The following is a 53,472-nucleotide window of genomic DNA, read 5'->3' as shown; positions in this document are numbered from 1 at the left end:
TCCAGACGCTGCGGTACTACGAGCGCCGCGGCCTGCTCGCCGAGCCGCGGCGCAGCCCGGGCGGGCACCGGCTGTACCCGCCGGACACGGTGGCGCTGCTCGCCGCGATCAAGGCCGCGCAGCGGCTCGGCTTCACGCTCGACGAGGTCGCGGCCCTGCTGCCGGGGTCCCGGCGGCGCCGCTCGGGCGGGCTGCAGGACCGTGCGGCGGGCAAGCTCGCCGAGATCGACCGCCGCATCGCCGACCTGACCCAGGTGCGCGAGACCCTCGCCCGGGTGATCGCCGCCGAGTGCGACAGCCTGACCGACTGCGCCTGCCCGGACTGCCCGCTCCCGGAATCGGACCTCTTGCGGATATCTCCCGTCGGGCGATAAATCCGATATGTCGCGGAGCCTCGACAACACCACCGTCAGCGTGCGCTACCCGAAGTACGCCGACCCGCTCTAGCCGCGCAGCTCCTGGACGAGGGAGGGTCCGCTCGGCGTCCAGCCCAGGCCCCGCGCCTTCGCGCCCGTCGCCTGCTGGTCGAGCAGCAGCGCGTCGGCGAACCCCGCGCCCAGGCGCGCACGGGTGTCCTCCACGGACTCCGGGGCGACGCCGGCCCCGCCCGCGGCGGCCTCGGCCAGCTCGCGCACGGTCGGGTTCACGCCCGAGGCGACGACCACGCGGCCGAGGCCGGAGCCGTGCTCGAGGACGAGGCGGTACACGACCGCGACGTCGTCCACGTGCACGCTCGTCCAGTGCTGCGAGCCGTCGCCGATGAGCTTGACCCGGCCCTGCTCGTCGCGCGCGGGTGCGAGTACACCCGCCGGGATGCCGCCGCCGTGGCCGTAGACGATGCCGGGCGCCACGATCGTGGCCGCGAGGCCCGAGTCGAGCACCGACTGCTCCACCGGCACGCGCCACGCGGTCAGGGCCGGCGGCGCGAGCGGGGACTCCTCGGTGATGTCCGCGTTGTCGCCCCAGAGCCAGATGCCGCTGGTGTGTACGTACGGCTTCCCGGCCTGCACCGCCGCGGCGACGATCGCCTTGTCGAACTCGACGGTGTCGGGGCCGCCCGTGGCCGCGATGTGCGCGGCTGCGTCGGCCTCGGCGAACCGGGCCGCGGTCCAGCCCGCGTCGAACAGGTCGCCCACCGCCGCCTCGGCCCCGCCCTTGCGAGCCTTCGCGGCCGCCTCGTCGCTGCGCACCAGCGCGGTGACGGCGTGCCCGGCGGCGACGAGCTCCCGCACCACGGCCGACCCGATGTACCCGGTTCCCCCGGTCAACACGATCCTCATGGCCTCACGCTAGAGCGCGGCCGGTCGTCGCGTCGCCGTGTGTAACAACTCGGAATAATGTTCCCGCCACCGGGGTTCAGGCGCGCAGCGCCGCCGTGGCGAACTCGCGCAGGCCCTCGGCGAGCCCGACGCCGGCGCTGAACCCCAGCTCGCGCCGAGCCCGGGCGGGCGAGGCGACGACGTGCCGCACGTCGCCGGCGCGGAAGTCGCCGGTCACGACCGGCGCCGGCCCGTCCATGGCGGTGGCCAGGGCCGCGGCCAGCGCGCCGACCGTCGTGGGCCGCCCCGAGGCGACGTTGTACGCGCGGAAGCCCGCCCGCCCCGTCGCGTCCACAGCCGCGAGGTTCGCCGCGGCGACGTCGGCCACGTGCACGAAGTCGCGGCGCTGCCCGCCGTCCTCGAACACGCGCGGCGCCCGGCCGGCCTCCAGCGCCGAGCGGAAGATCGCCGCCACGCCGCTGTAGGGCGTGTCGCGGGGCATGCCGGGGCCGTAGACGTTGTGGTACCGCAGCGCCACCACGGACCCGCCGGCCGCCGACGCCCACGCCGCGGCGAGGTGCTCCTGGGCCGCCTTCGTCGCCGCGTACACGCTGCGCGGCCGCACCGGCGCGTCCTCGCCGACCTCGCCCGGCTCCAGCTCCGCGCCGCAGTCCGCGCAGCGCGCCTCGAACCGCCCGGCGGCCAGGTCCTCCGCCGTGCGCGCGGCGGGCTCGGCCGGGCCGTGCCGCGGGCAGGCGTACGCGCCCTCGCCGTAGACCACCATCGAGCTCGCCAGCACCAGCCGCCCCACGCCGGCCCGGGCCATGCCGGCCAGCAGCACCGCCGTGCCGAGGTCGTTGCACCCGGCGTACTCCGGCAGGTCCGCCAGGTCCACGCCCATACCCACGATCGCGGCCTGGTGCACCACGACGTCGACGCCGGCCAGCGCGGCGCCGACCGCGGCCGCGTCGCGCACGTCGGCGCGCAGGAACGGGCCGTCGACGACCGGCTCCGTGCGGTGGGCCTTGGGGTGCAGCACGTCCAGCACGGTGACGTCGTGGCCGGCGGTCCGCAGGGCGGCGGCGACGTGGGTGCCGATGAACCCGGCGCCGCCGGTGACGAGGATGCGCATTCCCTGACGCTAGGCGCGGCCGGGCGCCGGGGCGGGCCGCGTTCGTGGTTCGTAATAGTCCGTCCGCGGCTCGTAAGACCTTGTGACGATGATCATCGCTAGCGTCCGAGAAGTGACCGATGTCGTACTGCCCTGTCTCAATGAGGCGGCCGCGCTGCCGTGGGTGCTGTCCCGGCTGCCGGCCGGCTTCCGCGCGATCGTGGCCGACAACGGCTCCACCGACGGCTCGCCGGAGATCGCCGCGGCGCACGGCGCGACGGTGGTGGCCGCCGCCCCGCGCGGCTTCGGCGCCGCCGCCCATGCCGGGCTCTGCGCCGCGACCGCCGACGTGGTGTGCTTCATGGACGCCGACGGCTCCTTCGACCCGCGCCAGCTGCCGCGGGTCGCCGGCCCCGTCGCGGCCGGCGAGCGCGACCTGGTGCTCGGCCGCCGCCGGCCCACCGCCCGCGGGGCCTGGCCGGTGCACGGCCGCGCGGGCAACGCGCTGGTGGCGTGGCGGCTGCGGCGCACCGCCGGCATCCCGGTGCACGACCTCGGCCCGATGCGCGCCGCCCGCCGCGAGGCCCTGCTCGCGCTCGGCCTGACCGACCGCCGCTTCGGCTACCCGCTGGAGATGATGGTGCGGGCCGGGGCCGCGGGCTGGCGGATCGCCGAGGTCGACGTGGACTACGCGCCCCGGGCCGAAGGCGGCCGCTCGAAGGTGACCGGCAGCGTCCGCGGCACCCTGCGCGCGGTCCGCGACATGTCGCGGGTGCTGGCGTCATGAGGGTCCAGGTGCTGCTGCTGGCGAAGACCCCGGTGCCGGGGCGGGTGAAGACGCGGCTCTGTCCACCGTGGACGGCCGAGCAGGCCGCGTCGCTGGCCGCCGCCGCGATCGCCGACACCGCCGACGTGCTCGCGGCGACCCCGGCCGTGGCCCGCACCCTGGTCGTCGACGGGGCCCTGGCCGCGCCGCGCGGGTGGGGCCGGGTACCGCAGCGCGGGGCCGGGCTCGGCGAGCGGCTCGCGGCCGCATACGCCGACACCGCCCGCCCGCGCGTCGCCACCCTCCTCGTCGGCATGGACACGCCCCAGCTGAGCGTCGGGCACCTGGTCGACGCCACCGCGCGGCTGGCGACGGCCGACGCGGTGCTCGGGCCGGCCGAGGACGGCGGCTGGTGGCTGCTGGGCCTGCGCGACCCGGCCGCGGCCGCGGTGCTGGCGGACGTGCCGATGTCCACCGCGGACACCGGCGCGCTCACCCGGGCCGCGCTGCGCGAGCGCGGGCTCGCCGTCTCGACCGCCGCGACCCTGCGCGACGTGGACACCGCGCCCGACGCCCGCGCGGCCGCCGCGGCCGCCCCCGCGACCCGGTTCGCCCGGGTGCTGTCCACCGTGGACGGGCAACGGTGACCGCGCCCGTCGCGGTGTTCGGAGCCGCGCTGCGCCGGGCCGAGCGCGGCGAGCCGGCCGCGCTGCGCCTCGTCGGGCCCGACGGGGCGGCCGTGCGGGCGCTCGACCCGCACGCGTGGCACCGTGGGTCGCGGCCGGGCGACGGCGCAATCCTGGACCGCTGCCCGGACGGGACCGTCGACCTCGGCTGCGGGCCGGGCCGGCTCACCGGCGCCCTCGCGGCGAGCGGCCGGCGGGTGCTGGGCGTGGACGTGAGCCCGCAGGCGGTGCGGTACGCCCGCCGCCACGGCGCCCCAGTGCTGCACCAGGACCTGTTCCACCCGCTGCCGGGCGAGGGCGGCTGGCCCGGCGCCCTGCTCGCCGACGGCAACATCGGCATCGGCGGCGACCCGGCCCGCCTGCTGCGCCGCTGCCGCCGGCTCGTGGCCCCCGGCGGGACGGTGCTCGTGGAGGTCGACCCGCCCGGCGCCGGCAGCTGGAGCGGCCCGGTGGCGCTGGCCGACGAGCATCGCGGCCGCACCAGCGCCCCGTTCGCGTGGGCGTTCGTCGCCGCCGACGACCTCGCCGCCATGGCCGCCGCCGCCGCGCTGCACCACATCGACACCTGGACGGAGGCCGGTCGATGGTTCTCCCAGCTGGGAAAGTGAACGACGCCGGGCCGGTGAGGAGCGTCCGGCTCACCGCGAACCTCGGCCTCTGGCTGGCCGTCGCGTTCACGACGTGCCTCGTCACCGGCGTGCTGAGCCACTACATCCAGCACCCGCCGGGCTGGTTCCACTGGCCATCGCGGCCGGTGCAGCTGTACCGCATCACCCAGGGCCTGCACGTGGCGAGCGGACTGGCCTCGGTGCCCCTGCTGACCGCCAAGATCTGGTCGGTCTTCCCGAAGCTCTTCGCCTGGCCGCCGGTGCGCGGCCTCGGGCACGCCCTCGAGCGCGCGGCGGTCGGCCTCCTGTCGGCCGCGGCCGTCTTCGAGCTCGTGACCGGGGTGCTGAACATTGCGTACTGGTACAGACTGATGCCCTTCGGTTTTATCGGCGCGCACTACTGGACGGCCTGGATCCTCGCCGGGGCCCTGCTGCTGCACCTGGCGGCGAAGCTGCCGCTCATCCGGGGCCTCGCGGCCGAGCCCCGCCCGGCGCCCGGGACCGGGGGCTGGACCCGCCGGGGCGTGCTCGCGCTCACCGGCACCGCGGCCGGGGCCGTCACCCTCGCCACCGCCGGGCAGACCGTGGCCCCGCTACGCCGGGTGTCGCTGCTCGCGCCGCGCCTGCCCGGCGTCGGGCCGCAGGGCGTGCCGGTGAACAAGACCGCCGCCGCGGCCGGGATCGTGCGGGTCGACGAGTCGTACCGCCTGCTCGTCACCGGCCCGGCCGGCCGCCACGCGCTGAGCCTCGCCGACCTGCTCGCCCTGCCGCAGGTCGGGGCCGAGCTGCCGATCGCGTGCGTCGAGGGCTGGAGCGCGGGCGCCGCCTGGTCCGGGGTGCGCGTGGCCGACCTGCTGCGGCTCGTCGGCGCGGCGGAGACGGACCGGCCGGTGACGGTCGAGTCGCTGCAGGCGGACGGGCCGTACCGCGCCTCGGTGCTCGAGCCCGGCCAGGCCCGCGACCCGCTGACCCTGCTCGCCCTGCGCGTCGGCGGGGAGCCGCTGCACCTCGACCACGGGTACCCCTGCCGGCTCATCGCCCCGAACCGGCCCGGCGTGCTGCAGACCAAGTGGGTCGCGAAGGTGACGGCATGAGAGTCCTCCTCGCGCTGGCCGGCCTGGCCCTGCTCGGCTACGGGGTCTACGGCTGGCTCGACGCCCCGGGCCCCGAGCTGCTGGGCCGGCTCGTCTTCGCCGCCGTCGCGCTCGTCGCGCACGACTTCGTGGTGGTACCGCTGGTGGTGCTCGCGGGCGTCCTGACCACGCGGTTCGTGCCCGGGCCGGCGCGGCGCCCGGTCCAGGCCGCGCTCGCGGTCGGGGCGGCCCTGACCGTTGTCGCGCTCCCGTTCGTCATCGGCGCCGGGCGCATCGCCGACAACCCGTCGGCCTTTCCCCAGCAGTACGGCCGCGGCCTGCTGATCCTGCTGGCCGTGACCGCGCTCGTCGCCGCCGGCTGGGCGCTGCGGCGGTCGCGGTGGCGGTGGCGGTGGCGGAAACGATGAGGCGCACCGCCGCCGCCGCGGCCGCGCTGGCGCTGCTGCTCGGCGCGCTGCTGCTGCCGGGGCGCTGGTACCTCCTCGCCTGGCTGCCGTTCGCCGCCGGCGCCTGGCTCGTCGCCCGCACCGGCCGCCGGGCCGCGCTCGTCCTGGTGCTGCTCGGCGGCGTGCTGCTGCCCCTGGCCGCGGCCGCGCACCCGCCGAACAGCAGCGACGACGTGTACCGCTACGTCTGGGACGGCCGCGTCCAGCGCGCGGGCATCGACCCGTACCGGTACCCGCCCGCCGCCCCCGAGCTCCGCCCGTTCCGCGACGACACCCTGTGGCACCCGGGCGCGCCGTGGTGCGTCCCGGACGGCTGCACGCTGATCAACCGCCCCGCCGTCCCGACCATCTACCCGCCGGTGGCGGAGGCGCTCTTCGCCGCGCTCCCGGGCCGGGTCGGCGCCTTCCAGCTGGCGATGGCCGCCTTCGCCGCCGCGACGGGCGCGCTGCTGTGGCTCGCGCTGCGCTCCCTCGGCCGCGACCCGCGCCGCGCGGTGCTGTGGTCCTGGTGCCCGCTCGTGGCCCTGGAGGCCGGGAACAACGCGCACGCCGACGCGGCCGCGGTGTTCCTGGCCGCCCTCGCGCTGCTGCTCGCCGCCCGCGGCCGGGCGGGCCCGGGCGGCGCGGTGCTGGGCCTGGCGATCGCCACCAAGCTCACCCCGGCGCTGCTCGCCCCGGCCCTGCTGCGCCGCCGCCCGGTGGCCGTGCTCGCCGCGGCCGCGGGCGCGGTCGCGGCCGTCTACCTGCCGCACGTGCTCGCGGCCGGCCCGAAGGTGCTGGGCTACCTGCCCGGCTACCTGCACGAGGAGGGCTACGCCGACGGCGCCCGCTTTGCGCTGCTCGGCCTCGTGCTGCCCCGCGCGTTCACGGCCCCGGCGGCGGCCCTGATCCTCGCCACGACCGCGGTGCTGGTGTGGCGCCGCGCCGACCCGGACCGCCCGTGGCGGGCCGCGGCCGCGATGGTCGCGGCGACGCTGCTCGTGGCCGCCCCCGCCTACCCGTGGTACGCGCTGCTGCTCGTGATGCTCGTCGCGTACGGCGCGCCGGCCGAGTGGCTCGCGGTCGCCGCGGCCGCGTACCTGCCCCAGTTCGCGGGCGACCTGGGCCTGGCGACGTCGACCGCGCAGCGCCTCGGCTACGGCGCCGCCCTCGCGTTCGTGCTGGCCGGGCTGGCCCTGCGCACTACGAGGCGTACTTCTGAGACGTCACCGAGGGTGGCACCCTTCATGCTGTAGGGGTGCTGACGCTGCCGGAGCCGTGCCTCGTCGTCCTCGCCGGGCCTGGGGCGGCCGGGAAGTCGACCTGGGCCGCCGCGCACTTCCGCCCGGAGCGCATCGTGTCGTCCGATGCGCTCCGGGCGCTGGCCGGGGCCGGCGAGGACGACCTCGCGGCCAGCGCCGACGCGTTCGAGCTCCTCGAGCTCGTGGTCGAGCGGCGGGTCCGGCGGCGGCTCACCACCGTCGTGGACACCCTCGGGCTCGACGCCGAGCGGCGGCGGCGCTGGATCGCCCTCGCACGCGAGCACGACATGCCCTGCGTCGCGATCGCGTTCGACACGCCGGCGGCCGAGTGCCGGGCGCGCAACCGGGCCCGCACGCACAAGCGCATCCCGGCCGAGGCCCTCACGCGGCAGCTGCGCGACTGGGTCCGGACGCGGGAACTGCTCAAAGACGAAGGCTTTTCGGCGGTACACCTGGAAGCTCCGGCGAGAACCGTGCCGGACGCGTTTCTCGGGGCGGAGCCGGCGGCCCGGCGCCAGGCCGACGAGCCCGCGCGGCTCCGGTTCGGGCTGCACCTCGGCGAGTTCAAGGGCGTCGACGTGCGCGAGACCGCGCGGGCCGCCGAGGCCGCCGGGTTCGACGCGATATACGTCATGGACCACTTCCGCCAGATCCCGCAGATCGGCCGCGCCTGGGACGACTTCCTGGAGAGCTGGACGACGCTGGCGTACCTCGCCGCGTGCACCGAGACCGTCCGGCTCGGCACGCTCGTGAGCGGGGTGACGTACCGCAACGTCGCCCACCTCGGCAAGATCGCCGCCACCCTCGACGTCCTGTCGGGCGGGCGGGCCGTCTGCGGGCTCGGGCTCGCCTGGTTCCAGGAGGAGCACCGTGCGTACGGCTGGGACTTCCCCGACGTGCGCACGCGCTACGCGCTGCTGGAGGACGCGCTGCAGCTCCTGCCGCTGCTGTGGGGCAAGGGCAGCCCGCGCTTCGAGGGCCGGGTCCTCACCGTCCCCGAGGCGATGTGCTACCCGCGGCCGAAGCAGGAACGGATCCCGATCGTCGTCGGCGGCAACGGCGAGCGGCACACGCTGCGGCTCGCCGCGAAGTACGCCGACGCGGCGAACGTCATGGGCGACCTCGCGACCGTGCGGCGCAAGGCGGAGGTGCTGCGCGGGTACAACCCGGAGACCGCGCTCACGCACCTCACCACCGCCCTCGTCGCCGCCGACGACCGTGGCGTCGACGCGCTCGTCGAGGCCGGGCGCGGGCGGCGGCCCCGCGAGGCGTACGCCGCGGCGGTGCACGCGGGCACGGTCGACGACCACATCGGGCGGTTCCGCGAGCTGGCCGAGGCCGGGGTCGGCGAGGTCATGGTGCGGCTCCCGCACCCCGACTGCCTGGAGCCGATGGCGCGCGTCATCGCGGCATACAGAGGGTAGGCTCGCCGGAATGTTCGTCATCACGCTGCGGTACACCGCCGGGCTCGACCAGATCGACGCCGCCCTCCAGGCTCATACGGAGTGGGTCGACGGGCAGTACGACGACGGCGTGTTCGTCGCCTCGGGCGCCATGACGCCCCGGGAGGGCGGCGTGATCCTGGCCGCCGGGCTGGAGCGGCCGGAGCTGGAGGCCCGCCTCGCGCTGGACCCGTTCCGGCAGAAGGGCCTGGCCGAGTACACCGTCGTGGAGTTCACCCCGCGCCGGGTCGTCCCGGGCCTGGAGCGCCTGCAGGGGTGACGACGCCGGAGTACTGGGGTTCCCGGACCGTCCGCGTCGAGGGCGGCATCCGGGCCCGCAGCACGCGCGGCGCCATCGGCGCGAGCTGGTGGTCCAAGCGCTTCCTGGCGGTGCTGGAGTCCTTCGCGCTCGGCACCCGCCTGACCCGGGGCCGTAACTACGCCCGCGCCGGGCAGGTGCTGCGCCTCGACGTGGCGCCCGGCACGGTGACCGCGAGCGTGCAGGGCTCGCGGCCCCGGCCGTACGACGTGAGCATCGGCCTCGCCGCGTTCGGCGACACCGTGTGGGCCGGCGTCGAGCAGGCCCTGGCCGGCGAGGCGCTCGGCGCCGCCAAGCTGCTCGCCGGCGAGCTGCCGCCGCACGTCGAGGACGTGTTCCTGGCCGCGGGCGCGCCGCTGTTCCCGGCCCGCCTGGCCGACCTGACCATGCGCTGCAGCTGCCCCGACAAGGCGGTGCCGTGCAAGCACCTGGCCGCCACCTGCTACCTGCTGGCCGAGCGCTTCGATGCCGACCCGTTCGACATCCTGCTCTGGCGCGGCCGGTCCCGCGACGCCCTCCTGGCCGCGCTGCGCACCCTGCGCGCCGGCGGTCCGGCCGAGCCGGACGACCTCGAACCGGTCGCCGCCGAGCTTCCATCCCCCATCGGTACCGCCGGAGCGCTGGCCGCCCTCGCCGAGCCCGACGTGGAGATCGAGCGGTTCTGGCTGTCCCCGGTCCCGCTGACCGAACCGGCGCCGTCGTTCGTCACCGAGCGGGATCTGCTCCTGCGCCAGCTGCCGCCCCCGCCGCCGGAGCTGGGCGGCGCCGAGACGCTGCGCCGCCTCCGCCGCTGGTACCGCTGAACCGCGCCACCAGCCCCGCCCCGAGCCCGAGCGCCCAGAGGGCCGCGTCGATGACGGTCACCGGGGTGAACCCGTGCTCGTCCGGCAGCGCCGAGGCCCACGTGGCGGCGACGACGGCCAGCCCGCCGGCCGGAACCCACCACGCGCCGCGGGGCACGGCCCGGGCGACGAGGAACGCGAGCGCGAGCGCGGCCGCCGGCCCCGGCTCCTGCGGCTGATCGGCGACGCGGGCGACGACGACGGCGGCCAGCGCGACCGCGATGGACCACGTCGAGCGCAGCACCACGAGCACCACCACGGCGACGCCGGCGAGGGCGTCGAGGAGCCAGGACGTGCCGCCCCAGCTGCCGGCGAGCATGAACGCGGTGACGCCCAGGGCGGCCGCGCAGACCGCGGCGAGGGCAAGGTCGATGAGCTTCATGCCTCAGTTGTAGGAGCGGCGCGGCCCCGGCGAACCGGTCAAAAGTACGGTCGCGCCCCTGCTTCGGCACGATGCCGGTCGCCCGGCCGGTGCCGAGGATTCGACGCATGACGAAATCACATGCGGTGCTGCGGGCGACCGCGCTGACCAAGCGCTACGGGCGCCGGTCCGCGCTGAGCGGCGTCGACCTCGACGTCCCGGCGCGGCGGATCATCGGGCTGGTCGGCCCCAACGGCGCGGGCAAGTCGACCCTGCTGCAGCTGGCGTGCGGGCTCATCGAGCCGGGCGCGGGGACGCTGACGGTGCTCGGCGCCCGCCCCGCGGCCGACGCGGCGCACCTGGCGCGGGTCGGGTTCGTGGCGCAGGACGCCCCGGTGTACGGCGGGCTGACCGTCGCCGACCACCTGCGCATGGGGGCCCGGATGAACCCGCGCTGGGACGACCCCCTGGCGCGCGCCCGGATCGGGCAGACCGGCCTGCCGCTGACCCAGAAGGCGGGCCGGCTCTCGGGCGGCCAGCGGGCCCAGCTGGCCCTGACCCTGGCCGCGGCCAAGCGACCCGAGCTGCTCATCCTCGACGAGCCGGCGGCCGCGCTGGACCCGCTGGCCCGCGACACCTTCCTGCGCAGCCTGCTGGAGTCGGTGGCCGAGCTCGGCGCGAGCGCGATCCTCAGCTCCCACCTGCTGGCCGACGTCGAGCGCGTCTGCGACTACCTGATCGTGCTGGCCGGCGGCCGCGTCCAGCTGGCCGGCGACGTGTCCGAGCTGCGGGCCGCGCACGGCTCGTCGCTGGAGGACCTGGTCCTCACCTCACTGCGGGGAGCGTCGGCATGATCTGGATGAGCTGGCGGCAGTTCCGCCTGCAGGCGCTCGTGGGCGCGCTGGTGCTGGGGGCGCTCGCGGCGTACCTCGTCGTCACCGGCCTCGACATCCGCGACGCCCACGACGGGTACCTGGCGCAGTGCCGGGCCACCGGGGACTGCGCCGCCGCACTGGGCCGCCTGGTCGGCGACCACCGCACCCGGCTGCTCCTGCTGGCCGGCGTGCTCGGCCTGGTCCCGGTGCTGATCGGCATGTTCTGGGGCGCCCCGCTCATCGCCCGCGAGCTGGAGGCGGGCACCCACCGCCTGGCCTGGAACCAGAGCGTCACCCGGCGCCGCTGGCTGGCCGTGCGCCTGGCCACGGTGGTGCTCGCCGCCATGCTCGTCGCGGCCGTCGCGAGCGCCCTGCTGAGCTGGGCCGCCGCCCCGGTCGACACGATCGCCGGCGACCGCTTCGGCACCGTCAACTTCGGCGCCCGGGCGCTGTCCCCGATCGGCCAGGCCGCCTTCGCCACCGTACTCGGCGCCGTGACGGGCCTGCTGATGCGCCGCACCCTGCCGGCCATGGCGGTCTCCGGCCTGTTGGTCCTGGTCACGCTCTTCGCCGTGCCGAACGCGGTCCGCCCCCACCTGATGCCGGCCCGCCACGAGACGCGCCCGATGACCGCGGAGACGATCGACGCCGCCCACGGCCTGGGCACGCTGGGCAGTGCGCCGGTGCTGAAGGGCATCGAGGTCCCGGGGGCCTGGGTGACATCGGTGAGCGACCTGCTGACCGCGGACGGCCGGCCCCTGGACCCGGGCGTGTTCGACGACTGCCTGATGCGGGCCCCGAAGACGGGCGCGACGGGCACCTTCGGCGACTCGTCCCCGTGCCTGGCCGCGCACGACCTGCACCTGGACATCGCCTACCAGCCCAACGGGCGCTTCTGGACCTTCCAGTTCCTGGAGACGGCCCTGTACCTGCTCCTGACCGCCCTGGTGTCGGCGCTGGCCCTCTGGAGGATCAGGTACACGTCGCGATAGCCCGTTCCCGATATGTCGGGCGCGGCCGCGCCACGACATATCGCATTTATCTCCTGACAGGGTATAAATCCGAAAAGTCGTGGCGCGGAGCGCCCGACTTTTCGGGGGGCGCGGCGGATCAGACCGGCAGGAGCGAGGAGTCGGCCTCGGTCAGGGCCAGCACGTCGCTCGTCAAAGGCTGGTACACGCGGCGCAGGAGGGCCGGGTCGCACGCGCTCGCCACGGTGGCGAAGACCGCTCGGGCCAGCCTTTCCGCGTCGGCCGGCGGCACCGCGGCGCGCGCGGCTACGTCGGACAGGAAGTCCAGGTGTACCTCCTGGTCGTACAGGTGCTGGTAGGACCACAGGGGTTCGGCCAGAGTGGGTGGGAGCTCCGCGGCGAGGTGGTGCACCCAGCCGTCCGGGAGCCTCGTCGCCAGGGCGTGCAGCACGCCGCGCAGGGCCCGGCGCGCGCGCTCGGGGTCGGTGATGCCGGTCTTGTCGCGTACCTCCGCGATGAAAACGTCTTCGTACATGCGGGGAACGCTGCCCGCGCCGGAGGTGAGCGGCCATCACTCGGGCGGGACGGGGTCGGTGCTGGGCCGCTCATCCCGCTCGGGTGGCACCGGGTCACCCGCGGCTCGCCCAGCATGGCGGGGTACAGGCAGCCCCGTTTCTTGGAGGCGTCACCATGACACTGCTGGTCACCCGTCCCCGCCGGTCGCTGGCCATGTATCCGGCGCTGGGCCTGCCCGTCACGAGCGGCGCGCCCGTCGACATCGAGGAGACGAGCGCGGCGTTCCGGATCGAGCTGGACCTGCCGGGCGTGGCCCCCGGCGACGTCGAGATCGAGCTGCGCGACAGCGAGCTGCGCGTCTACGGCTCGTTCAAGGAGCGCGAGCGGACCGGAACGCTGCGGCACCACGCGCGGCGGACGGGCGAGTTCGAGTACCTGCTGTCCCTGCCCGGCGACGTGGACGCCGACGCGGTCGAGGCCGACCTCGACGGCGGGGTGCTCACGATCGTCGCGCCCAAGCTGCGCGAGCAGCATGCCCGCCGGATCGCGATCCAGGGCGGACGGGACACGGGGCCGGCCATGCGGCCCGACGCGCCGGACACGCCCGCGGCGCACGCGAAGCAGATGAAGGAGGGCCAGGCGCGGCCCGGCACCGGCGGCCAGCCGGCCGGGATCGCCGGCAAGACGAGTACCGGGACCGGAGGCGTCGGCAGTACCGGGCAGGTCGGCCGGAGCGCGACGGCCTGAGGCGCGGCCGGGGCGCGGGGACGGCCGCCATGGCCGCCGCGGTCCGCGACCCGTACGAGGTGCTCGGCGTGCCCCGGGGCGCGGGGCGGGAGGAGATCCAGCGCGCGTACCGGCGCCTGGCCCGCCGCCACCACCCCGACGTCAGCACCGAAGCGGGCGCGGAGGAGCGGTTCAAGGAGATCAGCGTCGCGTACCGCGCGCTCCTCAGCCGGGCGCGGCGGCCCGCCGACCTCTCGGGCGGGCTGTTCCGCAACGCCCGCGGGGCCGACCTGCGGGCCGAGGTCACCGTCGGCGTCGACGTCGCCTACATCGGCGGGCGGCGGCGGGTGACCGTCGACGGGCCGGCCGGGCGGCCGCGGCAGTACGACGTGCACGTCCCGGCCGGGGTGGCCGACGGCGAGCGGCTGCGGCTGCCCGGCCGCGGCGAGCCCGGCGTGCGCGGCGGGGTCGCGGGCGACCTGCTGCTCGAGGTACACCTGGCGCCCCATCCCCGCCTCAAGGTCGCCGGCCGCGACGTCCGGGTCGCGGTGCCCATCAGCCCGTGGGAGGCGGCGCTCGGCGCCGTGGTGCCGGTGGGCCTGCCCGGCGGCGACGTGCGGCTGGACGTGCCGTCCGGGTCGTCGTCAGGGCGGCGCGTGCGCCTGCCGGGGCACGGGCTGCCCAACCCCCGCGGCGCGGCCGGGGACCTCTTCGCGGAACTGCGCATCGTCGTGCCGGAACGGCTCACCCCCGGCGAGCGCGCCCTGTTCGACTCGCTGGCCCGCGAGTCGCCGTTCGACCCTCGCCATGGTTAGAAGGGAAGGGATCACATGCTCAAACGGGAAGCCTGGCTGCTGGGCATCCGCGGCGTACTCGCCGTCCTGTTCGGCATCCTCGCGGTGATCTGGCCCGGCGTGACGGTGATCGCGCTGGCGCTGCTGTTCGGCATCTTCGCCGTCGTCACCGGCATCGAGCAGATCGTGCACGCGATCCGCCCGGCGCCCGGGCCGTCGAACCCGGTCACCGGGTTCGCCGACGGCACCGGCCCGCGGGTGGCCCGCGGCCTGGCCGGGTTCGTCGGGCTGGTCATCGGCGTCATGGCGATCGCCTGGCCCGGGGTCACCGCCGTGGCGCTCGCGATCCTGGTTGGCATCTGGGCGGTGCTCACGGGCCTGGCCGACCTCTGGCTCGCGACCCGCCAGCACGGCGGCTGGCCGCTGGCCCTCATCGGCGCCCTGGCGATCGTGGCCGGCCTGTTCATCATGGTCCGACCGTCCGCGGGGGCGCTGGCCATCGCGTGGGCGATCGGGGTGTACGCGATCGTGAGCGGCGTGCTGCTGCTCGTGGCCGCGTACCAGCTGGTGCACCAGGGCTCCGGCCGGGGGCGCATGGCCGCCGCGCATTGACGGCCGGCGTGGGGCCTCTGCGAAGATGCGACCGTGGAGGCCTCACGGAAGGCGGCGCGGGTGCTGCTGCTCGCGGCCGGGTTCGCGGCGCTCTTCGGGGGACTGGCCGGCGTTGTGGCGTGGGGGAGCATCGCGGCGGCGTACGAGCTGGCCTACGGCGACGGCGGCGCCACCCGCGGGCACACCGCCGTGCTCGTCGGGGTCGGGCTCGCCGTGGCCGCGGCCGGGTGCTGCCTCTACGCGGCCGACCGGCTGCGCTTCGGCCGGCGCGGCCCCGCCTGGATCACGTGCGCGCTGCTCGTCGCCGGGCTCGCCCCGGCCGTGTTCGGCGGTGGCACGATCCTCGCGCCGCGGATCGCCGGCGCCGGCGCCGGCTCGATGGAGATCGGGGCGGACGTCGCCGCGCTCGCGCCCCGGTGGTACGTGCCCGTGACGGCCGGGCTCGCCGTGTTCGCGATGTGCGCCGCGATCCTGGTGGCCATGTTGGTCGCGGTGCCGCAGCGGGAGTCGTGAGCGACCCGCCTTACACGGACTGCAGCCCGTGCAGCCGCGCGAAGAGTCCGCCCGCGGCGAGCAGTTCCGCGTGGGTACCGAGCTCCGTCAGCCGCCCGCCGGCGAGCACCGCGATCCGGTCGGCGTTGCGGATCGTGGCCAGCCGGTGCGCGACCACGAACGTGGTGCGCCCGCGCATGAGCCGGGCCAGGGCCTCCTGCACCAGGGCCTCCGACTCGCTGTCGAGGGCCGAGGTCGCCTCGTCCAGCAGCAGTACCCGCGGGTCGCGCACGAGCGCGCGGGCGATCGCCAGCCGCTGCCGCTGCCCGCCGGAGAGCAGGGCGCCGCGCTCGCCGACCATCGTGTCCCACCCGTGCGGGAGGTCCTCCACGAAGCCGAGCGCGTTGGCGTCGCGCAGGGCCCGGGTGACGGTCTCCTCGCCGAGGCCCTTGCTGCCGTACGTCACGTTCTCCCAGACCGTCCCGTCGAACAGCACGGGCTCCTGCGGTACCACCGAAACGAACTTCCGATAGGACCGCAGGTCGATCTCCTCCATGTCGCGCCCGTCGAGGCGGACCCGGCCCTCACTCGGCCGGATGAACCCGATCAGGAGGTTCAGCATTGTCGACTTGCCCGAGCCGGACGGCCCGACGAACGCGATCGTCTCGCCGGCCGCCACGGCCAGGTCGATGCCGGTCACCGCCGGGGCGGAGGCCTCCGGATAGCGGTACCCGACCCCCTCCAGCGCGATCTCGCCGTGCACGGCCGCGACGCGCCGCTTGCCCTCGTTGCGCTCGAGGTCGGGCGCGGAGAGCACCTCGCCGATCGAGCGGATCGACTCCAGCCCCTTCGTCACGATCGGGGCCAGGCCGAACAGCCCGATCACGGAGCTGGTGAGCACCGCGAAGTACGTGCTCAGCAGCACCACGTCGCCCGCGCTTACCGGGGCGACGCCCGTCCACGCGGCCCAGCCGGCGCCGATCAGGCAGGCCGCGCCGAGCAGCTGGTACGTCACCCACGACATCGCCCCGAACCGCCCGTTGACCATGTCCAGGCGCAGGCCCGCGGTGCGGACGTCCTCGACGGTGCCGCGCAGCCGGTGCACGGCCTCCTGCTCCAGCGCGTGCGCGCGGGTGATCGGCATCAGGTGGGCCATCTCGTCCACGCGCGCGGAGAGCTCCTCGACCCGCCGGCGGAACTCCGCGTTGCGCGCCCCGGAGCGGCGGCGCACCATCGCCACCAGCGCCGCGGTGCACGGCACGACCAGCAGGAACAGCGGCACGAACTGCGGCACCCGCATCGCGGTGAGCGTGAGTGCGCCCAGCAGCGTCAGCACGGCGGAGGTACCGGAGGCCGCGACCTGCTGCAGCATCAGCTCGACGTTCTCCACGTCGCGGACCAGCTTGGTCTGCAGCAGGCTCGCGCCCGCGCGGGCGTGGAACGCGATCGACAGCTGCTGCAGCCGCCCGGCCAGCTCGGAGCGCAGGTCGGTGCCGAGGTGCCGGACGATCAGGCTCATCTGGCGCACCCACAACATGTGCATCGGGACGTTCTGCAGCAGGATCACGGCGAGCACGGCGGCGTTGAGCCACAGCTGCGCGATCGGGCGGTGCTGCACGACGACGTCGATGATGTTGGCGGTGAGCAGGGGCAGCAGCCAGATCGGGCTGTCCTTGACGGCGAACGCGAGCGTGGCCAGGAGTAATCGCCACTTGCCGGGCGCGAGAAGGTGCACGATGGTGCGCACCGGGCGCCGGCCGTCGAAGTCCATGAAGGTCATTCTTTTGCCTGGCGGGTGCACGCCGGAAGTCGTGCGAACCGTCGACCGCGTCACAGCCGATCCGGGGGCGATAAGTGTCGCGGCCTCGATGTAGCCTGCACGTCATGACGCAGCCACCGTATGGAAGTCCCAATCCGTATGGGCAGCCGGATCCGTACGGACAGCCGTCACCGTACGGGCAGCAGCCCCCGCCGTACGGGCAGCAGCCCCCGCCGTACGGGCAGCAGCCCGTGCCGTACGGGCAGCAGCCGGTGCCCTACGGCCAGCCCGACCCGTACGCCCAGCCCGCCCTCCCGCCGCCCATGTCCGCGCCACCGGCGTCGGGCGTGCCGGCCTCGGGCCAGCCCTACGGCACCGCCTACCAGCTGCCGCCGGTCTCGGGCGCCCCGGCCTCGGGCGGCGCCTACGACCCGTATGGCCAGGCCGCCTACGCGCAGCCCGCGTACGGCCAGCCCGCGGGCTACCCGGTCGCCGTGCAGGCCTACGACCCGCTGACCGGCCAGCCCTACTCCGACAAGAGCAAGCTTGCCGCGGGCCTGCTCCAGCTGCTGCCGGGCCTGATCTTCGCGGTCGGCGGCATCGGCCGGCTCTACGCGGGCAACATCGCGCTCGGTGTCACCCAGCTCGTGCTGAGCTTCGCCGTCGGCTGGGTCGCCTTCATCTGCGGGTTCTTCCTGTTCCTGATCCCGTGGGTGATCACCGGCGGCCTGTGGCTGTGGTTCATCATCGACGGCATCATGATGCTCGCCGGTCGCCCCGTCGACGGCCAGGGCCGCCCGCTGCGCCCGAACTGATCGGCCATCCGCCGGGGCCCGCCCCACGGGGGCCCCGGCGTTGCCGTGTCATCGGTGCCGGCGGCGGTGCAGCATGTCCGACGGGCCGAAGAAGCGGTGCCCGATCACGCACCGCACGTGTACGTGCTCGACCGGACCGCCCGTGCTCGGCAGGCGCCCGCCCTCGCGGCGGGTCGCGGGCAGCCCGCACTCGGGGCAGTCCACCAGGTTCGTCTCCATGCCCGCGCTCACGCACCGCGGGCCCTCGGCGGCCCGGGTCAGTCCTCGATCCGATACCGTCCCGTCGTGGTCATCGAGCAACTTCTGTGTCACCCCCGGCTGCCCCTCATCGCGGGCGTGGAGCCGGAACTGCCGGCGGTACACGTCTGGGACGGCGAGCTGCGCGAGCTCGCGACCCTCGGGGAGGGCGCCCGCTCGCCGGTCTGGCACCCGCAGGAGCCGCGGCTGTTCGTGGCCACCGACGCCGGCGTCAGATCCTGGAGCCCCGGCGGCGGGATCGAGCCGGTGCTGGAGCACCCCTACCGCGCGATCGGGCTCGGCCCCGGCGGGCGGACGCTGCTGGCGCGGCCCTCGGCGGCCAAGGGCGAGGGCCACGACCTCGCCGACGTCATCGACCTCGGCGACGGCACCCGGGGCGACGGCCCGGACTGGGACACCGGCGTCGTCGTGCACCCCGCGGGCGGGCTCTTCGCGACGCTGCGCAGCGACCAGGGCGCGACCCTCGTCGTCTTCGGGCGCACCGACGGGGCGCGGGTGCGCCTGCTGCGCCGGGCCCTGATCATCGAGGTCGACGGGTACACGGCGCCGCTGTTCAGCCCGGACGGGCGGTACTTCGCCGTGCGCGGCAACGCCTACGCGCACACGCTCTACGTGTACGAGTTCCCGTCCCTGCGCCGCGTGCTGCAGACCGTGCTGGGCCGGTGGGACGAGGGCTGGTCGCGGCACAACGTCGCCTTCGCGCCCGACCTGTTCGTCGGCACCCCGTCCGGCCTCGACTCCCGCTGCACCGGGCCCGTGACCGCGCTCGCGGCCACGGCCACCGGGGAGATCGTCGTCGCCGGGGCCGGGGGCGAGCTGGTACTCCTCCCGGCCACGCAGGCCCCGCCGGCCGCGGACCCGGAGACGGTGCGCGCGTTCCTGGCGTCCACCGAGGAGGTGCCCGAGGACGCCGAGCTCGAGGAGGAGTTCGAGCTGACCGACGGCGAGCGCACGTGGGGGCCGGGGGACCTGGAGACGGTGCTGGAGGCGGGCGAGCAGGACCCGGCCTGGCTGCAGATCCAGGCGCGGATGAACGCCCTGCGCTCAGGGGCGGACGCCGCGGATTGAGGCGTCGAGGACCTCGGCCGTGTGGGCCAGGCGGATCGTGGTGCCGGCCCGCTGTACCGCCGCCGCAATCTGCATCAGGCAGCCCGGGTTCGCGGTGACCAGCAGTGACGCGCCCGTCGCGAGCACATCGCGCGCCTTGCGGTCGCCCAGCTCCGCGGCCGGGCCCGGGTTCAGCACGTTCCAGATCCCGGCCGAGCCGCAGCAGATCTCGGCGTCCGCGATCTCGCGCAGCTCCAGGCCCGGGATGGCCCGCAGCAGCGCCCGCGGCTGGGCCCGCACGCCCTGCGCGTGGCCCAGGTGGCAGGCGTCGTGGTACGCCGCGGTCACCGGCACCGGGAGCCGGGGCGCGACCGGGCCCAGCTCGACCAGGAACTCCGACAGGTCCCGGGTCCGCGCGGCCAGCGGCCCGGACTCCTTCAGCGCCGAGCCGCACCCGGCCGCGTTCACGACCAGCGCGTCGACGTCGGCGAACGCGCGCTCGAGGCCTGCGGCGAAGCGGTCCGCCTCCTCGGCCCGGCCGCTGTGCCGGCTCAGCGCGCCGCAGCAGCCCTGCTCGGGTGGGATGACGACCTCGCAGCCCTCGGCGGCCAGCACCCGGGCCGTGGCGGCGTTGACGCCGGGGAAGAAGGCCTGCTGGACGCAGCCGGTGAGCATGCCGACGCGGGCGCGGCGGCGCCCGAGTGCGGGGACGACGGCCGGGAGCCGGGCGGTGCGGACGCCCGGCGGGGCCAGGTCGAGCAGCGTGCGCAGGGTGGCCGGGAGGCGGTCGCGGAAGGGGGTGCCGATCATGCGGTACCCCCGCAGCGGCGCCTTCGCCAGAGCGAGCCGGCGGCGGTACGGGAACAGCGCGAACACGGCCGCGCGCAGGGCCCGGCCGGCGGGCGGGCGCACCTGCTCGACCATCGCGCGGGTCTCGGTGATCAGCTCGTCGTAGCGCACGCCGGACGGGCACGCGGTCACGCACGCCATGCAGCCGAGGCACGCGTCGAAGTGGCCGGCCATCGCGGGCGTCAGCGGCTCGCCCTCGCTCTGCTGCAGCATCAGCTGGATCCGTCCGCGCGGCGAGTCCATCTCCTCGCCCCACAGCACGTACGTCGGGCACGTCGGCAGGCAGAACCCGCAGTGCACGCAGTCGCCGATGAGCTCGCGCCGGTCCGCCATCAGATGCCTCCGACGAAGCGGCCGGGTGCGAGCGTGCCCGCCGGGTCGAACTGCTCCTTGACCCGGCGCATGAGGTCGAGGCCGTCGACGTGGCCCCAGACGTCGACCCGCGCGCGTACCGGCGGCGGGGCGGTCAGCACCACACAGTGCCCGGCCCCGGCCCGGGTGGCCGCGCGCAGGTCGCTTATCACCCCGGCCACGACGCCGGGGTCGGTGCGGCCGGGCAGGCCCGCGTAGAGCACGCCGGTGCCGGCCGAGCCGCGCACGCGCAGCGGCACGTCGTGCAGGCGCGCGGTGACGCCGGCCGCGGTGAGCAGGTACGGCACCCGGGACAGCGCGCAGGTGAGCTTGATCCCGACGTCGCCGGTCGCCCATGGGTAGGCGCCCCAGGACGGCGGCGGCGACTCGCCCTGCTCGGTGTCGTCGCCGAGGAGCTTCCCCAGGTCGGCGGCGCGCCGCTCGACGCCCGCCGGCACCCCCTCGACCAGCGCGGTCACCGTGAGCGGCCCGTCCCCGGCGGTCATGTCGACCTCCAGCGCGCTCGGCACCACCTGCGCGGCGAGCACGGACGCCACCGCCCGGCCGGCCTCGTCGGGGCCGTCCGCGCGGGCCGAGACGTAGCGGGCCGCGGCCGGCAGCGGGTGCAGGCGGAAGGCGCATTCGGTGATGACGCCGAGGGTGCCGTACGAGCCGGCGACGAGCTTGCCGAGGTCGTACCCGGCGACGTTCTTGACGACCTTGCCCCCGGCCCGGGCCACGACCCCGTCGGCGCGCACCACGGTGACCCCGATGAGCAGGTCGCGGACGGTGCCGTAGAGCATGCGGCGCGGCCCGGACGCGTTTACCGCGACGGTGCCGCCGACCGTCGCGCCCGGCAGCGGCTCGTCCAGGGCCAGCTGCTGCCCGGAAGGGCGCAGCGCCTCCTGCAGCTCGCGCAGCGGCGTCCCCGCGCGCACGATCGCCACGAGGTCGCCGGCCGCGTGCTCGACGAGCCCGCACACCCCGTGCATCGCCACGATCAGGTCGAGCCGCTGCGGCGGCAGCGCCCAGTCCTGCCGCGTGCCCGCCCCGCGCACCACGAGCGCGAGCCCGTCGGCGGCGGCGCCGCGCACGACCTCGGCCACCTCGGCGGTCGAGGCGGGCGCGGCGACCGCCGAGGTGGGCACCCCTGCGATCCCATCGACGACCGTCATCGTCAGAACACCTCCACGCCCGCGTCGTGCCAGGGATTCGGACCCTTGTGCCGGCCGGGCACCTCGCCGCACAGCCGCGGGGTCGGGAACACCTTGCCCGGATTGGCCAGGCCCCGCGGGTCGAACGCGCATCGCAGCAGCTGCATGGTGTCGAGGTCGGCTTCGGTGTACATCCGCGGAAGGTACTTCGCCTTGTCCACGCCCACGCCGTGCTCGCCGGTGATCGACCCGCCGTGCTCCACGCAGATGTCGAGGATCGCCCCCGACACCGTCTCGGCCCGCTCGGCCTGCCCCTCCACCGCCTCGTCGAAGAGCACGAGCGGGTGCAGGTTGCCGTCGCCGGCGTGGAAGACGTTCGCGACCCGCACGCCGTGCTCCCGCGCGAGCTCGCCGATGCGCGTGAGCACCTGCGGCAGCGCGGTGCGGGGGATGACCCCGTCCTGCACGATGTAGTCGGGGGAGATGCGCCCGACCGCGGCGAACGCGGACTTGCGACCCTTCCAGAACAGCGCCCGCTCGGCGTCGTCGGCGGCGATGCGGATCTCGAAGGCGCCGTGCGCGCGACAGAACCCCTCGACGGCGGCGAACTGGGCCTCGACCTCGGCCGCGGGCCCGTCGAGCTCGACGATGAGCACCGCGCCCGCCCCGCCCGGGTAGCCGCAGTGCACCGCGGCCTCGGCCGCCTCGATCGCGAGCGCGTCCATCATCTCCACGGCCGCGGGTACCACCCCGGCCGCGATGATCGCCGAGGTCGCCGCGCCGGCGTCGTCGGGGCCGGCGAACGCCGCCAGCAGGGTGCGCACGGTCTCCGGCAGGCGCACCAGCCGTACCGTCACCTCGGTCGCGATCCCGAGCGTCCCCTCGGAGCCGACGAACGCCCCGAGCAGGTCGTAGCCGGGCGCGTCGGGGGCCCGCCCGCCCAGCCGCACCAGGTCACCGTCGGGCGTCACGATCTGCACGCCGGTCACGTGGTTGGCCGTGAAGCCGTACTTCAGGCAGTGCGCCCCGCCGGAGTTCTCCGCCACGTTGCCGCCGATCGAGCAGATCTGCTGGCTGGACGGGTCGGGGGCGTAGTAATACCCGTGCGGGCCGGCCGCCTTGGAGACCTGCAGGTTGATCACGCCGGGCTCGAGCACGGCCCGCTCGTCCTGCGGCGCGACCTCGCGGATGGCGCGCAGCTGGGAGGTGACGATCAGGGCGCCGTCGGCATGGGGGAGCGCGCCGCCGGACAGGCCGGTGCCGGAGCCGCGGGCCACGAACGGCGTTCGGTGTTCGACGCAGGCCCGGACCACGGCGGCGCACTCCTCGGCGGTGCGGGGCAGCAGCACGATGCCGGGCACGACCCGGTAGTGCGCCAGGCCGTCGCACTCGTACGTTCGCAGCCGGGCCCGATCCGTGATGATCTGGTCCGGGTTGAGGACGCTGCTGACGGCGGCGGCGAGCGCTGCGACGCTCATGGCATCCGTTCGTACGCCGGAATCGTCAGGAAGTCCACAAATTCGTCGGCCACGGCCACCTCCATGAACAAATCACGTGCGGCGGACAGGTCGCCGCCCAGCTCGGCCAGTTCCTCGGTGGCCACGCGCTCGACCAGTTCGCGGGTCACCTTCTCCCCGGTGTCGTCGAGCTCGACGCCGTTGTGCAGCCACTGCCACACCTGCGAGCGCGAGATCTCGGCGGTCGCGGCGTCCTCCATGAGGTTGTTGATCGCGACCGCGCCGCTGCCGCGCAGCCACGCGTCGAGGTACTGCACGCCGACGCTCACCGCCCCGCGCAGCCCGGCCTCGGTGCGGCGCCCGGGCGTGGCCGCGACGTTGAGCAGATCGGCCGCGGCGACGTCGACGTCCTCGCGGAGCCGCTCCAGCTGGTTCGGGCGGTCGCGCAGGACGCCGTCGAAGATTTCCCGGCAGACCGGGACGAGATCGGGGTGCGCGACCCAAGAGCCGTCGAAGCCGTCGCCGGCCTCGCGGGTCTTGTCCGCGGAAACTTTCTCGAACGCGGCCTGGTTGACGGCCGCGTCGCGACGGCTCGGGATGAAGGCCGCCATGCCGCCGATCGCGTGGGCGCCGCGTTTGTGACAGGTGCGCACGAGCAGCTCCGTGTACGCGCGCATGAAGGGCACCGTCATCGTCACCGAGTTGCGGTCGGGCAGCAGGAAGTCGCGGCCGCGGGTGCGGAACTTCTTGATGACGCTGAACATGTAGTCCCAGCGGCCGGCGTTGAGCCCGGCCGAGTGCTCGCGCAGCTCGTAGAGGATCTCCTCCATCTCGAACGCGGCCGGGAAGGTCTCGATGAGCACGGTGGCGCGGATCGTGCCAATCGGGCGGCCGAAGCGCTCCTCGGCGAAGGCGAAGACCTCGTTCCAGAGCCGGGCCTCGAGGTGCGACTCCATCTTGGGCAGGTAGAAGTACGGCCGGGTGGCGAGGTGGTTGTGGAAGAAGTACAGGCCGAAGTCGGTAAGCGAGCCCGAGGTCCGCTGCCCGTCGACCAGGATGTGCTTCTCGGGCAGGTGCCAGCCGCGCGGTCGCACCACGATGGTCGGCCGGGGGCCGTCCGTCAGCCGGTACGCCTTGCCCTCCGGCGACGTGTACGCCAGCGTGCCGGCCACCGCGTCACGCAGGTTGAGCTGGCCCTGGACGACGTTCTCCCACAGAGGCGTGTTGGCGTCCTCGTGGTCGGCCAGCCACACCCGCGCCCCGGAGTTGAGCGCGTTGATGCTCATTTTCGCGTCGGTCGGCCCGGTGATCTCGACCCGGCGGTCCTCCAGGCCCGGTGCCGGTTCGGCCACGCGCCAGTCGCCCTCGCGCACGTCGCTCGTCTCGGGCAGGAAACCCAGCGTGCCGCCGTCCTGCAGCACGGCCTCGCGCTCCTTGCGCAGGGCCAGCAGTTCCAGCCGGCGCGCGTCGAAGCGGCGGTGCAAATCTGCCAGGAAACTCAGAGCCTCTTCGGTAAGGATCTCAGCGAAGCTTTCGCCGAGCGGTCCGGTAATCTCGACGCCCGTAGCGTTGCCCATACGACCGACCTTAGGCCATACCACGGCCTACCCCGGTGCGTGCCGCGAGGCGTGTGGTATGGGAAGCTCTGCCGAACGAAACTCAGGTCCGTCTGTGTGCGGGGCCGTCCACCAGGGGAGTCGACGAATCGTGAGCGATCGGGGCAGGAACCGCCGCCCAGCAAGGTCGACCAAGGCCACCCCGCCGAAAGCGGTCGAGCCGGAGGAGTCGACCGTCGAGGATCCGGATTCGGACTCGACGATCGCCGATGAGTCGGCTTCGACTTCGGTCGATGCCGTTGACGCTTCGGCCTCGGACGATGTTGACGCTTCGGCCTCGGACGATTCGGCTGATTCGGACGATTCGGTTGCGTCGGATGACTCGGAATCTTCGGATTCGTCCGACAAATCGGACTCGGCGGATGAATCCGACTCGGAGGCCGACGAAGATGAGGAGAAGCCGGCCAAGAAGAAGGGCCCGGCGCCTCTGACGAGGGCCGAGAAGCGCGCCGCCGCCCGTGTGGCCGCGGCCCGGGCCGCCCGCCGCCGCCGCGTCGGCCAGGCCATCGCCGGCACCGTGATCGTCCTGCTGGCCATCGGCGGCGCGTTCGCCGGCGTGTGGTACTTCGGCGACCGCGCCGAGCAGCAGAAGACCGAGTGCAAGAAGCCGGACCAGAGTTCGTACCCGCCGTTGCTCGGCGGCTTCGACAAGCGCCTCGCCGACGAGCCCAAGACCGAGCCGGGCACCGAACAGAGCGTCGGCGTGCGCGAGGTCAAGACCCTGATCCAGGGCAAGTGCAAGACCGTCAAGGCCGGCGACACCGTCGTGGTCAACTACGTCGGCCTGACGTACAAGGACGGCAAGGTCTTCGACTCGTCCTGGCAGCACAAGCAGACCTTCCCGGTGCAGGTCGGCATGCTGGAGCAGGGCCAGCAGGCGCAGGTCATCGAGGGCTGGGACCGGGGTCTGGTGGGCCTGAAGGTCGGCAGCCGGGTCATCCTCGACATCCCGGTCAAGGAGGCCTACAACAACGCCGAGGGCTACCCGCAGGGCGACCTGCGCTTCTACGTCGACATCCTGGACATCCAGGCCGCGGACAGCACGGGCGGCTTGCAGGTCCCGGGCAACTAGCTCCTTCGGCACCACAGCAGGGCGGCCTCGTGCCGCCCTGCTGTGTTTTCGCCCAGCGAGGTATAAATCCGAAATGTCACGGCGCGGCAGCGCCCGACATTTCGTGCCAGGCTTTCCCCCATGAGCGAAGTTCTTCTCACCGGCGCCACGTCCGGGCTCGGCCGCTGGCTCGCCCCCAGACTCGGACGGGCCGGTCTCACCGTCCTGTTGCACGGGCGCGATCCCGACAAGGTCGAGCGCGGCGTGGCCGAGGTCGAGGCGGCCGGCGGCAAGGCGGAAGGGTTCGTCGCCGACCTCGCGTCGCTCGCCGCGGTCGATCGGCTCGCGCGCCAGGTCGAGGACCGGGCGCTCACGCACCTCGTCAACAACGCCGGGGTCGGGTTCGGGGAGCGGGGCGGCGCGCGCGAGGTCTCCGCCGACGGGTACGAGCTGCGCTGGGCCGTCAACCTGCTCGCCCCGGTGCGCCTCACCCGCGCGCTGCTGCCCACGCTGCGGCGTAACGCGCCCGCGCGGGTCGTCAACGTCGGGTCGCTCGGGCAGGAGCCGATCGACTTCGGGGATCTGCAGCAGGAGCGGCGGTACGACGGGGTGCGCGCGTACCGGCGCAGCAAGCTCGCGCTCGCCGCGTGGACGTTCGACCTCGCCGCGGAGCTCGACGGCACCGGGATCACCGCCAACTGCCTGCACCCGGCCACGTTCATGGACACCGAGATGGTGCGGGAGTACGGCCAGACGCCCTTCTCCACCGTCGACGAGGGCGGCGCGGCGACGCTGCGGCTCATTCTGGACGAGACGCGCTCCGGGCTCTTCTTCGACGGCGAGCGCGTCGCCGAGCCGCACCCGGACGCCAAGGACCCGGCCGTGCGCGCCCGGCTCCGTGCGGTGCTCGAAGGCTCAGGGCCGCGTGGCGACCTTGCGTAGCCGCTCGACGACGCCGGGGTGGGGCCACTCGCGCAGGCGGTAGCGCTCCGGCTCCAGGTCCGGCTCCGGCTCCAGGTCGACCTCGCGGGCCACGGCGTCCCACGCCACGAAGAACGTGTCGGCGCCGCCGGACGGGAACGCCACGTAGTCGGCCCGCGGCAGCAGCGTGTCGACGCCCTCGGCCCAGCTCGCCACCGTGAAGACGGCCCCGTCCGGGCGCTGCGCGCTGGTGCACGCGGCCACGAAGGCGTCGGACTCGAGGTGGGCGGCCTGAGCGGCATACTCCGACGCCGCAATGATCACTTCGGTGCGGTGCGTGATGGTGTACATCGGGTGCTCCGCCGGCACCAGGAAGGGCACGACGGCGCCGGTCCCGTCGACCGTCAGCGCCACCGGGGAGATCGGGCGGGCCGCGTCCCGGTACTCCTGCTCGACGAGCTCGAACACCTTGCCCAGGCTCTCCGGGGTGTCCTCGGCGCCCCGCCCGACCAGCAGCATCCCGGTCGTGTCGGCGACGAACGCGAGCGGGCGCCCGCCGAGCCGGGCCTGCTGGGCGGCCAGCCAGCCGTCGACGAACAGGTGCGAGGCCCAGTACGCGTCGCCGTCCTCGACCATCCGGATCAGCGTGCGCGGGCCGGGCGCGTCGGAGACCTCGTCGCTGACCTTCGCGATCGCCGCCATGTTGCGCCGGGCCCGGTCGAAGACGGTGTTCTCGGTGACGCCCCACTCGTGGGCCTGTTTCTCGGTCACGTACATCACCGAGGTCGGCTGGTCGACGACCACGAACTCGGCCAGGTAGGCCCACGCCGGCCGGCGCAGGGGCCGCGGCGCGGAGGCGGGCATCCCGGTGCCGAACGTGACCGTGCGCAGCAGGGGCCGCAGCAGCGGGGCGACCTCCTCCCAGCTGGTCGGGGCGCCCGGGTTGAAGACCACGGCGCTGAGGAACGACGCGATGCGCTCGCGGCGCTCGGCCCGGTCGGCGCGCTCGCACTCGCGGAAGATGTTGCCCAGGTAAGCGATCGCCGGCTGGGCCTGGGTCGAGTCCCGGCGGACCTCGATCGCGAACTGGTCGGGCAGGTACCGCGCCGACGCCACCCCGGCATCGCGCATCGCGGTCACCACGCGGCGGGCGAAGCGCTCCTGCGGCGTGCCGCGGAGCCGGTCGAGCATCCCCATGTGGCCGTAGGGTACCCGATCGGCGCCCGGTGTTTGGACCCGGCGGATCGGGCAAAGCGTTACGTATGATGCGCGCCCAGCCCCGGGGCGCCCGCGGTACCCACGGGCACCCGTACTCCGCCCTGAACCTCCGCCTCCTCCTGGCCGCGTTCGGCTTCTTCAGCAGCGCGGTGCTGGGCGCCCTGGCCCTGGCGGCCGGCTTCACCTTCCTGGCCGTGCTGCTGTTGGTCCTGGCCGCCACCGCCCTGGTCGACTCGGTCGTGGTCGAGCTGCGCCGCCGCGCCCGCCGTCGCGAGGGCGGCGGCCGCGGCTCCCTCTTCGAGTGAGACGGTCAGACGCGCCGTGTTGGTGCCCGGCAGCCGGGCCGGCAGCGGCGCCATCAGGCCGGCCGCCGTCACGGTCGCGACCGTGGCCGAGCCCGTCGCCAGCCGGATGCCGACCGCGATCAGCCAGCCCAGCAGCAGCGCCGAGATGCCGCCGGCCGCGGCCGCCTTGCCGATCGCGTCGCCGATGCCGATGGCCACCAGGACCTGCTTGAAGCCGCCGCCCGCGCCGATGATGAACACGATGCCGGCGATGGGCAGCAGGCTGCCCGACACCATGTCGCCGACCTGGGCCGGGGAGAAGCCGCGCAGGTAGCCGAAGGTGAACAGGGCCAGCAGGACGGCCAGGAGCAGGGCGACGAACGGGTCGCCGATCGCGTCGAAGACCTTGCGGAACGGGTTGCTCTTGTCGTCGGTGGCGATGTCGGCGATGGCGCGGCCGAGCATCAGCGCGACCGGCAGCAGCACGGTGACGAGGGTGAGCACGAACCCGGGGCGGCTGGTGGCCGACGCCGGCGCCTCGGCGTCGCCTTCCGCGGGAGATCCGTCGGCCGCGGCCTCAACGGCGGTGCGGCCGGAGGAGCGGTCGAGGCCGTCGGAGGAGCGGTCGAGGTCCGCGGTGCCGTCGGAGGAGCGGCCGAGGCCGTCGGAGGAGTCGGCGAGAGCGGACCGGGCCGAGGTGCGGGCGAACTCGGCGACCAGCCGCGCCGGCGGCTCGGGCGAGACGAAGCGGCTCCTTCGGCTGGGCCCGGCGGTCAGCTCACACGTCGGGGTAAGCGCGCAGGATCGCGTCCACGATCTCGTTGGGCGGCGGCTCGACCGACACCTCGGTCACGCCCTCGTCCGGCTCCGGCGGCTCCAGGTCGGCGAACTGGCTGTCGAGCATTTCCGCGCGCATGAAATGGCCGTGCCGGGCCGCGAGCCGTCGCGCGATCAGCTCGCGGGAACCCTGGAGGAACACCAAACGCACCTGCGGGCGGCCCTGGCGGAGCCGGTCGCGGTACGCGCGCTTGAGCCCGGAGCACGTGACGACGCCCGGCTCACCGGCCGCGGCGCGCTCGTCGATCCAGCGCCCGATCGCGGCCAGCCAGGGCTCGCGGTCGGCGTCGGTGAGCGGGGTGCCCGCCGCCATCTTCTCGACGTTGGCGGCCGGGTGGAAGTCGTCGGCCTCGGCGTAGAGCCAGTGCAGGCGACCCGCCAGCATCGCGCCCACCGTGGTCTTCCCGGTGCCGGCCACTCCCATGACGATCAACACCGGCGGCGCGTCTGACATGGGCACACCGTACCCGCGCGGCCACCGCGCCACACTTCGTGCGGATCAGTCCGGCAGCGCGGTCAGGTCGGCGGCGTCGGTGACGTGCCGGACCTTCGTCACGGCGGCCATCGGCAACGGCGCGTACAGGTGCGGAAAGGTCCCGTGCTCGTTGGTCTCCCACTTGAGCGCGTCGCCGAGGGCCTCCGGGTCGACCGAGAGCACGACGAGCGCGGGCACGCCGGCGAAGAACCGCGTGGCGGTGCGGTGCACCTGGGCGGCGGTGGACAGGTGGACGAACCCGTCGCCGAGGTCGAGCGGGGAGCCCGCGAAGGCTTCGGCGCCCTCGCAGCCGGCCCACTCCGCCGGGAGCAGGATCTTGTAGATCACCGGTCGCCCCGCACCCGGCCGTACACCAGCACGTCGCGCCACGCGCCGTCGCGGAACTCGGCTGCGCGCAGGATGCCCTCGCTGAGGAACCCGACCTTCTCCAGGGCCTTCTGCTCGGGGATGTTCTCGGGCTGGATGCGCGCCTCGATCCGCTGCGTCGGCGTGCTCGCGAACAGGTAGTCGCACAGCAGCGTCTGCGCCCGCCAGCCGACCCCGCGGCCGCGCCACTCGGGCAGCAGCACGATGCCGATGCCCCAGTACTGCGCCATCCCGGAGCCGATCGCGAACCACTGCACGAACCCGGCCGCGGTCTCGTCCGCCTCGACCATGAGCCGGCCGTCCTCGGCGCCGAGGTAGCCGTCGACCGCGAACCGCCGGGCGGGCCCGTTGGGCTCGTTGTACCCGCTCCAGGCGGGCCCGGCGAGGCCCGGCTCGGTCGCGAACCGGCGGAACATGGCCAGGTCCCCCTCGACCACCGGCCGCAGCCGCACCCAGGTCTTGTTCACACGCCCCCACCCTCACTCGACCGGCAAGATCGTCCGCCATCTTCGCCGAAGTTCGCGGGTGACGCTACCGCGAGAACGCGCCACTTGGTGGGCCCGGGCTACTTGGTCAGCGCGGGCGCGACCTCCTTGCGGATCAGCTCGAAGGACCGGGCGCGGGCCTCGATGTCGTAGACCATGCAGGTCAGCATGAACTCGTCGGCCTGCGTGGCCGCGAGCAGATCGCCGAGCTGGCGGCGGACCGTCGCGGGCGAGCCGAGCGCCTGGCCCTCGCGCCGGGAGAGCACGAACTCGCGTTCCCGGTCGCTGTACGCGTACGCCGCCGCCTCCTCCGGCGTCGCCATCGCCTCCGGCCGGCCGGAGCGCAGCCGCAGGAACGACAGCGCGCTGGGGCCGGAGAGGAACTCGGCCTCCTCGTCGGTCTCGGCCGCGATCGCGCTCACCGCGACCATCGCGTAGGGCTCGTCGAGCCACTTCGACGGGCGGAAGTGCTGGCGGTACAGGCCCAGGGCGGGCAGCGTGTTCTGCGCGCTGAAGTGGTGCGCGAACGCGAACGGCAGCCCGAGCACGCCCGCGAGCTGCGCGCTGAAGCCGCTCGAGCCGAGCAGCCAGACGTCGGGCTTCGAGCCCTTGCCGGGCGAGGCGAGGATGCGGGCCTCGCCCTCGAAGTAGGCGATGAGATCCTGCAGCTCCTCGGGGAAGTTCTCCGCCGAGAGCCCCTCCATGGTGCGGCGCAGGGCGAGGGCCGTGTACTGGTCGGTGCCCGGCGCCCGCCCGATGCCCAGGTCGACGCGGCCGGGGTGCAGCGCCTCCAGGGTGCCGAACTGCTCGGCCACCACCAGCGGCGCGTGGTTGGGCAGCATCACGCCGCCCGACCCGACCCGGATCGTGGACGTCGCCGCGGCAAGGTGGGCCAGCAGCACGGCGGGCGAGGAGCTGGCGATGGCGGGCATGTTGTGGTGCTCGGCGACCCAGAACCGCCGGTAGCCGAGCGCCTCGACGCGCCGGGCCAGCTCGGTCGTGTTCCGCAGCGCCTCCCCGGTCGAGCCGTTGACGGCGACGGGTGCGACATCGAGCACAGAAAGCGGAATTTCACTCACAGATCAAGGTCAACACGGCGACGGCCGGGCTTATTCCCCCCTAGAATGTCGCTCATCGTCAATATGGGAGTACGGAGCGCAAGAATGCGGCGCGGGTGGACTCTGCTGCTGGCCGGCCTGGCGCTGCTCGCCATCGCGTGCGACGGCGCGGCCGGGGCCGATCCGGGGGCGTCGGGCCGCCCCTCCGGCGGCATCGCGTCGATGGCCGCGCTCGGGGACTCCATCTCCAACGCGTTCGCCTCGTGCCTGGCGCCGAGCCCGTGCCCGCGCAACTCCTGGGCCACCGGCGACGGCACCAAGGTGAACAGCCACTACAAGCGCCTGCTCAAGGACAACCCGGGCCTGAAGGGCGGCAACCACAACTACGCCGCGGCCGCCGCGCGGGCCGACGCGCTGGCCGGGCAGGCCGCCGCGGCGGTGAAGGTCTCCCCGCGGTACGTCACGATCCTCGCCGGCGCCGACGACGCCTGCCGGGGCCGGCTCGCCGACATGACGCCGGTCGAGGAGTTCCGGCAGGACGTCGACCGGGCCCTCGCGGTGCTGCGCGACGGGGCGCCGGACGCCCGCGTGCTGGTGGCCAGCATCCCGGACATCAACCGGCTGTGGGAGATCGGGCACACCAGCAAGGTCGCGGTGCAGGCGTGGAACTTCGGCCTCTGCCCGGCGCTGCTGGCCGAGCCCACGTCGACGGCCCCGGACGTGACCGCCCGGCGCCGCGCCTTCGCCGATCGCATCGACGCCTACAACGAGCAGCTGGCCGCCGCCTGCCGCGCGTACGGGCCGCGGTGCCGCGGCGACGGCGGGGCCGTGCACCGCGTGCGCTTCACCCTCGACATGGTCACCGCGCAGGACTTCTTCCACCCCAACGCCGCGGGCCAGACCGCCCTGGCCGCCGCCGCGTGGATGGGCGCGCCAACCTGGTGAAAGGCAGTACTCTGCTCGACGTGACAGCTGACCCCAGCGTGTGGCGGGTCAAGGGCATGCCGCTGGCCCCGGCCACCGGGCACGGCGTGCTGGACGGGATGCGGCTCGCGGTCAAGGACATCTTCGCCGTCACCGGCTTCGCCGCCGGGGCCGGCAACCCCGACTGGCTCGCGACGGCGCTGCCCGCCGCCGAGGACGCGCCGGCGGTGGCTCGGCTGCGCGCCGCGGGCGCGGTCGTGCAGGGCATCGCGCACACCGACGAGTTCGCGTACTCGCTCTCGGGCGCGAACGCCCACTACGGCGCCCCGCCGAACCCGGCCGCGCCCGGCCTCGTGACCGGCGGCTCGTCGAGCGGCCCGGCCTCGGCCGTCGCGACCGGGCACGCCGACATCGGGCTGGGCACCGACACCAGCGGCTCGATCCGCGTGCCGGCCTCCTGCTGCGGGCTGTTCGGCCTGCGCCCCACCCACGGCGCCGTGCCGACCGAGGGCGTCCTGCCGCTCGCGCCCTCCTTCGACACCGTCGGCTGGATCACCCGCGACGCGGGGACGCTCGCCGCGGTGGGGGAGGTGCTGCTGCCGCCGGGGCCCGTTGCGCCTCCGCGGCGGTTGCTGGCAGTCGGCGGTACCGCGGAATCGGCCGCCCGTCTCGGAGTCCCCGTGGCCGGGGCCGAACTGTCCACCTTCGACGATCCCGACGCGCTGCTGCTGGCGTTCCGGCGGGTGCAGGCGGCCGAGTCGTGGCGGGCGCACGGGGCGTGGGTCGAGGCGCACCCGCGCGCGCTGGCCCCCGACGTCGAGGGCCGCTTCCGCTTCGGGGCCGGGGTGAGCGCGGCGGACGAGGCCGAGGCCCGGGCCCGCCTCGCCGCCGGCCGGGCCGAGCTGCTCGCGATGCTCGGCGACGACGCCTGGCTGGTGCTGCCCGCGGGCGGCCCGGGCCACGCGCGCGGCCTGGGCCTGGCCGGCCGCGACGCCTGGCGGCGGGACATCCTGCGCTGCTCGGTGCCGGCGAGCGCCTACGGCCTGCCGAGCGTGTCGCTGCCCACGGGCGCCGACCCGCCGGCCGGGATCGCGCTGATCGCCCCGCCCGGGCACGACCGCGCGCTGCTGGCGCTTGTCGCCTCGGCCCTCTGAGCCGTGCCCCCGTGAGCGGGGGCGCGGCCTGCCATACTGCCGTTCGTGACGTCGCCGCAGTACGACCCGTTCCAGCAGTACCCCGCGCAGCCGCCCGGGCCGTACTCTGCTGCGCCGCCACCGCCGCCCGGGCCGTACCCGGCCGCGCCACCGCCCCAGCCGTATCCGGGGGCGCCCGGTCAGCCGCCTCCGGGCTACGGTCAGCCGCCCGCCTATCAGGCGCCCGCGGCGCCCGCGCCGTTCCAGCCGCGGACCGGGGTGCTCCTCGCCATCGTCGGCGGCCTGCTGGCGCTGTGCGTGATCGGCGGGACGGCGGCCGCGTTCGTGGTGGAGAACGGGCTCGGCGGCGTGGTGCCCTCGAACCAGTCGCACCGCCAGCCCAAGGACCCGTGCGCGCTGCTGAACAAGGACGCGTTCGGCACCGACCTCGGCGCCCCGCTGGAGAAGGCCCAGAAGGGCGACGAGGGCATCTGCGACTACACGTTCCAGCACGACTCGCACAGCCCGGAGGCGAGCGGGAGCCGGCTGCGGCTGTACGTCGAGGTCAGCTCGTCCGCCCCGGCCAAGTTCGAGTCCCAGCAGGGCGCCACGAGCGGGCTGTCCCGCCTGCCGGTCGAGTGCGGCGAGCACGCGGTCGCCGGGCACAAGGTCGACCCGGCGGGCGAGAACGCCGACGCGCAGCTGTGGTGCCTGCAGCAGGACGTGTACATCATGCTGACCTTCCACGGGTACAACCACGCACGCTTCAGCGCATTGGAGCTGGACGAGATCATGGCCCGGATCGGGCGCACCGCGCTGAGCAACGTCCCGAAGTCCTAGCCGTGGACGCGACCGCCCTCGCCCGGCAGCTCCTCGGCCCGATCCCGGCGCACGTCACGCTCGGCCTCGAGGTCGTGCGCGCCGCGGACGGGGCGGCCGAGGTCGCCGCGGAGGTGCCCGAGGCGCTGACCAACGTCATCGGCTCCCTGCACTCCAGCGGCCTCATCACGCTCGTCGACGCGGCCGGGCTCGCCGCGCTCGTCGCGGCCGTCGAGGACCCGGACGGCTTCGCCGGCGTGGTACCGCTGGGCGCCGCCGCCGAGTTGCGCTTCCTCGCCCCGGCCCGGGGCCGCCTGGTGGCCTCGTGCCGCCTGGAGGACGAGGCGCTCGCCGCCGTGCGGGCGCTCTACGCCGGCCGGGCCGCGAAGGCCCGGGTGGGCACCGAGGCCGAGATCCACGACGGCACCGGTGCGGTCGTGTGCGCGGGCCGCTTCGGCTGGAGCCTGCGGCGCCGCTGAGCGCCGGTCAGGCCGGGCTCGTCGCCCACGGCCGCCGCGGCCTCGTCGCACGCGCCGGTCAGGCCGGGCTCGTCTCCCGGGCCGCGCCCACCGCCACCGCGGCCTCGGCGAACGCGCGGATCACCGCGTGCACCCGGCTGCCGTCGCCGGCCAGCTCCGGCTGGAACAGCGTGCCCAGCATGAACGGGTGGCCCTCGAGCTCGGCCACGCGTACCGCGCCGTCGTCGTCGTGGCCCGTGAAGCGCAGCCCGTGCGCCTCCAGGGCCGGCAGGTAGGCGGGGTCGAGGCCGTACGCGCAGTGGTAGCGCTCCACCGAGCGCTCGACGCCGAAGATGCGCTCGGCAAGGCTGCCGCGGCGCAGTCGTACCGCGCCCTCGTGCCCGACCAGCGAGCACACGAGCGGCACGATGAGCTGCGGCCCGCCGTCCGGGTCGCTCTCGGCGTGCACGACGTCGGCCAGCCCGGCCAGGTCGCGGGCGACCTCGAGCATGAGGTGCTGGAAGCCGCCGCAGGTGCCGAGAAAGGCGATGCGGTACTCCCGGGCCGCGCGCACGGCCGCGAGCGCGCCGGACTCGGAGCGGTACGGCGAGCCCGGGATCAGCCAGATCCCGTCGAACCCGGCCAGGCTCGCCTCGTCGACCTCCTCGGAGGGGATCCAGTACGCGTCCAGGGCGAGGCCGTGCTGCTCGCGGAGCACCTCGAGCAGGCCCGGGATGCGGGTGTGGGAGCGGACGTGCGCCGAGCGGTCGCCGACCAGCGCGACGCGGGCGGTACGGGTCGTCGTCATACGAATCAGCGTCGACCCGCCGGCGAGATAAGTCCAACGACTGTTTGCGGTACCGATATAAGGAATCATGATGTCGTGGACCCGCACCTGCTGCGCACCTTCGCCGCCGTCGCCCGGCTCGGCTCGTTCTCCGCGGCCGCGGACGAGCTCGGCTACACCCAGTCCGCGGTCTCCCAGCACATCGCCGCGCTCGAGCAGGACGTCGGCGCGCCGCTGCTGCGCCGCCGCCCGGTCGCGCTCACCGACGCCGGCGCCCGCCTGCTGGAGCACACCGGCCCGATCCTGCTGCGCCTGGCCGCGGCCCGGGCCGACGTCGTGCGGTTGTCCGGCCCGCCGCCGGCGTCGGTGGTACTCGGCGCGACCCCACTGTCCGGAGTGGACACCGCCGCGCTCGTCGGCGTGCAGCGGTCCATGCCGCGGGTCACCTTCACGCTGCGCATCGCGGGCGCGGGCGCGGTCGCGACCGGGGTGGCCGTGGGCGAGCTGGACCTCGGGCTGGTCGACGGCGTGGCCGCGCCGAGCGACCCGCTGCCGCTGCCCGACGCGGGCCAGCTGTCGACCGTGCCGGTGGCCGAGCGCCCGGCCGTCGTCGCGCTGCCGGCCGGGCACCCCCTCGCGGGCCGGCGCGGGCTGCGCCTGGCGGACCTGGCCGACGCGGTGTGGCTGGACGCGCCCGAGGTCGCCACGCCGCTGACCCAGCTGCGGGCCCTGGCGCGGGCGGAGGGCTTCCGGGGCGGGTTGGCTTATCCTGGTACCGATGCCGCGGTGTTCTTGTCGTTGATCGGCGCGGGGGCGGGACTGGCGCTGCTGCCGCCGTCGGCCCTGACCGCGGGGGTGCGCGGCGTGCCGGTCGTCGAGCCCCGCCTGGTGCACCGCACCGACCTCGTGCACGGCTCGCTGACCGCCCCGGCCGCGGCGGTCCGGGACGCGCTCGGTCCGTGACCGTCCTCCTCGGCGCAAGGTCGGCCGGCGGTACGCTTCAGGGGACCGGATTCCTTTCTCGCCGCGAATGCCGTGGGTGTTCGCGCTGCATCGGGCGGGTGGCCAGTGGGACCACAGGCCATGGTCGAGCTGCTGGGTCGCACGGACGAGCTGGACCAGATCGCGATGTTGCCGGCTGCCCCCATGCCGGCGGTGCCGGGCCTGCTGTGGCGGGGCGAGCCGGGAATCGGCAAAACGGCGTTGCTGAGCGCCGCGGCGGTGCGCGCCGAGGCGGCCGGGATTCGGGTGTTGCGGGCCGGCGGGGCGCCCTCGGAGGCCGATGTGGACTTCTCGGCGGTACACCAACTGCTCTATCCGCTGCGCGGGCGCATCGCCCGGTCGTCCGGCGACCGGAACGACGTCCTTCGCCGGGTCCTCGATCCGTCCCGCACCGGCTCGCCGGACCCGCTGGCGGTCTCGTCCGCCCTGCTGGACCTGCTCGACGACGTGGCCGCCGAACGCCCCCTGCTGCTCGTGGTCGATGATGTGGCGTGGCTCGACGCCGCCAGCGCCCGGGCGTTCGGCTTCATCGCCCGTCGCCTGGCCGGCACCCGGATCGCGTTCGTGGCCGCAGTTCGAACCGGGGACGCGGCGCCCTTCGACGGGGCCGGTCTGCCGGAACGCGAGATCGGACCGCTGGCCGGGCCGGCGGCGGCGGCCCTGCTCGACGCCCGCCACCCCGAGCTGGCGCCGCAGGTGCGGCGGCGGCTGCTGGACGAGGCGGCCGGCAACCCGCTCGCGCTGACCGAGCTGCCGATGGCGCTGACCGCCCCGCAGCGGCGCGCCCAGGAACCACCGCCGACGTTCCTGCCGCTGACGGCGAGGCTGGAATCGGCCTTCGCCCCGAGCCTCGAGCGGCTGGCCGCACACGCCCGGCGCCTGCTGTTGCTGGCCGCGCTCGGGGCCGGCGCGGGCTCGGCCGAACTGCTGGACGCCGCGCCGGGCGGCGCCGACTTCGACGACGTCGCATCGGCACGACGGGCCGGCCTCCTCGTCGCGGACCCGGTCGGGCGGCTTTCGTTCCGCCCTCCGATCGTGCGTTCGGCCGTCGTGCAGATGTCCTCGCCCGCCGATCGCCGGGACGCCCACCGGGCGCTGGCCGCACGGGCCGCCGACGCCAGCCGCCGGGCGTGGCACTTGGCCGAGGCGGCGCCGGGCCCGGACGAGTCGGCGGCCAACGGGCTGGAGCAGGCGTTCCTGTCCGAGTTCCGCAGCGGTAAGGCGGTCGCTGCGGTGACCGCGCTGGTGCGCGCGGCCGATCTGAGCCCCCGGGCGAGCGACCGGGCCCGCCGGCTGATCGAGGCCGCGTTTCTCGCCAGCAGCACCGGTCCGCTGGACTGGGTGCCCGAGATGCTGGCCGAGGCCCGTCGGGTCTACGAGGCCCGGTCGGAGTCGGACGCGTGCAGCGGCTCGGTGTTCGCCGCGGCCACGGCCGTGTACCTGCTCAACGCCGATGGTGACGTCGACGGCGCGCACCGGTTGCTGTCGCGGGCGCTGGAGGACGCCGCCGGCGGGGCAACGAGCCGATGGATCGACGATCTTCGCTCGGCGCTGTTGTTCGTGTGCATCTATGCGGCCCGGGCGGACTTCTGGGAGCTGCTGCGCGACGCGCTGGACCGGCTCGTCCCGGCTCCGGCGCCGCCGCTGCGGCTGTGCTACGACGCCTTCACCTACCCGGCCCAGACGTTCTCGACCGTTCGCGAAGGCGTCGACCGGGCCTTCGCCGCCGTTCCCGGGGAGACGCCGTCGCGTTGGCTCATCCCGCTGGCCTTCGCCGCCCTGCGGCTCGACGTCCTGTCCGACTATCGCCATGTGTGCCGGCGCATGATCGAGGAGGAGCGCCACGGCGGATCGGTCGCCGCGGTCCTCGCGGGTCTGCTCCTGCTCAGCGCCGACGCCTTCAACTGCGGCCGTTGGGACGACTCCGAGGCGCTGGCGCACGAGGGCCTGGATTTGGCCCGGGCCTGCGGCTACCACCTGCTCAAGGCGCAGCTGCGGGTCCGGTTGGCCTTCATCGCGGCCGGCCGCGGCGACGCGCGCCTCGCGAGCGCCCTCACCGACGAAGTCACCTCCTGGGCCGCGCCGCGGGGCCTGGGGATGACGCAGGCGTTCGCGCGGCACGCGCGCGTCATCGCATCCTTGGCCGAGGGCGACTACGAGGACGCATACGCCCAGGCCCGTTGGATCAGCCGGCCGGACGTGCCCGGCACCGGCATTCCCGCCCGCTGGGTTCTCCTGGACCTCGTCGAGGCGGACATCTACTCCGGGCGGGCGGAACAGGCCCGCACCCACGTGGCGGAGGCCGAGCGGGCCGGGCTGTCCCAGGCGTCCCCGCGCACGGCCCTCATCGCCGCCGGGGCGGCGGCGCTGGCCACCGATGACGGTACGACCCGAGCACGGTTCGAAGCCGCGCTGTCACGGCCCGGGGCGGAGCGGTGGCCATGGGAGCAGGCCCGTATCCACTTCGCCTACGGGCAATGGCTGCGGCGCACCCGCGACACGGCCACCGCACGGCTGCACCTGCGTGCGGCCGTCGACGGTTTCGAGCGGCTCGGCGCGCACCCGTGGACGCGGCGGGCCCGGCACGAACTGCGCGCCACCGGGGTCCCCACCGCGCCGGCCGGTCCCCGACAGGCCACGCTTACCGCGCAGGAGCGGCAGATCGCCGAGCTCGCGGCCACGGGCATGACGAACAAGCAGATCGGCGAACGGATGTTCCTGTCCCATCGCACGGTCGGCGCGCACCTGCACCGGCTGTTTCCGAAGCTCGGGATCTCGTCGCGGGCGGCCCTGCGCGACGCGCTGGAGAGCCTCGCCCGCAGCGAACACGGACCGGCCCGATGACCGCGGCTCAGAGTACGTCGGCCGCGATCGCTACGGTGTCGGGATTCTGGTTCGGGACACCGATCGCGGCCTGAACGGCCGCCCACACCCGGTCGGCGGAGCGGGCACCGTCGACGGATACCAGATTTCCGAACCGCCGGTACCAGCCCAGGACCGGTGCGGTCGCCCGGTGGTAGAGCCGCAGCCGGCGGTCGATGACGTCCGGCGTGTCGTCGCGGCGTCGCTCCGCCGCGGCCCGCGCCAGCAGCCGTCGCCGCGCCTCGTCGTCGCCGATGTCCAGGTGCAACGCCACGTCCGTGGTCATGTCCAGCCGGCGGGCGATGGTGTGCACGGCCCGCGCCTGGGTCATCGTGCGCGGGACCCCGTCGAGGACGTATCCGCCTCCGGTGGCCCGGGCCGAGGTGAGCGCATCGCCGACCATGTCCAGCACGATGTGGTCGGGCACGAGCCGCCCATGGTCCATGTGGTCACGCACCGCACGGCCGAGCGCCGTCTGCCGCGCGACGTGGTCTCGGAACAGCTCGCCCGTCACGATCCGCGGCACGCCCAGGTGAGCGGCCAGCAGCGCGCCCTGTGTGCCCTTGCCCGCACCGGGCGGCGCGATCATCACGACTCTCATGCTTCCTCCATGACTCCGGTTCCGTTCGGCCGGCGCCGGCGGTCGGCCAACGCCTTCGAGAAGCCTGCGGCGTCCGGTGGGCGCTCCGCATTGGTCAGATGACCGCACCTGCCGCCCGCGACGGCCCGGTGCGGTCATCTGACGTAAGCGCCCGGCCGGTCGGCTGCGGACAACGACCCGTTCGCGAGGTTTGCTGTGCCGGCGGCCGGGCAGGCCTTGCCATCGGCCGATTCCGGGAGGTGCGGCAATGCAGGTCGTGGTGAACCTGACGCGTTGCCAGTCCTACGCGCAATGCGCCTTTCTCGCCCCCGACGTGTTCCGGATGCGCGGCACCGAGGCGCTGATGTACGACCCGGCACCCGCCGACGAGCAGCGGGAGCGGGTGCTGCAGGCCGCGGCGGCCTGCCCGGTGCAGGCCATCCTCGTCGACCGCGTCGACGACCGGGAGGCCGCCACGCAGTCCGCGACGAACCTGGGGATGACGCCGCCGCGGCCCGTGGCGCCGGGCGGGGGTGACGCCGCGACCGAGGCGCTGCGGCGCTCGGGCCGGATCGTGATCGTCGGCGCGTCGCTGGCCGGCGCCGCGGCCGCGGTCACCCTCCGCCGCGAGGGCTTCGCCGGCGAGCTCACGATGATCGGAGAGGAGCCCTACCGGCCCTACGACCGGCCGCCGCTGTCCAAACAGGTTCTCGACGGGTGGGTACCGGCGGACCATACCGCGCTGCCGCTCCTCGACGAGATGGACGTGAGCTGGCGGCTCGGCGTGCCGGCGATCGGGATGGACCCCGCCGCCAAGCGGGTGCGGCTCGGCGACGGCGGCGAGGTCGGCTACGACCGGCTGCTCATCGCCACCGGCACCCGGGCCCGCCCGTGGTCCGATCCCGGCGAGGCCGCCCTCGACGGCGTGTGCACGGTGCGGACACGCGACGACGCGGCCGGGCTGGAACGCCGTCTGGCCGCCCGCCCGGGCCGGGTGCTGATCATCGGGGGCGGCTTCACCGGCTCGGAGATCGCCTCCGTCTGCCGCGATCGGGACCTGGCGGTGACCCTCGTCGAGCGGGGCCCCGCGCCCATGGTCGGCGCGCTCGGCAGGATCGTCGGCGAGGCCGCCGCGGGCCTGCAGCGCGAACGCGGCGTCGATCTGCGCTGCGGTGTGACCGTCACGCGCCTCGAGGGAGACACCGCCGGGCGCTTGCGCCGCGCGCATCTGTCCGACGGCGACACCGTCGACGCCGAGGTGGCGGTGGTGGCGCTGGGCGCGATCCGCAACACCGAATGGCTGGCGGGCTCCGGCCTGGCCGTCGGGGGCTGGGGCGTCGGCTGCGACGCCGGTTGCCGGGCCTTCGACGCCGCCGGCGTGGTCACCGACGACGTGTTCGTAGCCGGCGACGTGGCGCGGTTCCCGCATCCGCTGTACGACTACCAGTTCCTGGCCCTGGAGCACTGGGGCAACGCGGTGGCCCAGGCGCAGATCGCCGCGCACAACATGATCAGCCCGGCGACCGGCCGCTGGCCGCACCTGGCGGTCCCGGTGTTCTGGTCGGAGCAGTTCGACACCAACATCAAATCGGTCGGCGTGCCGACCCTCGCCGATCAGGTCGTCATCGCCCAGGGCTCGATCGCGCAGGGCCGGTTCGTGGCCGCCTACGGGTTCCGGGGACGCCTCACCGCCGCCGTCGCCTTCAACCAGACCCGGTGGCTGGACCCGTACCAGGCGCTGATCGAGGCCGGCGCGCCGTTCCCGCCGGCGCTGCACGGGGTCGACGAGCCGGCCGACGCCCGGGCGGTCCCGGCGGAGATGCCTGACGAAGCGGCGCGGCGCCGGCACGCGACCGTCACGGTCACCGGGCACGATCCCAGCGAGCTGCGCGCCGGACTCGTCCACCACCGATGACCGGGAGGCCCACATGGCGCAGGCCACCATCTACGAGCAGATTCTCGATCCCGGCAGCCGGGCCGATCCCTACCCGCTGTACGCGCGGCTGCGACAGAACCCGGTGTCGCGCGAGCCCGACGGCACATATGTCGTCAGCACCTACCGCGAGATCGTCGCGCTGCTGCACGATCCGCGGCTCAGCTCCGACCCCCGCAACCACCAGGCGCCCGCCGCCGAGCCGGCGCCGGACTCTCCGCCGGGGCTGCCGCTGGACTTCATCCGCCGCGACCCACCCGAACACGACCGGCTCCGGGAGCTGGCCAACCGGCCGTTCGGGCCGCCCTGCTCGCCCGGCCGCGTCGACGGCATGCGCCCGTGGCTGGCCGAGACGACCGACCGCCTGATCGACGAACTGGACGGGCGGGGCCGTGTCGACATCGTCGAGGACTTCGCATACCGGCTGCCGGTAGCCGCGATCTGCCGGCTGCTCGGCGTCCCGCTCGAGGACCAGCCGCGCTTCCACGGGTGGGCCGACGCGTTCGTCGCGACGTTCGACCCCACGACCGGCGAGTTCGCCGAGCGCCAGCAGACGCGCAACCGCGTCCAGGCCGAACTCGGCGCGTACCTGGCCGGACTGATCGACGAACGCGCCCACCACCCGTTGGATGACCTGATCTCCGGTCTGCTCACCGACACCGGCCCGCACGCGCCGATGTCCCGCAACGACCTGATCAGCACGTCGGTCCTGCTGCTGGTCGCCGGCCACGAGACCACCGTCAACCTCATCGCCAACGGCACGCTGACCCTGCTGCGCGAGCCCGAGGTGCTCGATCGGCTGCGCGGCGAACCGGAACTGAGCATCCGGCTGGTCGAGGAGTTGCTGCGCTACGAGCCGCCCGTGCACATGATCACCAGCCGCTCCGTCCTCGCCGACATCGGCGTCGCCGGCACGACGATCCCGAAGGGCGCCCCGATCACGCTGATGCTGGCCGCCGGCAATCGCGACCCGGCCCGCTTCCCGGACCCGGACCGGTTCGACCCCGACCGCCGCGACAACCAGCACCTCGGCTTCGGCAACGGCGTCCACTACTGCTTCGGCGCTCCGCTGGCCCGGGTCGAGGCCCAGATCGCGCTGACCGCGCTCGCCCGCCGGCTGCGGGCACCCCGCCTGGCCGCCGATCCGCCACCGTACCGGCCCAACCCGATCCTGCGTGGCCCGCGCCGGCTGCCGGTCGACATCGACGGCCTCGGACCCGCGGCCTGAGGCGGCCCGGGCCGATGCGCCGGTCCGGCTAGGAGATCTTGCGGCGGAACGTGTACATGGCGAAGGCGTACGCGACCACGAGGATGCCCACGCACCAGGCGAGCGCGCCCCAGATGCCCGTGCCCGCCGGCTGCCCGGTGAACAGGGAGCGGATCGCGTTCACGATCAGGGTCACCGGCTGGTGTTCGGCGAAGGCGCGCACCGGGCCCGGCATGGTGGCCGTCGGCACGAACGCCGAGCTGATGAACGGCAGGAAGATGAGCGGGTACGAGAACGCGCTCGCGCCGTCCACGGACTTCGCGGCCAGGCCCGGGATGATGGCGATCCAGGTCAGGGTGAAGGTGAACAGGATCAGGATGCCGGCGACCGCGAGCCAGGCCGGCAGCCCCGCGGCGGAGCGGAAGCCCATGACGAGGGCGACGAGCACGACGACCACGACCGAGATGAGGTTGGCGACCAGCGAGGTCAGCACGTGCGCCCACAGCACGGACGAGCGGGCGATCGGCATGGACTGGAAGCGCTCGAAGATGCCGCTCTGCATGTCGAGGAAGAGCCGGAACGCGGTGTACGAGATGCCCGAGGCGATCGTGATGAGCAGGATGCCGGGCAGCAGGTAGTCCACATAGGACTTGGCGCCCGAGTTGATCGCGCCGCCGAAGACGTACACGAACAGGAGCATGAACGCGATCGGCATGATCGTGGTGGTGATGATGGTGTCCAGGCTGCGGGTGATGTGGCGCAGCGAGCGTCCGGTCAGCACGGCGGTGTCGCCGAAGAAGTGTCTGGTCATCTCGGTTCCCCTTACTTGTCCGAGCCGGCGCCGACGAGGGCGAGGAAGACGTCCTCGAGGGTGGGCTGCTTCTCGACGTACTCGACCTTGGCCGGCGGGAGCAGCTGCTTGAGTTCGCTGAGGGTGCCGTTCACGATGATGCGGCCCTCGTGGAGGATCGCGATCCGGTCGGCGAGCTGTTCGGCCTCGTCCAGGTACTGGGTGGTGAGCAGGACCGTCGTGCCCCGGCCGGCGAGCTCCTTGACCGACTGCCACACCTCGATGCGGCCCTGCGGGTCGAGCCCGGTGGTCGGCTCGTCGAGGAAGATGACCGGCGGGTCCCCGACCAGGCTCATCGCGATGTCGAGGCGGCGGCGCATGCCGCCGGAGTAGGTCGACACCTTCCGCGCGGCCGCCTCGGTCAGCGAGAAGCGCGCGAGCAGGTCATCCGCGATCTTGCCGGCCTGCTTGAGGTGCCGCAGCCGGGCGACCAGCACGAGGTTCTCGCGGCCGGTGAGGATCTCGTCGACGGCGGCGAACTGGCCGGTGAGGCTGATGGACTCCCGCACGTCCGCCGGCCGCGTGCCGACGTCGAAGCCGTGGACGCGGGCGGTGCCCGCGTCGGCCTTGAGCAGCGTGGACAGGATCTTCACGACCGTGGTCTTCCCGGCCCCGTTGGAGCCGAGCAGGGCGAAGATGCTGCCCTTGGCCACGTCGAACTCCACGCCCCGCAGCACGCGCAGCTCGCCGTACGACTTCTGCAGGCCCTTTACCTCGATCATCTCAGCGCTTCCCTTCGGGGGGTGGTGATGCGGCGGATGGTGACGTTGCCGTAGTTGGTGTGCAGGTGGAGCTCGACCGTGCGTTCGCTCGCGGCGGCGGCCGGGTCGGGGGTGAGCTCGTTGCGGACCCGGCCGTGCGCGGAGCTGGCGTCGATCCAGGCCGCGACGCCGTTCGGGATGCCGACGTCGACATCGGCGTGGCCGTTGTCGAGCCGGATCGTGCCGCCGCTGACCTCCCGGATGCGGATGGGCCCGTGGGCGCTGCGCGCGGTCACGTCGCCGAGGGCGCGGTCGATGGTGAGCGTGCCGGACGTGGCGGCCTCGACGTCGCCGCCCGCGGTACCGAGCTCCATGGACCCGTGGGCGGCGCGCAGCCGGGCGCTGCCGTGCACCTCGGCGATGCGCAGCACCCCGTGGCCGGCGGTGACGTCGAGGCGGCCGGTCACCTCGGCGATGTCGGTACTGCCGTACGGCGCATCGAGCACGAGGTCGGCGACGGTGTCGGCCGTGACGCCGCCGTACTTCGCGACGATGCGGGCGTCCCCGAGCACGCCGCGGGTCCGGACCGACCCGTATGCGGTCTCGACCGTGACCCGCGAACCGGTCGGCACCTCGCACCGGACGTCGACCGAGTCGCCCTTGCTGAACAGATTGAGCCGCCGCGGTACCTTGACCCGCACCCGGCCGCCGTCGAACGACACCGAGGCCTCGCGGGCCAGCGACTCGTCGCCGCCGCGGCCGGGCTTGCTCGGCACCACCTCGACGACGGCATCGGTACGCTCCGAGGCGACGATCTCGACAAGGCCGGCGCCGGCCGTGACCTCGAGGTCGATCGGGCCGGCAACGTCGTAACTGGGCATGGCTGACCTCCACATGGGCATGCCGGATCAGTCCCGCCGCACGACGGGACCGTGAGGTTCGATGGGATATGGCCTAGCGGGCCCAGCCCGTGAAGCGTTCGCCCTGCTTGGTGTCGCGCCGCGGGACGCGCTGGACGCCGGGTTCCAGGGCGGCGGCGATCGCGCGGACGAACCACGAGTTCACCGAAACCCCCTCCTCGGCCGCGGCCTGCTCGGCCCGCGCCTTGAGCCGGTCCGGCAGCCGCAGCGTGGTCCGGGAGGACACGGTGTCGTCGAGCGCCGGTGCCGGCGCCGCGACCTCGGCCGCGGTCGGACCGGCCGCGTCCGGCGCCGGCTCGGGCCGGGTCACCGCCAGGTGCGGGTCCCGTCCCCGCAGCACCACCTCGACCGACCCGGGCGCGATCTGCTGCGTGATCTCGCCGGCGACGTCGCTCAGGGCCCCGAGCAGCATGAGGCGGACCGCCGGCTCGAGAGCGACATTGAGCTGCTCCGCGACGGCCCGTGCGTCCGCATCACCGTTCGCCGCCGCCGCAGCCAGCTGGTTCTGGAGATCGGAGACGTACCGGTCGAGGTCCATGACACCACAGTAGCCACCGAGTGGTGTCATGACAAGGGCAAGTGACACCACATGACACCAGGCGGTCAGGCCCCGTCCCGCCGGCGCGCCAGATGGACAAAGATGTCGGCGTTGACCTCGACCGTCGCGGGCAGTGCCCGCTCGATGCGCTCGAGCACCTGCTCCCGCTCGCCGGCCGGCAATCCCAGGTACGCCGAGATTGTCGACAGGTGGCCCACGTAGTCGGCGGCGCCCATCGCCAGGCGCCGCTCGATGACCTGCTGCCGCACGTCGTCGAACCAGACCGACCGCTGCAGCTCGGTGCCCGGCCACTGCATCGGCTCATCCGGGGCCGTGCCGTCGGGAGACGGGATGTCGTCGCTGTCCAGGAACGGCGCCCGCGCGGCCCGGACCGCCGCGTCGACGGCCGGATCGGCCGGCGCGATCGGACCACCGAACGAGGCGAACACCCCGCCCGGCTCCAGCAGCGCGGCCATGCGCGACCACCGCGACTCCGGGCTGGTCCAGTGCAGCGCCGCCGCCACGTACACGAGGCCGAAGCGCTCGCCGGGAAGCAGATCCTCGAACGCGGCCCGGCGCGTCGTGACGCCCGCCGGCACGCACCGGCGCAGCTCGGCGAGCATGGCCGCGTCGGGTTCGGTTGCCGTCACGGCGATCCCGGCCCGCGCGAACAGCCGGGTCGCCTTCCCGGTCCCGGCACCGATCTCGAGCGCGGTGCGAACCGGCCGGCCGGCGTACCCCATCACGAGATCGAACAGCCGCGCGGGATACCCGGGCCGGAACCGCTCGTACGCCGCCGCCACCGCCCCGAAGCTCAACGCGCGCTCGCCCATGCCGAGATTATGTCGAGGCCACCCCCGCCCGGGCATCATGTTTCCGTGCTCGCGGCGCTAGTCGGATGACCGCGCGCCGCGGCGGCCCGCCAGGATGACCGTTGCCGCTACCGCCACGCAGGCCAGTGCGCCCAGCGACAGCTCCAGCGGGCGGTGCACGATCCACTGTGGAATATCCCGCTGCGGTACGGCCACCGCGCCCGCGAAGGCGCCCAGCAGGCCCAGGTACGAGCCGGTCATGAAGCGGCGGTGCGTCTCCACGCGGCCCGTCAGCGCGGCCCACAGCGCGATGCTCAGCGTCACGAACGTGAAGGCCGACAGGCCGTGGATCCAGCTGAAGTGGCCCGGGTTCAGGGCCTTGACGAAGAACGAGCTGATGATCGTGAAGTACATGGCGCCGACCCACACGCGGCCCGCCACGCGGTGGGGGCGGTCGCCTCGCGTGCGGCGCAGGAGGTTGAAGGCGCCGAGCAGCAGGGAGATCGTCGCCGCGGCGGCGTGAAGCGGAATAACAACGTTATCGCGCATAACACTGTTATAGTCGCGGCCGTGGTGAACGTCAATGCCGAGCTCACCGGGCGGCTGGTCGACGCCGCGGCGCGGATTCTCGTGAACGAGGGGCCCGGCGGGCTCTCGCTGCGCAAGGTCGCCGCGGCCGCGGGGGTCTCGACGATGCCCGTGTACACGCTGTTCGGCGACAAGCAGGGGCTGCTCGACGCCATGCACCGGGAGGGGTTCCGGCGGCTGGGCGCGGCGCTCGCCGCCGCGCCGCGGTCCGGGGACGCGCTCGCCGACCTCATCGCGCTCGGGTTCGCCTACCGGGAGGCGGCGCTGGCCAGCCCGCACCTGTACGGCCTGATGTTCACCGGCGGCTTCGGGCACACGGAGGCGGCCGACGCAACGTACCGGCCGCTGGTCGCCGGGGTGGCCCGGTGCCAGGCCGAGGGCGTGTTCACCGGCGACGACCCGGAGCCCGTGGCGCTGCACCTGTGGGCGCTCGCGCACGGCATGGTGAGCCTGGAGCTGGCCGGCAAGGTGGACGGGGAGAACTTCGCCGAGCAGCTCGGCTACGCGGGCCTGCCGTTCCTGCGATAGTACGAGTGCACGGCGTCCTGGCCGGTGTAGTTCGGGCCCGCACGGTCGTCGGCGCCCAGGTACACGTAGGGCAGCGCCACGTCGCCGCGGTCGTCGCGGCCGATCCGGCGCCGGCGGCCGTCGTAGTTGAAGCCGGCGTCGCGCAGGTCCGCGGCCAGGCGGCGACCGGCGGGGGCGCCGTCCTCCAGCCGTACCGCCGCCAGATCCAGGTCGGCGACCAGCCTTCCGCCGTCGGTCAGCCAGCCCGCCGCCCGGGCCAGCAGGCCGAGCTTGTCGCCCACGTAGTGCAGGCCGTGGATGCTGGTGATGAGGTCGTACCGCCGGCGCGGCACCCAGGCCTGGACGGGCGCCGCGGTCAGCCGCAGCCAGGGCACGTCGGGCGCGGGGTCGAAGGCGTCGACGAGGTCGACGCCCTCGACCAGCACTCGGCCCGACACGCCCTGCTCGCCGAGGCGGCCCGCGGCCTCGACCAGCGCGCGGCCGGAGCCGCAGCACAGGTCGAGCCATGCGACCGTGTCCGGCGCGCCGGTGACCCGGGCCAGCGCCGTGATCACCTCGACCGGGTTGAAGCCGAGCTCACGTTCGTAGCTGTTGACGCCGTCGAGGCCGCGTTCGCGGTTCATCGCGGAGTTCGCCACCACTGCCGATCCGGCGAGGGCGTCGTCGTCGAGCAGGGGCACGGCGACATGATCGCAGTTATCGCCGGTGGCGGGAACCCCCATGATCGTCACCGGCGCGGTCGTCGGAGCCCCCGCCGTTGCCGCCGTGGTCGTCGCCGGGTTCGCTGGTCCGGAGTCCGCCGCGGTCGTCGCCGGGCCCGGTCGTCCGGAGTCCGCCGTGGTCATCGCCCGGTTCGGTGGTGCGGAGTCCGCCGTGGTCATCGACGGTGGGCGAGCCCGACGGGCTCGCCGAGTCCTCGGCCGGGTCGTCCACTCCTCGGGACGGGTTGTCCTCGGACGGGCCGGGACTGACCACTACCTGGGACGGGCGGTCGTCGTGACGGCCCGGGCCCGAGGACGCCAGGGCCGTGCCGCCTATCGCCAGGGCCGCGGCGGTCGTCGCGGTGATGATGAGAAGTCTGCGCATGGGAGGTACACCTTTCTGTCTGTGCGACAAACGGTGCCGTGCGCTTCGTCAACGGGGTCCTGGCCCGGGGCTAAGGATCGGTTAAGAGCTCCAGGGTCACCCGGGCGCCGGCGACGACGAGCCGGCCGCCGGTCGCCTCCGCGGTGCGCCGCGCGATGTCCAGGCCCAGGCCGGTCGAGCCGCCGCCGCTGACGCCGCGCGCCCCGGCGGCCGGGTCGAAGCCGGGCCCCTCGTCCTCGATCGTGAGGGCGACCAGGCCGGGGCCGGCGTGCAGGGAGACCGCGAGGCCGGTGCCCTCGTCGGTGTGCGCGAAGACGTTGCCCAGCAGGGCGTCCACGGCGGCGGCGAGGTCGGCGGCGGCCACCGCGACGGGCCGCGGGCCGGGGTCGAGCGCGGTACGCACGGCGCGGCCCTGGTCCTCGGCGAGCACCGACCAGAACGCGACCCGCTCGGCGACGACCGCGGCGGCGTCGCACTCGGGCGCCGGCCGTTCGCGCCGGGCGTCCTCGATGACCGCGGTGAGCGCCCGGTCCAGCGCGCCGACGTGCTCGAGCATCCGCGCGGCGTCGGCCGGGTCGGCGAGCCCCTCGGCGTCCAGGCGCAGCGCGGTCATCGGGGTGCGCATCCGGTGCGAGAGGTCGGCGGCGGCCTCGCGCTCCTGGCGCAGCAGGTCGCGGATGCGCCCGGCGAGGCGGTTGAGGGCGGCGGCGACCGCGCGCACCTCGGGCGGGCCGGCGCCGGCGGGGGCGCGCCGGTCGAGGTCGCCGCCGGAGAGCCCCTCGGAGACGGCGGCGAGGGTGCGGATCGGGCGCACGGCGGCGACCGCGAGCCGGTCGGCGACGGCCAGGCCGAGCAGCAGCAGCCCGAGCCCGACGGCGGCGAGGATCAGCCACGACCGGGTCACGCCCCGGCGCAGGTCACGTTCGGGCACGAACGAACGCACGACCGCGGGGCCGGCCGGCAGGCCCTGCACGGCGACCAGGACCTCGCGGCCGCCGGGGTGCTCGACGCTGAAGCTGCCCCGCTGGGCGGCGAGGCGCACCGCGGGCGTCACCGGGATGGGGGCGCCGATGACGGTACCGTCGGTCAGGAACACCGTCACCGGATGCGCGGTGTCCACATTGGCCTGCTCGACGGTGAGCCGCAGCGAGTTCGCGTCGGCGGTGGCCACGAGCGCGCCCAGGGACTGGGCCTGCGCGGTGGCCGCGGCGACCGCCCGGTCCTCGGCCGCGGTCCGCAGCAGCAGCGCCAGCGGCACCAGGAACGCGACGAGGACCAGCGCCATGGCCGCCGCCACGAGCAACGCGAGCCGGCGCCTCACGGCAGCCGCCCGACGCACCGCACGCCGGCGCGCAGCAGGATCGCGAGCCGGCGCCTCACGGCAGCCGGCCGAAGCGCACGCCGACGCGCCGCACGGTGTGGAGGCGCCGCGGCTCCAGGGCGGTCTCCCCGAGCTTGCGCCGCAGCCACGACAGGTGCACGTCGACCGTCTTGTCCGCGGCGGAGTACGGCACCTGCCACACCTCGGTGAGCAGCTCCCGCTTCGATACCACCGCACCCGCCCGCGCCGCCAGGTAGTGCAGCAGGTCGAACTCGCGCGGCGTGAGTTCCAGCGGCGCCCCGTCCAGGGTCGCCGTGCGCGCCCGCGGGTCGATCCGCACCCCGTCGGCCTCGACCACCGTCGAGGGCGGGTCGGGCGGGGCCGAGCGGCGCAGCACGGCCCGGATCCGCGCGTCGATCTGTTCGGCCCCGTACGGCTTGACCACGTAGTCGTCGGCCCCGGCGTCCAGGGCGCGCACCATCTCGCCCTCGGTGCGCCGGGCGGTGACCACGATGACCGGCACCTGGCTGACCGCCCGCAGCATGCGCAGCGCCTCGCGCCCGTCGAGGTCGGGCAGCCCGAGGTCGAGCAGCACCACGTCGGGCGCCTCGGCGACGGCGAGGCGCAGGCCCTCGAGGGCGGTCGCGGCGGGTACCACCACATGCCCCCGCCCCGCGAGTGCCTTGAGGACCCCGGTGCGGATCGTCGCGTCGTCCTCCACGATCAGCACCTTCGCCATATGGCGAGCTTAACCGCGCTTTATCGTTGCCCGGCGGACACTGGAGCCATGCGGATGCGCTGGCCCCTGGCGATCGCGGCGTGGCTGGCGGCCGCGGCGCTCGCGACGGCCGCCTCGATCGGGGCGGTCGGCTCGCTGAGCCGCGGCCTCTTCGGCCCGTCGGACGCGCCCCTGCGCGAGACGGAGGTGGAGGCCCAGCTCGCCCCCACCACGCCGGCGCCGGCGTCCAACCGCCCGGCGCCGCCGGAGAACAGCCCGGCGCCCTCGGGGAACAGGGCGGCGAGCCGGGCCCTGGCCACCGCCGGGGGCAGCATCGTGGCCTCGTGCCCCGGCGGGCAGGCGTACCTCGACTCCTGGATCCCCCGCTCCGGGTTCGAGACCGACCACGTGCAGCGCGGCCCGGCGGCGACGGCCTCGCTGCGGTTCAAGGCGCGCTCCGGCGGGGGCCCGGTCCGGGCCCAGGTCACCTGCCGCGACGGCGAACCGGCCCTGGCCGTGGCCGACGACGACTGATGTAGCTTTCACGCCCAGCCCACACGCGGAAACACCCGCACGGCAAAAACCGTTATCGATCCGTCCGGCCGGCATCTTTCGTGGCGATCCCTCACGAAAGAAAGGACGCTCCGATGCGAAGAATCGCGCTCACGGCCGCCGCGGCGGCCGTGGTGGCCGGTGGGGTCGCCGTCGCGGTCTGGCCCGCCGAGGCCGCCAGCACCCCGGTCGCCGGCGGCACCTACACCCTCGCCTCCGGCGCGTCCGGCAAGTGCCTCAACGTCAGCGGCACCGGTACCGCCAACGGCGACCTGCTGGTCCAGCTCGCGTGCAGCAACCAGCAGTTCCGGGTGGTCGCCCAGAACGGCGCCTACGGCCTGGTCGGCGTGGCCGGCGGCAAGTGCGTCGACGTGCCGAACTCGTCCACCACCGCGGGCACGCAGCTGTGGCAGTGGACGTGCGGGGCCAGCGCCAACCAGACCTGGCAGCTGACCGCCTCGACCGCGGCCGCCGGCAAGTACCTGATCAAGAGCGCGGCTTCGAATCTGTGCATCAGCGACAAGGACGGCTCCACCGCGGGCAACAACCCGATCGTGCAGGAGACCTGCTCCGACATCGCCCGGATGCAATGGTCGTTCAATCTGATCAGCGGCCCTACGAGTACACCCGGCGGTCCGGCCGTGGCTTTTCCCGGCGCGGTGGGCTTCGGGGCGGCGGCCACCGGCGGGCGCGGCGGCAGCGTCTATCACGTGACCAACCTCAACGACAGCGGCTCGGGCTCGTTCCGGGACGCGGTCAGTTCCTCCGGCCGCATCGTCGTCTTCGACGTCGGCGGCTACATCAACCTCTCGTCCGCGGTGAGTGTCAAGAGCAACCTGACCATCGCCGGGCAGACCGCGCCGGGCGGCGGCATCGGCATCATGGGCCGCGAGGTCTCGTTCGCGAACTCGACGAACGTGATCGTGCGCAACTTCCGCTTCCGCCAGGGCGACCTCGACCCCGACGAGAAGAAGAGCGGCGTCAACTTCTACAACGGCAGCAAGATCATCTTCGACCACGTCTCGATCGAGTTCGCGCAGTGGAACAACATCGACTCGGTCGGCGCCACGGACATCACGGTCCAGTACTCCATCGACGCCGACCCGATCGGCCAGCAGTTCGCCGCGCACACCGAGACCGGGCCCTACACCTGGTACAACAACCTCTTCGCCAACGCGCACAACCGCTGCCCGCTGGCCAAGGCGAACACGCAGTACATCAACAACGTCGTGTACAACTACCAGGCCGGGTACACCGCCGGGAACTCCAGCGGCCACTTCACCCACGACGTGATCGGCAACTACTTCATCACCGGCCCGCGGACCACGAACGCGAGCAACGCGTACTACCAGATGGGCAACCAGTCGGTCTACAACTCCGGCAACGTCATCGACTCGAACAAGGACGGCGCGCTCAACGGCTCGACCCTCGGCCTCGGCGGCGGCGCGACCGCGCTGTCGAGCCCCTGGTCGGCGACCACGAACGGCATCCCGGCCACGAGCGCCGCGGCCGCCTACGCCAACGTGGTGGCCAAGGCCGGCGCGCTGCCCCGCGACCAGGTCGACGCGCTCGTGGTCAAGGACGTGCAGTCGCTGGGCAGGTCCGGCGACCTGTGGGCGCACCAGACGAGCACGGGGCTGGGGAACAACGGGTACGGGACCCTCGCCGGCGGCACCGCGCCCGCCGACGCCGACCGGGACGGCATGCCCGACGCGTGGGAGAGCGCCCACGGCCTCGATCCGAACAGCGCGAGCGACGCCACCGGCGACTTCGACCACACCGGATACACGAACGTGGAGAAGTACGTCAACGGCCTCCTCGACGGGACCTACCGGTCTTCATAGGGGTTGAGGTGTCCCGCGCCGGGCCGCACCTGTGTTGTTCAGCGCCTGCTTGCCGTCCACGTCGACGGTGATGGTCACCGTGCTGCCGGTCGAGGTGAACAGGATCTCGTGGTTGGCGGTCTTGAG

The 53,472-nt window shown here is 74.5% G+C and carries 58 protein-coding genes and 2 pseudogenes (1 of these 60 only partly in view); 32 read left to right on the top strand and 28 right to left on the bottom strand.

The window, feature by feature from the left end:
- On the top strand, positions 1 to 374 hold the 3' portion of the coding sequence (locus AB0B76_RS36645) for a MerR family transcriptional regulator (protein WP_360384249.1). The gene continues 61 nt to the left of window position 1, outside the view; 374 of the gene's 435 nt are visible here — the last part of the coding sequence; its start codon lies off the left edge, out of view; the stop codon is at positions 372 to 374.
- A 69-nt stretch (positions 375 to 443) separates the two neighbouring features.
- Here the strand turns inward: AB0B76_RS36645 and AB0B76_RS36640 are convergent, their stop codons facing one another.
- Both AB0B76_RS36640 and AB0B76_RS36635 read right to left on the bottom strand, forming a co-directional pair.
- Entirely contained in the window at positions 444 to 1,280 is an 837-nt protein-coding gene (locus tag AB0B76_RS36640) for an NAD-dependent epimerase/dehydratase family protein (protein WP_360384247.1), read from the bottom strand.
- 76 nt (positions 1,281 to 1,356) lie between these two features.
- Positions 1,357 to 2,391, bottom strand: coding sequence for an NAD-dependent epimerase/dehydratase family protein (locus AB0B76_RS36635; RefSeq protein ID WP_360384245.1), 1,035 nt, complete (start codon positions 2,389 to 2,391; stop codon positions 1,357 to 1,359).
- A gap of 112 nt (positions 2,392 to 2,503) precedes the next feature.
- On the opposite strand from AB0B76_RS36635, the gene AB0B76_RS36630 reads away from it, so the two are divergent.
- The 9 genes from AB0B76_RS36630 to AB0B76_RS36590 are packed head-to-tail and all read left to right on the top strand — an operon-like array spanning position 2,504 to position 9,775.
- A complete protein-coding gene (locus AB0B76_RS36630) occupies positions 2,504 to 3,157 on the top strand; it encodes a glycosyltransferase family 2 protein (protein WP_360384243.1) in 654 nt (217 codons plus the stop codon).
- The gene (locus AB0B76_RS36625) at positions 3,154 to 3,783 is read left to right on the top strand and encodes a TIGR04282 family arsenosugar biosynthesis glycosyltransferase (protein WP_360384241.1); all 630 of its coding nucleotides are present in this window, start codon (positions 3,154 to 3,156) and stop codon (positions 3,781 to 3,783) included. Before AB0B76_RS36630 ends, AB0B76_RS36625 begins: the two co-directional genes overlap by 4 nt.
- A complete protein-coding gene (locus tag AB0B76_RS36620) occupies positions 3,780 to 4,430 on the top strand; it encodes a class I SAM-dependent methyltransferase (RefSeq protein ID WP_360384239.1) in 651 nt (216 codons plus the stop codon). Before AB0B76_RS36625 ends, AB0B76_RS36620 begins: the two co-directional genes overlap by 4 nt.
- On the top strand, positions 4,427 to 5,524 hold the full coding sequence (locus tag AB0B76_RS36615; protein ID WP_360384237.1) for a molybdopterin-dependent oxidoreductase: 1,098 nt from the start codon (positions 4,427 to 4,429) through the stop codon (positions 5,522 to 5,524). The genes AB0B76_RS36620 and AB0B76_RS36615 overlap by 4 nt, the downstream gene beginning before the upstream one ends.
- Complete coding sequence (locus tag AB0B76_RS36610; RefSeq protein ID WP_360384235.1) at positions 5,521 to 5,931, top strand: hypothetical protein; 411 nt, start codon at positions 5,521 to 5,523, stop codon at positions 5,929 to 5,931. Before AB0B76_RS36615 ends, AB0B76_RS36610 begins: the two co-directional genes overlap by 4 nt.
- The gene (locus AB0B76_RS36605; RefSeq protein WP_360384233.1) at positions 5,928 to 7,205 is read left to right on the top strand and encodes a glycosyltransferase 87 family protein; all 1,278 of its coding nucleotides are present in this window, start codon (positions 5,928 to 5,930) and stop codon (positions 7,203 to 7,205) included. The genes AB0B76_RS36610 and AB0B76_RS36605 overlap by 4 nt, the downstream gene beginning before the upstream one ends.
- Positions 7,206 to 7,207: 2 nt before the next feature.
- Positions 7,208 to 8,635: an LLM class flavin-dependent oxidoreductase gene (locus AB0B76_RS36600; RefSeq protein ID WP_360384231.1), complete on the top strand. Its 1,428-nt coding sequence runs from the start codon at positions 7,208 to 7,210 to the stop codon at positions 8,633 to 8,635.
- Positions 8,636 to 8,645: 10 nt separating this feature from the next.
- Positions 8,646 to 8,933 carry a YciI family protein gene (locus AB0B76_RS36595; protein WP_360384229.1) on the top strand — a complete coding sequence of 96 codons (288 nt, stop codon included), beginning with the start codon at positions 8,646 to 8,648 and terminating at the stop codon, positions 8,931 to 8,933.
- Positions 8,930 to 9,775, top strand: a complete 846-nt coding sequence (locus tag AB0B76_RS36590; protein WP_360384227.1) for an SWIM zinc finger family protein — start codon at positions 8,930 to 8,932, stop codon at positions 9,773 to 9,775. The genes AB0B76_RS36595 and AB0B76_RS36590 overlap by 4 nt, the downstream gene beginning before the upstream one ends.
- Here AB0B76_RS36590 and AB0B76_RS36585 read toward each other — a convergent pair.
- The gene (locus tag AB0B76_RS36585; RefSeq protein WP_360384225.1) at positions 9,678 to 10,196 is read right to left on the bottom strand and encodes a hypothetical protein; all 519 of its coding nucleotides are present in this window, start codon (positions 10,194 to 10,196) and stop codon (positions 9,678 to 9,680) included. The two genes, AB0B76_RS36590 and AB0B76_RS36585, sit on opposite strands and share 98 nt — an antisense overlap.
- 107 nt (positions 10,197 to 10,303) lie before the next feature.
- On the opposite strand from AB0B76_RS36585, the pseudogene AB0B76_RS36580 reads away from it, so the two are divergent.
- Together AB0B76_RS36580 and AB0B76_RS36575 are read left to right on the top strand one after the other, a co-directional pair.
- Positions 10,304 to 10,975 (top strand): annotated as a pseudogene (locus tag AB0B76_RS36580) (ABC transporter ATP-binding protein); the annotation flags it as partial.
- A 50-nt stretch (positions 10,976 to 11,025) separates the two neighbouring features.
- Entirely contained in the window at positions 11,026 to 12,042 is a 1,017-nt protein-coding gene (locus AB0B76_RS36575) for an ABC transporter permease subunit (protein ID WP_360384223.1), read from the top strand.
- Positions 12,043 to 12,160: 118 nt separating this feature from the next.
- Here the strand turns inward: AB0B76_RS36575 and AB0B76_RS36570 are convergent, their stop codons facing one another.
- Positions 12,161 to 12,556, bottom strand: coding sequence for a DUF2267 domain-containing protein (locus tag AB0B76_RS36570; RefSeq protein ID WP_360384221.1), 396 nt, complete (start codon positions 12,554 to 12,556; stop codon positions 12,161 to 12,163).
- A 155-nt stretch (positions 12,557 to 12,711) separates the two neighbouring features.
- Between AB0B76_RS36570 and AB0B76_RS36565 the strand changes: the two genes are divergently transcribed.
- The 4 genes from AB0B76_RS36565 to AB0B76_RS36550 are packed head-to-tail and all read left to right on the top strand — an operon-like array spanning position 12,712 to position 15,182.
- Positions 12,712 to 13,284: an Hsp20/alpha crystallin family protein gene (locus AB0B76_RS36565; protein WP_360384219.1), complete on the top strand. Its 573-nt coding sequence runs from the start codon at positions 12,712 to 12,714 to the stop codon at positions 13,282 to 13,284.
- A 29-nt stretch (positions 13,285 to 13,313) separates the two neighbouring features.
- On the top strand, positions 13,314 to 14,078 hold the full coding sequence (locus AB0B76_RS36560) for a DnaJ C-terminal domain-containing protein (RefSeq protein ID WP_360384217.1): 765 nt from the start codon (positions 13,314 to 13,316) through the stop codon (positions 14,076 to 14,078).
- A gap of 15 nt (positions 14,079 to 14,093) precedes the next feature.
- Positions 14,094 to 14,669 carry a DUF308 domain-containing protein gene (locus AB0B76_RS36555; protein ID WP_360384215.1) on the top strand — a complete coding sequence of 192 codons (576 nt, stop codon included), beginning with the start codon at positions 14,094 to 14,096 and terminating at the stop codon, positions 14,667 to 14,669.
- A 33-nt stretch (positions 14,670 to 14,702) separates the two neighbouring features.
- The gene (locus AB0B76_RS36550) at positions 14,703 to 15,182 is read left to right on the top strand and encodes a hypothetical protein (RefSeq protein WP_360384213.1); all 480 of its coding nucleotides are present in this window, start codon (positions 14,703 to 14,705) and stop codon (positions 15,180 to 15,182) included.
- Between the two features lie 10 nt (positions 15,183 to 15,192).
- Here the strand turns inward: AB0B76_RS36550 and AB0B76_RS36545 are convergent, their stop codons facing one another.
- Complete coding sequence (locus tag AB0B76_RS36545; RefSeq protein ID WP_360384211.1) at positions 15,193 to 16,932, bottom strand: ABC transporter ATP-binding protein; 1,740 nt, start codon at positions 16,930 to 16,932, stop codon at positions 15,193 to 15,195.
- A gap of 113 nt (positions 16,933 to 17,045) precedes the next feature.
- On the opposite strand from AB0B76_RS36545, the gene AB0B76_RS36540 reads away from it, so the two are divergent.
- Positions 17,046 to 17,735 carry a hypothetical protein gene (locus AB0B76_RS36540; protein WP_360384209.1) on the top strand — a complete coding sequence of 230 codons (690 nt, stop codon included), beginning with the start codon at positions 17,046 to 17,048 and terminating at the stop codon, positions 17,733 to 17,735.
- A 48-nt stretch (positions 17,736 to 17,783) separates the two neighbouring features.
- On the opposite strand, the gene AB0B76_RS36535 is transcribed toward AB0B76_RS36540, so the two are convergent.
- Positions 17,784 to 17,954, bottom strand: a complete 171-nt coding sequence (locus AB0B76_RS36535) for a hypothetical protein (RefSeq protein ID WP_360384207.1) — start codon at positions 17,952 to 17,954, stop codon at positions 17,784 to 17,786.
- 66 nt (positions 17,955 to 18,020) lie between these two features.
- Here AB0B76_RS36535 and AB0B76_RS36530 point away from each other — a divergent pair, with 66 nt between their 5' ends.
- Positions 18,021 to 19,061: a hypothetical protein gene (locus AB0B76_RS36530; protein ID WP_360384205.1), complete on the top strand. Its 1,041-nt coding sequence runs from the start codon at positions 18,021 to 18,023 to the stop codon at positions 19,059 to 19,061.
- Here the strand turns inward: AB0B76_RS36530 and AB0B76_RS36525 are convergent.
- The 4 genes from AB0B76_RS36525 to aceB are packed head-to-tail and all read right to left on the bottom strand — an operon-like array spanning position 19,038 to position 24,428.
- On the bottom strand, positions 19,038 to 20,222 hold the full coding sequence (locus AB0B76_RS36525) for a heterodisulfide reductase-related iron-sulfur binding cluster (RefSeq protein WP_360384203.1): 1,185 nt from the start codon (positions 20,220 to 20,222) through the stop codon (positions 19,038 to 19,040). The two genes, AB0B76_RS36530 and AB0B76_RS36525, sit on opposite strands and share 24 nt — an antisense overlap.
- Positions 20,222 to 21,415 carry an FAD-binding oxidoreductase gene (locus AB0B76_RS36520; RefSeq protein WP_360384201.1) on the bottom strand — a complete coding sequence of 398 codons (1,194 nt, stop codon included), beginning with the start codon at positions 21,413 to 21,415 and terminating at the stop codon, positions 20,222 to 20,224. Before AB0B76_RS36520 ends, AB0B76_RS36525 begins: the two co-directional genes overlap by 1 nt.
- 2 nt (positions 21,416 to 21,417) lie before the next feature.
- On the bottom strand, positions 21,418 to 22,872 hold the full coding sequence (locus tag AB0B76_RS36515; RefSeq protein WP_360384199.1) for an FAD-linked oxidase C-terminal domain-containing protein: 1,455 nt from the start codon (positions 22,870 to 22,872) through the stop codon (positions 21,418 to 21,420).
- Entirely contained in the window at positions 22,869 to 24,428 is a 1,560-nt protein-coding gene (gene aceB, locus AB0B76_RS36510; protein ID WP_360384197.1) for a malate synthase A, read from the bottom strand. Before aceB ends, AB0B76_RS36515 begins: the two co-directional genes overlap by 4 nt.
- Before the next feature lie 499 nt (positions 24,429 to 24,927).
- On the opposite strand from aceB, the gene AB0B76_RS36505 reads away from it, so the two are divergent.
- Both AB0B76_RS36505 and AB0B76_RS36500 read left to right on the top strand, forming a co-directional pair.
- The gene (locus AB0B76_RS36505; RefSeq protein WP_360384195.1) at positions 24,928 to 25,539 is read left to right on the top strand and encodes an FKBP-type peptidyl-prolyl cis-trans isomerase; all 612 of its coding nucleotides are present in this window, start codon (positions 24,928 to 24,930) and stop codon (positions 25,537 to 25,539) included.
- Between the two features lie 120 nt (positions 25,540 to 25,659).
- Positions 25,660 to 26,460 (top strand): SDR family NAD(P)-dependent oxidoreductase, encoded by an 801-nt coding sequence (locus tag AB0B76_RS36500; RefSeq protein WP_360384193.1) that lies wholly within the window; start codon positions 25,660 to 25,662, stop codon positions 26,458 to 26,460.
- Here AB0B76_RS36500 and AB0B76_RS36495 read toward each other — a convergent pair.
- On the bottom strand, positions 26,434 to 27,636 hold the full coding sequence (locus tag AB0B76_RS36495; protein WP_360384191.1) for a hypothetical protein: 1,203 nt from the start codon (positions 27,634 to 27,636) through the stop codon (positions 26,434 to 26,436). The two genes, AB0B76_RS36500 and AB0B76_RS36495, sit on opposite strands and share 27 nt — an antisense overlap.
- A 65-nt stretch (positions 27,637 to 27,701) precedes the next feature.
- Between AB0B76_RS36495 and AB0B76_RS36490 the strand changes: the two genes are divergently transcribed.
- Positions 27,702 to 27,962 carry a hypothetical protein gene (locus AB0B76_RS36490; protein ID WP_360384360.1) on the top strand — a complete coding sequence of 87 codons (261 nt, stop codon included), beginning with the start codon at positions 27,702 to 27,704 and terminating at the stop codon, positions 27,960 to 27,962.
- A gap of 33 nt (positions 27,963 to 27,995) precedes the next feature.
- Here the strand turns inward: AB0B76_RS36490 and AB0B76_RS36485 are convergent.
- The 5 genes and pseudogenes from AB0B76_RS36485 to AB0B76_RS36465 form a co-directional block, all read right to left on the bottom strand.
- A pseudogene (locus tag AB0B76_RS36485) lies at positions 27,996 to 28,427 on the bottom strand (gluconate transporter); the annotation flags it as partial.
- A 292-nt stretch (positions 28,428 to 28,719) separates the two neighbouring features.
- Entirely contained in the window at positions 28,720 to 29,232 is a 513-nt protein-coding gene (locus AB0B76_RS36480; protein WP_360384189.1) for a gluconokinase, read from the bottom strand.
- Between the two features lie 45 nt (positions 29,233 to 29,277).
- The gene (locus tag AB0B76_RS36475; protein ID WP_360384187.1) at positions 29,278 to 29,601 is read right to left on the bottom strand and encodes a DUF952 domain-containing protein; all 324 of its coding nucleotides are present in this window, start codon (positions 29,599 to 29,601) and stop codon (positions 29,278 to 29,280) included.
- Positions 29,598 to 30,107, bottom strand: coding sequence for a GNAT family N-acetyltransferase (locus tag AB0B76_RS36470; protein WP_360384185.1), 510 nt, complete (start codon positions 30,105 to 30,107; stop codon positions 29,598 to 29,600). The genes AB0B76_RS36475 and AB0B76_RS36470 overlap by 4 nt, the downstream gene beginning before the upstream one ends.
- 98 nt (positions 30,108 to 30,205) lie before the next feature.
- Positions 30,206 to 31,183 carry an LLM class flavin-dependent oxidoreductase gene (locus AB0B76_RS36465; protein WP_360384183.1) on the bottom strand — a complete coding sequence of 326 codons (978 nt, stop codon included), beginning with the start codon at positions 31,181 to 31,183 and terminating at the stop codon, positions 30,206 to 30,208.
- A 105-nt stretch (positions 31,184 to 31,288) separates the two neighbouring features.
- Between AB0B76_RS36465 and AB0B76_RS36460 the strand changes: the two genes are divergently transcribed.
- The 4 genes from AB0B76_RS36460 to AB0B76_RS36445 are packed head-to-tail and all read left to right on the top strand — an operon-like array spanning position 31,289 to position 34,538.
- Complete coding sequence (locus tag AB0B76_RS36460) at positions 31,289 to 32,128, top strand: GDSL-type esterase/lipase family protein (protein ID WP_360384181.1); 840 nt, start codon at positions 31,289 to 31,291, stop codon at positions 32,126 to 32,128.
- Between the two features lie 20 nt (positions 32,129 to 32,148).
- Positions 32,149 to 33,261 (top strand): amidase family protein, encoded by a 1,113-nt coding sequence (locus AB0B76_RS36455; RefSeq protein WP_360384179.1) that lies wholly within the window; start codon positions 32,149 to 32,151, stop codon positions 33,259 to 33,261.
- A gap of 45 nt (positions 33,262 to 33,306) precedes the next feature.
- Positions 33,307 to 34,080 (top strand): hypothetical protein, encoded by a 774-nt coding sequence (locus tag AB0B76_RS36450; protein WP_360384177.1) that lies wholly within the window; start codon positions 33,307 to 33,309, stop codon positions 34,078 to 34,080.
- A 2-nt stretch (positions 34,081 to 34,082) separates the two neighbouring features.
- Positions 34,083 to 34,538 carry a DUF4442 domain-containing protein gene (locus AB0B76_RS36445; RefSeq protein ID WP_360384175.1) on the top strand — a complete coding sequence of 152 codons (456 nt, stop codon included), beginning with the start codon at positions 34,083 to 34,085 and terminating at the stop codon, positions 34,536 to 34,538.
- A 58-nt stretch (positions 34,539 to 34,596) separates the two neighbouring features.
- On the opposite strand, the gene AB0B76_RS36440 is transcribed toward AB0B76_RS36445, so the two are convergent.
- Complete coding sequence (locus tag AB0B76_RS36440) at positions 34,597 to 35,325, bottom strand: hypothetical protein (RefSeq protein WP_360384173.1); 729 nt, start codon at positions 35,323 to 35,325, stop codon at positions 34,597 to 34,599.
- A 75-nt stretch (positions 35,326 to 35,400) separates the two neighbouring features.
- Here AB0B76_RS36440 and AB0B76_RS36435 point away from each other — a divergent pair, with 75 nt between their 5' ends.
- Positions 35,401 to 36,267 carry a LysR family transcriptional regulator gene (locus AB0B76_RS36435; RefSeq protein ID WP_360384171.1) on the top strand — a complete coding sequence of 289 codons (867 nt, stop codon included), beginning with the start codon at positions 35,401 to 35,403 and terminating at the stop codon, positions 36,265 to 36,267.
- Between the two features lie 120 nt (positions 36,268 to 36,387).
- Complete coding sequence (locus AB0B76_RS36430; protein WP_360384169.1) at positions 36,388 to 39,150, top strand: LuxR C-terminal-related transcriptional regulator; 2,763 nt, start codon at positions 36,388 to 36,390, stop codon at positions 39,148 to 39,150.
- 7 nt (positions 39,151 to 39,157) lie between these two features.
- Here AB0B76_RS36430 and AB0B76_RS36425 read toward each other — a convergent pair whose 3' ends face one another.
- A complete protein-coding gene (locus AB0B76_RS36425; protein ID WP_360384167.1) occupies positions 39,158 to 39,769 on the bottom strand; it encodes an adenylate kinase in 612 nt (203 codons plus the stop codon).
- Between the two features lie 247 nt (positions 39,770 to 40,016).
- Between AB0B76_RS36425 and AB0B76_RS36420 the strand changes: the two genes are divergently transcribed.
- The gene (locus AB0B76_RS36420; protein WP_360384165.1) at positions 40,017 to 41,663 is read left to right on the top strand and encodes an FAD-dependent oxidoreductase; all 1,647 of its coding nucleotides are present in this window, start codon (positions 40,017 to 40,019) and stop codon (positions 41,661 to 41,663) included.
- A 13-nt stretch (positions 41,664 to 41,676) separates the two neighbouring features.
- Positions 41,677 to 42,909, top strand: a complete 1,233-nt coding sequence (locus tag AB0B76_RS36415; RefSeq protein WP_360384163.1) for a cytochrome P450 — start codon at positions 41,677 to 41,679, stop codon at positions 42,907 to 42,909.
- Between the two features lie 28 nt (positions 42,910 to 42,937).
- On the opposite strand, the gene AB0B76_RS36410 is transcribed toward AB0B76_RS36415, so the two are convergent.
- From AB0B76_RS36410 to AB0B76_RS36385, 6 genes are all read right to left on the bottom strand, one after another.
- The gene (locus tag AB0B76_RS36410; protein WP_360384161.1) at positions 42,938 to 43,699 is read right to left on the bottom strand and encodes an ABC transporter permease; all 762 of its coding nucleotides are present in this window, start codon (positions 43,697 to 43,699) and stop codon (positions 42,938 to 42,940) included.
- An 11-nt stretch (positions 43,700 to 43,710) separates the two neighbouring features.
- Complete coding sequence (locus AB0B76_RS36405) at positions 43,711 to 44,460, bottom strand: ATP-binding cassette domain-containing protein (protein ID WP_360384159.1); 750 nt, start codon at positions 44,458 to 44,460, stop codon at positions 43,711 to 43,713.
- Positions 44,457 to 45,320, bottom strand: a complete 864-nt coding sequence (locus tag AB0B76_RS36400) for a hypothetical protein (RefSeq protein WP_360384157.1) — start codon at positions 45,318 to 45,320, stop codon at positions 44,457 to 44,459. Before AB0B76_RS36400 ends, AB0B76_RS36405 begins: the two co-directional genes overlap by 4 nt.
- Before the next feature lie 73 nt (positions 45,321 to 45,393).
- Positions 45,394 to 45,897, bottom strand: coding sequence for a toxin-antitoxin system HicB family antitoxin (locus tag AB0B76_RS36395; protein WP_360384155.1), 504 nt, complete (start codon positions 45,895 to 45,897; stop codon positions 45,394 to 45,396).
- A gap of 65 nt (positions 45,898 to 45,962) precedes the next feature.
- The gene (locus tag AB0B76_RS36390; protein WP_360384153.1) at positions 45,963 to 46,730 is read right to left on the bottom strand and encodes a class I SAM-dependent methyltransferase; all 768 of its coding nucleotides are present in this window, start codon (positions 46,728 to 46,730) and stop codon (positions 45,963 to 45,965) included.
- Positions 46,731 to 46,787: 57 nt separating this feature from the next.
- Complete coding sequence (locus AB0B76_RS36385; protein ID WP_360384150.1) at positions 46,788 to 47,258, bottom strand: DUF2306 domain-containing protein; 471 nt, start codon at positions 47,256 to 47,258, stop codon at positions 46,788 to 46,790.
- A gap of 21 nt (positions 47,259 to 47,279) precedes the next feature.
- Here AB0B76_RS36385 and AB0B76_RS36380 point away from each other — a divergent pair, with 21 nt between their 5' ends.
- Positions 47,280 to 47,825 (top strand): TetR/AcrR family transcriptional regulator, encoded by a 546-nt coding sequence (locus AB0B76_RS36380; RefSeq protein ID WP_360384147.1) that lies wholly within the window; start codon positions 47,280 to 47,282, stop codon positions 47,823 to 47,825.
- Here the strand turns inward: AB0B76_RS36380 and AB0B76_RS36375 are convergent.
- From AB0B76_RS36375 to AB0B76_RS36360, 4 genes are all read right to left on the bottom strand, one after another.
- Positions 47,798 to 48,505 (bottom strand): methyltransferase domain-containing protein, encoded by a 708-nt coding sequence (locus AB0B76_RS36375; RefSeq protein ID WP_360384144.1) that lies wholly within the window; start codon positions 48,503 to 48,505, stop codon positions 47,798 to 47,800. The two genes, AB0B76_RS36380 and AB0B76_RS36375, sit on opposite strands and share 28 nt — an antisense overlap.
- 16 nt (positions 48,506 to 48,521) lie before the next feature.
- Positions 48,522 to 48,911 carry a hypothetical protein gene (locus AB0B76_RS36370; RefSeq protein ID WP_360384141.1) on the bottom strand — a complete coding sequence of 130 codons (390 nt, stop codon included), beginning with the start codon at positions 48,909 to 48,911 and terminating at the stop codon, positions 48,522 to 48,524.
- A 70-nt stretch (positions 48,912 to 48,981) separates the two neighbouring features.
- A complete protein-coding gene (locus AB0B76_RS36365; RefSeq protein ID WP_360384138.1) occupies positions 48,982 to 50,232 on the bottom strand; it encodes an ATP-binding protein in 1,251 nt (416 codons plus the stop codon).
- A 55-nt stretch (positions 50,233 to 50,287) separates the two neighbouring features.
- Positions 50,288 to 50,971, bottom strand: a complete 684-nt coding sequence (locus tag AB0B76_RS36360) for a response regulator transcription factor (RefSeq protein ID WP_360384135.1) — start codon at positions 50,969 to 50,971, stop codon at positions 50,288 to 50,290.
- Between the two features lie 48 nt (positions 50,972 to 51,019).
- Between AB0B76_RS36360 and AB0B76_RS36355 the strand changes: the two genes are divergently transcribed.
- Positions 51,020 to 51,484, top strand: coding sequence for a hypothetical protein (locus AB0B76_RS36355; protein ID WP_360384133.1), 465 nt, complete (start codon positions 51,020 to 51,022; stop codon positions 51,482 to 51,484).
- A gap of 113 nt (positions 51,485 to 51,597) precedes the next feature.
- Complete coding sequence (locus AB0B76_RS36350) at positions 51,598 to 53,346, top strand: RICIN domain-containing protein (protein ID WP_360384130.1); 1,749 nt, start codon at positions 51,598 to 51,600, stop codon at positions 53,344 to 53,346.
- Positions 53,347 to 53,472: the final 126 nt, after the last annotated feature.

This window comes from Dactylosporangium sp. NPDC049140, assembly GCF_040648435.1.
The sequence above is the reverse complement of the archived record's forward strand: the minus strand, read 5'-3'. Positions and strand labels throughout refer to the sequence as shown.

What these genes read in the sequence shown, in the direction of transcription:
- AB0B76_RS36640 (WP_360384247.1), bottom strand. Translation starts at nt 1,280, where the DNA reads ATGAGGATCGTGTTGACCGGGGGAACCGGGTACATCGGGTCGGCCGTG.
- AB0B76_RS36635 (WP_360384245.1), bottom strand. Translation starts at nt 2,391, where the DNA reads ATGCGCATCCTCGTCACCGGCGGCGCCGGGTTCATCGGCACCCACGTC.
- AB0B76_RS36625 (WP_360384241.1), top strand. Translation starts at nt 3,154, where the DNA reads ATGAGGGTCCAGGTGCTGCTGCTGGCGAAGACCCCGGTGCCGGGGCGG.
- AB0B76_RS36610 (WP_360384235.1), top strand. Translation starts at nt 5,521, where the DNA reads ATGAGAGTCCTCCTCGCGCTGGCCGGCCTGGCCCTGCTCGGCTACGGG.
- AB0B76_RS36605 (WP_360384233.1), top strand. Translation starts at nt 5,928, where the DNA reads ATGAGGCGCACCGCCGCCGCCGCGGCCGCGCTGGCGCTGCTGCTCGGC.
- AB0B76_RS36595 (WP_360384229.1), top strand. Translation starts at nt 8,646, where the DNA reads ATGTTCGTCATCACGCTGCGGTACACCGCCGGGCTCGACCAGATCGAC.
- AB0B76_RS36585 (WP_360384225.1), bottom strand. Translation starts at nt 10,196, where the DNA reads ATGAAGCTCATCGACCTTGCCCTCGCCGCGGTCTGCGCGGCCGCCCTG.
- AB0B76_RS36575 (WP_360384223.1), top strand. Translation starts at nt 11,026, where the DNA reads ATGATCTGGATGAGCTGGCGGCAGTTCCGCCTGCAGGCGCTCGTGGGC.
- AB0B76_RS36570 (WP_360384221.1), bottom strand. Translation starts at nt 12,556, where the DNA reads ATGTACGAAGACGTTTTCATCGCGGAGGTACGCGACAAGACCGGCATC.
- AB0B76_RS36565 (WP_360384219.1), top strand. Translation starts at nt 12,712, where the DNA reads ATGACACTGCTGGTCACCCGTCCCCGCCGGTCGCTGGCCATGTATCCG.
- AB0B76_RS36560 (WP_360384217.1), top strand. Translation starts at nt 13,314, where the DNA reads ATGGCCGCCGCGGTCCGCGACCCGTACGAGGTGCTCGGCGTGCCCCGG.
- AB0B76_RS36555 (WP_360384215.1), top strand. Translation starts at nt 14,094, where the DNA reads ATGCTCAAACGGGAAGCCTGGCTGCTGGGCATCCGCGGCGTACTCGCC.
- AB0B76_RS36545 (WP_360384211.1), bottom strand. Translation starts at nt 16,932, where the DNA reads ATGGACTTCGACGGCCGGCGCCCGGTGCGCACCATCGTGCACCTTCTC.
- AB0B76_RS36540 (WP_360384209.1), top strand. Translation starts at nt 17,046, where the DNA reads ATGACGCAGCCACCGTATGGAAGTCCCAATCCGTATGGGCAGCCGGAT.
- AB0B76_RS36535 (WP_360384207.1), bottom strand. Translation starts at nt 17,954, where the DNA reads ATGGAGACGAACCTGGTGGACTGCCCCGAGTGCGGGCTGCCCGCGACC.
- AB0B76_RS36525 (WP_360384203.1), bottom strand. Translation starts at nt 20,222, where the DNA reads ATGGCGGACCGGCGCGAGCTCATCGGCGACTGCGTGCACTGCGGGTTC.
- AB0B76_RS36520 (WP_360384201.1), bottom strand. Translation starts at nt 21,415, where the DNA reads ATGACGGTCGTCGATGGGATCGCAGGGGTGCCCACCTCGGCGGTCGCC.
- AB0B76_RS36515 (WP_360384199.1), bottom strand. Translation starts at nt 22,872, where the DNA reads ATGAGCGTCGCAGCGCTCGCCGCCGCCGTCAGCAGCGTCCTCAACCCG.
- aceB (WP_360384197.1), bottom strand. Translation starts at nt 24,428, where the DNA reads ATGGGCAACGCTACGGGCGTCGAGATTACCGGACCGCTCGGCGAAAGC.
- AB0B76_RS36500 (WP_360384193.1), top strand. Translation starts at nt 25,660, where the DNA reads ATGAGCGAAGTTCTTCTCACCGGCGCCACGTCCGGGCTCGGCCGCTGG.
- AB0B76_RS36495 (WP_360384191.1), bottom strand. Translation starts at nt 27,636, where the DNA reads ATGGGGATGCTCGACCGGCTCCGCGGCACGCCGCAGGAGCGCTTCGCC.
- AB0B76_RS36490 (WP_360384360.1), top strand. Translation starts at nt 27,702, where the DNA reads ATGATGCGCGCCCAGCCCCGGGGCGCCCGCGGTACCCACGGGCACCCG.
- AB0B76_RS36480 (WP_360384189.1), bottom strand. Translation starts at nt 29,232, where the DNA reads ATGTCAGACGCGCCGCCGGTGTTGATCGTCATGGGAGTGGCCGGCACC.
- AB0B76_RS36460 (WP_360384181.1), top strand. Translation starts at nt 31,289, where the DNA reads ATGCGGCGCGGGTGGACTCTGCTGCTGGCCGGCCTGGCGCTGCTCGCC.
- AB0B76_RS36440 (WP_360384173.1), bottom strand. Translation starts at nt 35,325, where the DNA reads ATGACGACGACCCGTACCGCCCGCGTCGCGCTGGTCGGCGACCGCTCG.
- AB0B76_RS36430 (WP_360384169.1), top strand. Translation starts at nt 36,388, where the DNA reads ATGGTCGAGCTGCTGGGTCGCACGGACGAGCTGGACCAGATCGCGATG.
- AB0B76_RS36425 (WP_360384167.1), bottom strand. Translation starts at nt 39,769, where the DNA reads ATGAGAGTCGTGATGATCGCGCCGCCCGGTGCGGGCAAGGGCACACAG.
- AB0B76_RS36420 (WP_360384165.1), top strand. Translation starts at nt 40,017, where the DNA reads ATGCAGGTCGTGGTGAACCTGACGCGTTGCCAGTCCTACGCGCAATGC.
- AB0B76_RS36415 (WP_360384163.1), top strand. Translation starts at nt 41,677, where the DNA reads ATGGCGCAGGCCACCATCTACGAGCAGATTCTCGATCCCGGCAGCCGG.
- AB0B76_RS36410 (WP_360384161.1), bottom strand. Translation starts at nt 43,699, where the DNA reads ATGACCAGACACTTCTTCGGCGACACCGCCGTGCTGACCGGACGCTCG.
- AB0B76_RS36405 (WP_360384159.1), bottom strand. Translation starts at nt 44,460, where the DNA reads ATGATCGAGGTAAAGGGCCTGCAGAAGTCGTACGGCGAGCTGCGCGTG.
- AB0B76_RS36400 (WP_360384157.1), bottom strand. Translation starts at nt 45,320, where the DNA reads ATGCCCAGTTACGACGTTGCCGGCCCGATCGACCTCGAGGTCACGGCC.
- AB0B76_RS36395 (WP_360384155.1), bottom strand. Translation starts at nt 45,897, where the DNA reads ATGGACCTCGACCGGTACGTCTCCGATCTCCAGAACCAGCTGGCTGCG.
- AB0B76_RS36390 (WP_360384153.1), bottom strand. Translation starts at nt 46,730, where the DNA reads ATGGGCGAGCGCGCGTTGAGCTTCGGGGCGGTGGCGGCGGCGTACGAG.
- AB0B76_RS36385 (WP_360384150.1), bottom strand. Translation starts at nt 47,258, where the DNA reads ATGCGCGATAACGTTGTTATTCCGCTTCACGCCGCCGCGGCGACGATC.
- AB0B76_RS36370 (WP_360384141.1), bottom strand. Translation starts at nt 48,911, where the DNA reads ATGCGCAGACTTCTCATCATCACCGCGACGACCGCCGCGGCCCTGGCG.
- AB0B76_RS36360 (WP_360384135.1), bottom strand. Translation starts at nt 50,971, where the DNA reads ATGGCGAAGGTGCTGATCGTGGAGGACGACGCGACGATCCGCACCGGG.
- AB0B76_RS36355 (WP_360384133.1), top strand. Translation starts at nt 51,020, where the DNA reads ATGCGGATGCGCTGGCCCCTGGCGATCGCGGCGTGGCTGGCGGCCGCG.
- AB0B76_RS36350 (WP_360384130.1), top strand. Translation starts at nt 51,598, where the DNA reads ATGCGAAGAATCGCGCTCACGGCCGCCGCGGCGGCCGTGGTGGCCGGT.